The organism is Blastococcus sp. CCUG 61487, from assembly GCF_005222955.1.
Taxonomy (GTDB): domain Bacteria; phylum Actinomycetota; class Actinomycetes; order Mycobacteriales; family Geodermatophilaceae; genus Blastococcus.
Genome location: NZ_LWUA01000266.1, coordinates 1 through 57,671, shown reverse-complemented (window position 1 = coordinate 57,671; position 57,671 = coordinate 1). Strand labels below are relative to the sequence as shown.

General features: G+C 73.8%; 47 protein-coding genes, 2 tRNA genes and 1 pseudogene (1 of these 50 running past the window's edge). 10 read left to right on the top strand and 40 right to left on the bottom strand.

Annotation, left to right across the window (positions count from 1 at the left end):
- Nucleotides 1-263: the beginning of an ATP-binding transcription factor AbmR gene (abmR, locus tag A6V29_RS17315; protein ID WP_137161456.1), read on the bottom strand. Its footprint begins 337 nt before the window's first position; 263 of the gene's 600 nt are visible here — the first part of the coding sequence; the start codon lies at nt 261-263; its stop codon lies off the left edge, out of view.
- A gap of 318 nt (nt 264-581) precedes the next feature.
- On the opposite strand from abmR, the gene A6V29_RS17310 reads away from it, so the two are divergent.
- Nucleotides 582-1,142, top strand: a complete 561-nt coding sequence (locus A6V29_RS17310; RefSeq protein ID WP_137161455.1) for an AMIN-like domain-containing (lipo)protein — start codon at nt 582-584, stop codon at nt 1,140-1,142.
- A 46-nt stretch (nt 1,143-1,188) separates the two neighbouring features.
- Here A6V29_RS17310 and A6V29_RS17305 read toward each other — a convergent pair whose 3' ends face one another.
- Both A6V29_RS17305 and mca read right to left on the bottom strand, forming a co-directional pair.
- Nucleotides 1,189-1,509, bottom strand: a complete 321-nt coding sequence (locus A6V29_RS17305) for a hypothetical protein (protein ID WP_137161454.1) — start codon at nt 1,507-1,509, stop codon at nt 1,189-1,191.
- Nucleotides 1,506-2,393 (bottom strand): mycothiol conjugate amidase Mca, encoded by an 888-nt coding sequence (gene mca, locus A6V29_RS17300; RefSeq protein WP_137161453.1) that lies wholly within the window; start codon nt 2,391-2,393, stop codon nt 1,506-1,508. The genes A6V29_RS17305 and mca overlap by 4 nt, the downstream gene beginning before the upstream one ends.
- Nucleotides 2,394-2,635: 242 nt before the next feature.
- Between mca and greA the strand changes: the two genes are divergently transcribed.
- A complete protein-coding gene (gene greA / locus A6V29_RS17295) occupies nt 2,636-3,139 on the top strand; it encodes a transcription elongation factor GreA (RefSeq protein WP_137161452.1) in 504 nt (167 codons plus the stop codon).
- 8 nt (nt 3,140-3,147) lie between these two features.
- The gene (locus tag A6V29_RS17290) at nt 3,148-3,468 is read left to right on the top strand and encodes an RNHCP domain-containing protein (RefSeq protein WP_137161451.1); all 321 of its coding nucleotides are present in this window, start codon (nt 3,148-3,150) and stop codon (nt 3,466-3,468) included.
- 104 nt (nt 3,469-3,572) lie between these two features.
- Here the strand turns inward: A6V29_RS17290 and A6V29_RS17285 are convergent, their stop codons facing one another.
- The 4 genes from A6V29_RS17285 to ilvA form a co-directional block, all read right to left on the bottom strand.
- On the bottom strand, nt 3,573-5,630 hold the full coding sequence (locus A6V29_RS17285; protein ID WP_137161450.1) for a M3 family metallopeptidase: 2,058 nt from the start codon (nt 5,628-5,630) through the stop codon (nt 3,573-3,575).
- Nucleotides 5,631-5,715: 85 nt separating this feature from the next.
- Nucleotides 5,716-6,522, bottom strand: a complete 807-nt coding sequence (locus tag A6V29_RS17280) for an ABC transporter permease (RefSeq protein WP_137161449.1) — start codon at nt 6,520-6,522, stop codon at nt 5,716-5,718.
- Nucleotides 6,519-7,526 carry an ATP-binding cassette domain-containing protein gene (locus tag A6V29_RS17275; RefSeq protein ID WP_137161448.1) on the bottom strand — a complete coding sequence of 336 codons (1,008 nt, stop codon included), beginning with the start codon at nt 7,524-7,526 and terminating at the stop codon, nt 6,519-6,521. Before A6V29_RS17275 ends, A6V29_RS17280 begins: the two co-directional genes overlap by 4 nt.
- A gap of 137 nt (nt 7,527-7,663) precedes the next feature.
- Nucleotides 7,664-8,878 carry a threonine ammonia-lyase gene (ilvA, locus tag A6V29_RS17270; RefSeq protein WP_137161447.1) on the bottom strand — a complete coding sequence of 405 codons (1,215 nt, stop codon included), beginning with the start codon at nt 8,876-8,878 and terminating at the stop codon, nt 7,664-7,666.
- A gap of 61 nt (nt 8,879-8,939) precedes the next feature.
- On the opposite strand from ilvA, the gene A6V29_RS17265 reads away from it, so the two are divergent.
- Together A6V29_RS17265 and A6V29_RS17260 are read left to right on the top strand one after the other, a co-directional pair.
- Complete coding sequence (locus A6V29_RS17265; RefSeq protein ID WP_137161446.1) at nt 8,940-10,412, top strand: sigma 54-interacting transcriptional regulator; 1,473 nt, start codon at nt 8,940-8,942, stop codon at nt 10,410-10,412.
- A gap of 1 nt (nt 10,413) precedes the next feature.
- Nucleotides 10,414-12,393, top strand: a complete 1,980-nt coding sequence (locus A6V29_RS17260; RefSeq protein WP_137161445.1) for a VWA domain-containing protein — start codon at nt 10,414-10,416, stop codon at nt 12,391-12,393.
- Between the two features lie 6 nt (nt 12,394-12,399).
- Here A6V29_RS17260 and A6V29_RS17255 read toward each other — a convergent pair whose 3' ends face one another.
- Complete coding sequence (locus A6V29_RS17255) at nt 12,400-13,263, bottom strand: hypothetical protein (RefSeq protein WP_137161444.1); 864 nt, start codon at nt 13,261-13,263, stop codon at nt 12,400-12,402.
- Between the two features lie 221 nt (nt 13,264-13,484).
- Between A6V29_RS17255 and A6V29_RS17250 the strand changes: the two genes are divergently transcribed.
- Together A6V29_RS17250 and A6V29_RS17245 are read left to right on the top strand one after the other, a co-directional pair.
- Complete coding sequence (locus A6V29_RS17250; RefSeq protein ID WP_137161443.1) at nt 13,485-14,501, top strand: SGNH/GDSL hydrolase family protein; 1,017 nt, start codon at nt 13,485-13,487, stop codon at nt 14,499-14,501.
- A 134-nt stretch (nt 14,502-14,635) separates the two neighbouring features.
- Complete coding sequence (locus A6V29_RS17245) at nt 14,636-15,856, top strand: acetyl-CoA C-acetyltransferase (protein ID WP_137161442.1); 1,221 nt, start codon at nt 14,636-14,638, stop codon at nt 15,854-15,856.
- A gap of 137 nt (nt 15,857-15,993) precedes the next feature.
- Here the strand turns inward: A6V29_RS17245 and A6V29_RS17240 are convergent, their stop codons facing one another.
- From A6V29_RS17240 to A6V29_RS21795, 11 genes and pseudogenes are all read right to left on the bottom strand, one after another.
- A complete protein-coding gene (locus tag A6V29_RS17240; RefSeq protein WP_137161441.1) occupies nt 15,994-16,791 on the bottom strand; it encodes a Bax inhibitor-1/YccA family protein in 798 nt (265 codons plus the stop codon).
- A 136-nt stretch (nt 16,792-16,927) separates the two neighbouring features.
- A tRNA-Leu gene (locus A6V29_RS17235) sits at nt 16,928-17,001 on the bottom strand.
- Nucleotides 17,002-17,024: 23 nt separating this feature from the next.
- Nucleotides 17,025-17,792 (bottom strand): uracil-DNA glycosylase, encoded by a 768-nt coding sequence (locus tag A6V29_RS17230; RefSeq protein ID WP_137161440.1) that lies wholly within the window; start codon nt 17,790-17,792, stop codon nt 17,025-17,027.
- Nucleotides 17,793-17,839: 47 nt separating this feature from the next.
- Complete coding sequence (locus A6V29_RS17225) at nt 17,840-18,796, bottom strand: Ppx/GppA phosphatase family protein (RefSeq protein WP_137161439.1); 957 nt, start codon at nt 18,794-18,796, stop codon at nt 17,840-17,842.
- On the bottom strand, nt 18,793-19,287 hold the full coding sequence (locus tag A6V29_RS17220) for a DUF501 domain-containing protein (protein ID WP_137161438.1): 495 nt from the start codon (nt 19,285-19,287) through the stop codon (nt 18,793-18,795). Before A6V29_RS17220 ends, A6V29_RS17225 begins: the two co-directional genes overlap by 4 nt.
- A complete protein-coding gene (locus A6V29_RS17215; protein WP_137161437.1) occupies nt 19,284-19,880 on the bottom strand; it encodes an FtsB family cell division protein in 597 nt (198 codons plus the stop codon). Before A6V29_RS17215 ends, A6V29_RS17220 begins: the two co-directional genes overlap by 4 nt.
- 10 nt (nt 19,881-19,890) lie before the next feature.
- Complete coding sequence (gene eno, locus A6V29_RS17210; RefSeq protein WP_137161436.1) at nt 19,891-21,171, bottom strand: phosphopyruvate hydratase; 1,281 nt, start codon at nt 21,169-21,171, stop codon at nt 19,891-19,893.
- 74 nt (nt 21,172-21,245) lie between these two features.
- Nucleotides 21,246-22,160 carry a nucleoside triphosphate pyrophosphohydrolase gene (locus tag A6V29_RS17205; RefSeq protein WP_137161435.1) on the bottom strand — a complete coding sequence of 305 codons (915 nt, stop codon included), beginning with the start codon at nt 22,158-22,160 and terminating at the stop codon, nt 21,246-21,248.
- A gap of 4 nt (nt 22,161-22,164) precedes the next feature.
- Nucleotides 22,165-23,172: a SurA N-terminal domain-containing protein gene (locus A6V29_RS21350; RefSeq protein ID WP_212719542.1), complete on the bottom strand. Its 1,008-nt coding sequence runs from the start codon at nt 23,170-23,172 to the stop codon at nt 22,165-22,167.
- Nucleotides 23,173-23,207: 35 nt separating this feature from the next.
- On the bottom strand, nt 23,208-26,762 hold the full coding sequence (mfd, locus tag A6V29_RS17195) for a transcription-repair coupling factor (protein WP_212719540.1): 3,555 nt from the start codon (nt 26,760-26,762) through the stop codon (nt 23,208-23,210).
- A gap of 332 nt (nt 26,763-27,094) precedes the next feature.
- Nucleotides 27,095-27,448 (bottom strand): annotated as a pseudogene (locus A6V29_RS21795) (FAD synthase family protein); the annotation flags it as partial.
- A 60-nt stretch (nt 27,449-27,508) separates the two neighbouring features.
- On the opposite strand from A6V29_RS21795, the gene A6V29_RS17185 reads away from it, so the two are divergent.
- A complete protein-coding gene (locus A6V29_RS17185) occupies nt 27,509-28,762 on the top strand; it encodes a YveK family protein (RefSeq protein WP_137161434.1) in 1,254 nt (417 codons plus the stop codon).
- On the opposite strand, the gene A6V29_RS17180 is transcribed toward A6V29_RS17185, so the two are convergent.
- The 14 genes from A6V29_RS17180 to A6V29_RS17115 form a co-directional block, all read right to left on the bottom strand.
- Nucleotides 28,759-30,015, bottom strand: coding sequence for an O-antigen ligase family protein (locus A6V29_RS17180; RefSeq protein ID WP_212719538.1), 1,257 nt, complete (start codon nt 30,013-30,015; stop codon nt 28,759-28,761). The two genes, A6V29_RS17185 and A6V29_RS17180, sit on opposite strands and share 4 nt — an antisense overlap.
- A 125-nt stretch (nt 30,016-30,140) precedes the next feature.
- Nucleotides 30,141-31,283 carry a glycosyltransferase family 4 protein gene (locus tag A6V29_RS17175; RefSeq protein ID WP_170977933.1) on the bottom strand — a complete coding sequence of 381 codons (1,143 nt, stop codon included), beginning with the start codon at nt 31,281-31,283 and terminating at the stop codon, nt 30,141-30,143.
- A 90-nt stretch (nt 31,284-31,373) separates the two neighbouring features.
- Entirely contained in the window at nt 31,374-32,144 is a 771-nt protein-coding gene (locus A6V29_RS17170; protein ID WP_137161432.1) for a 2OG-Fe(II) oxygenase, read from the bottom strand.
- A 136-nt stretch (nt 32,145-32,280) separates the two neighbouring features.
- Nucleotides 32,281-33,546 (bottom strand): MATE family efflux transporter, encoded by a 1,266-nt coding sequence (locus tag A6V29_RS17165; RefSeq protein WP_137161431.1) that lies wholly within the window; start codon nt 33,544-33,546, stop codon nt 32,281-32,283.
- Nucleotides 33,547-33,619: 73 nt separating this feature from the next.
- Nucleotides 33,620-39,121, bottom strand: coding sequence for a PKD domain-containing protein (locus A6V29_RS17160; RefSeq protein WP_212719536.1), 5,502 nt, complete (start codon nt 39,119-39,121; stop codon nt 33,620-33,622).
- Nucleotides 39,122-39,397: 276 nt separating this feature from the next.
- The gene (locus tag A6V29_RS17155; protein WP_137161430.1) at nt 39,398-40,087 is read right to left on the bottom strand and encodes a hypothetical protein; all 690 of its coding nucleotides are present in this window, start codon (nt 40,085-40,087) and stop codon (nt 39,398-39,400) included.
- Nucleotides 40,088-40,101: 14 nt separating this feature from the next.
- A complete protein-coding gene (locus A6V29_RS17150) occupies nt 40,102-40,812 on the bottom strand; it encodes a CDP-alcohol phosphatidyltransferase family protein (protein ID WP_249933311.1) in 711 nt (236 codons plus the stop codon).
- A gap of 50 nt (nt 40,813-40,862) precedes the next feature.
- Nucleotides 40,863-42,083: a DUF1972 domain-containing protein gene (locus tag A6V29_RS17145; RefSeq protein ID WP_137161428.1), complete on the bottom strand. Its 1,221-nt coding sequence runs from the start codon at nt 42,081-42,083 to the stop codon at nt 40,863-40,865.
- 150 nt (nt 42,084-42,233) lie between these two features.
- Complete coding sequence (locus A6V29_RS17140; RefSeq protein WP_137161427.1) at nt 42,234-43,730, bottom strand: sugar transferase; 1,497 nt, start codon at nt 43,728-43,730, stop codon at nt 42,234-42,236.
- Nucleotides 43,731-43,926: 196 nt separating this feature from the next.
- The gene (gene pth, locus A6V29_RS17135) at nt 43,927-44,490 is read right to left on the bottom strand and encodes an aminoacyl-tRNA hydrolase (protein ID WP_249933310.1); all 564 of its coding nucleotides are present in this window, start codon (nt 44,488-44,490) and stop codon (nt 43,927-43,929) included.
- A 92-nt stretch (nt 44,491-44,582) separates the two neighbouring features.
- Nucleotides 44,583-45,293, bottom strand: a complete 711-nt coding sequence (locus tag A6V29_RS17130; RefSeq protein WP_137161425.1) for a 50S ribosomal protein L25/general stress protein Ctc — start codon at nt 45,291-45,293, stop codon at nt 44,583-44,585.
- A gap of 140 nt (nt 45,294-45,433) precedes the next feature.
- Nucleotides 45,434-46,414 (bottom strand): ribose-phosphate diphosphokinase, encoded by a 981-nt coding sequence (locus tag A6V29_RS17125; protein WP_137161424.1) that lies wholly within the window; start codon nt 46,412-46,414, stop codon nt 45,434-45,436.
- Nucleotides 46,411-47,925 (bottom strand): bifunctional UDP-N-acetylglucosamine diphosphorylase/glucosamine-1-phosphate N-acetyltransferase GlmU, encoded by a 1,515-nt coding sequence (glmU, locus tag A6V29_RS17120; protein ID WP_212719533.1) that lies wholly within the window; start codon nt 47,923-47,925, stop codon nt 46,411-46,413. The genes A6V29_RS17125 and glmU overlap by 4 nt, the downstream gene beginning before the upstream one ends.
- A gap of 29 nt (nt 47,926-47,954) precedes the next feature.
- Nucleotides 47,955-48,027 (bottom strand) — tRNA-Gln (locus tag A6V29_RS17115).
- 176 nt (nt 48,028-48,203) lie between these two features.
- Here A6V29_RS17115 and A6V29_RS17110 point away from each other — a divergent pair.
- Both A6V29_RS17110 and A6V29_RS17105 read left to right on the top strand, forming a co-directional pair.
- Nucleotides 48,204-49,187: an acyl-CoA desaturase gene (locus A6V29_RS17110; protein ID WP_212719530.1), complete on the top strand. Its 984-nt coding sequence runs from the start codon at nt 48,204-48,206 to the stop codon at nt 49,185-49,187.
- Nucleotides 49,188-49,216: 29 nt separating this feature from the next.
- A complete protein-coding gene (locus A6V29_RS17105; protein ID WP_137161422.1) occupies nt 49,217-49,837 on the top strand; it encodes a TetR/AcrR family transcriptional regulator in 621 nt (206 codons plus the stop codon).
- Here A6V29_RS17105 and A6V29_RS17100 read toward each other — a convergent pair.
- The 7 genes from A6V29_RS17100 to A6V29_RS17070 all read right to left on the bottom strand — a co-directional run bounded on the left by A6V29_RS17100 (nt 49,830) and on the right by A6V29_RS17070 (nt 57,388).
- A complete protein-coding gene (locus A6V29_RS17100; RefSeq protein ID WP_137161421.1) occupies nt 49,830-50,756 on the bottom strand; it encodes a 4-(cytidine 5'-diphospho)-2-C-methyl-D-erythritol kinase in 927 nt (308 codons plus the stop codon). The genes A6V29_RS17105 and A6V29_RS17100 overlap by 8 nt on opposite strands.
- A complete protein-coding gene (rsmA, locus tag A6V29_RS17095; RefSeq protein ID WP_249933309.1) occupies nt 50,753-51,697 on the bottom strand; it encodes a 16S rRNA (adenine(1518)-N(6)/adenine(1519)-N(6))-dimethyltransferase RsmA in 945 nt (314 codons plus the stop codon). The genes A6V29_RS17100 and rsmA overlap by 4 nt, the downstream gene beginning before the upstream one ends.
- Nucleotides 51,627-52,718 carry a resuscitation-promoting factor gene (locus tag A6V29_RS17090; RefSeq protein ID WP_137161420.1) on the bottom strand — a complete coding sequence of 364 codons (1,092 nt, stop codon included), beginning with the start codon at nt 52,716-52,718 and terminating at the stop codon, nt 51,627-51,629. Before A6V29_RS17090 ends, rsmA begins: the two co-directional genes overlap by 71 nt.
- 328 nt (nt 52,719-53,046) lie before the next feature.
- Nucleotides 53,047-53,886 carry a hypothetical protein gene (locus A6V29_RS17085; protein WP_170977932.1) on the bottom strand — a complete coding sequence of 280 codons (840 nt, stop codon included), beginning with the start codon at nt 53,884-53,886 and terminating at the stop codon, nt 53,047-53,049.
- 66 nt (nt 53,887-53,952) lie between these two features.
- Nucleotides 53,953-54,843, bottom strand: a complete 891-nt coding sequence (locus tag A6V29_RS17080) for a TatD family hydrolase (RefSeq protein WP_137161419.1) — start codon at nt 54,841-54,843, stop codon at nt 53,953-53,955.
- Between the two features lie 37 nt (nt 54,844-54,880).
- Nucleotides 54,881-56,677: a methionine--tRNA ligase gene (metG, locus tag A6V29_RS17075; protein WP_137161418.1), complete on the bottom strand. Its 1,797-nt coding sequence runs from the start codon at nt 56,675-56,677 to the stop codon at nt 54,881-54,883.
- A gap of 48 nt (nt 56,678-56,725) precedes the next feature.
- Nucleotides 56,726-57,388, bottom strand: coding sequence for a hypothetical protein (locus A6V29_RS17070; protein WP_137161417.1), 663 nt, complete (start codon nt 57,386-57,388; stop codon nt 56,726-56,728).
- Nucleotides 57,389-57,671: the final 283 nt, after the last annotated feature.

The window sequence follows — 57,671 nt, the reverse complement described above, 5'->3', positions numbered from 1 at the left end:
CGGCCGGCACGGGCGGCGGCGGGGTCGCCCTCCCCCGCGTCGGGTTCGGCGAGCGGGCCCACCACGGTGATCTCGTCGCGGTCGATGGTCAGCTCGACCGGGCCGGTGAACCAGCCGTCCGGCAGCCGGCCGGCGAACCACCCCGCGACCTCTGCTCGATCGACGGGCGGCGCGGCCTCGGCGGCCCGCCCTCCCGCTCCCCTGCCGCGTCCGCGGCGGAACGCTGGTCCGAATGCTGCGTCGGCGAATCGATGGGCGTGCATGGCGGCCTCCCGCGACGGTGATTACACGCTTGCACGGTAACTCTCCGGCCGACGCGCGTCATCGATTTCTCCGCCCGCGAACACGGCACCGCGGCGGGACTGGTTCGGGGTGACGCTCCGTGGAGTACGTCGCCACCAGGTGAGAACCGCCGAACGGTTCCCGGCGTCCGATGGTCGTCCGACGGCAGCATCCGCCCACGCGACACGCGGGCATTGGGTGGTAATTGACTTCTCCGGGGGCTAGTGCTTTCCGGGCGTGTTTGTGGACTCTCGACACCAGCGCCATCCCGGCGCCGTCCCTGTCAGGAGGCATCCGCCATGACACGAAAGCCCGCCCGTCTCCTCGTCCTGGCGGTCACCGCCGCGGCCACAGCAGCCGTCGCGCCCGCTCCCGCCCAGGCGGCAGTGCCGTACTGCGGCATCACCTGGGGCTCCACCGCGAAGGTGTCGAGCGTCTCGTCCGCCGGGACCGTCGAGGGCGTCCGGGCAGGGCGCCATGCCTGCTTCGACCGCCTGGTCGTGGATCTCGACGGTCACGCCACCTTCGGCGCCTACGACGTCCGCTACGTCAGCCAGGTGCAGGAGGACGGCTCCGGTCGCGCCGTCCCCGTCCGGGGTGCGGCAGACCTGCAGGTCGTGCTGGGCGCACCGGCCTACGACCAGGAGGGGGACCCGACGTTCGACCCCGCGAACGACACCGAGGTCGTGGACCTGGCCGGCTACTCGACCTTCCGGCAGGTCGCGTGGGCCGGCTCCTACGAGGGCTACACGACGATCGCGCTCGGGGTCCGCGCCCGCCTGCCGTTCCGAGCCTTCGTGCTCGCGGGGACCTCGAGCACCGGCCCGCGTCTCGTGATCGACGTCGCCCACCGCTGGTGACCGCACCGGGAGGCCGCCCGGGCATCGACGAGGCGGCCTCCTGCGGTCAGGCGGGGGTGCCGCCCGGTCGCCCGTCGTCCCGGCGGGGAGGCTCGATGGCCAGCGGCCGGCGACGGAGCGCCTCGAGGACCTCCCCGCCCGGCTCCGTGTCGATCAGCTCGGCGGGGCTGTCGGGCACCTCGGGCAGGTCGTCGCCCGGCTCGAAGCTGCGCGGCAGCTTCTTCAGGTGCCGCGTCATCGAGCGCACCAGGATGATCACGGCGATGAGCAGCAGGCCGATCAGCAGCAACCCGAGCGGACCGGACTTGCCGATGTCCTCCGGCAGTTGCTCGTCGGCGGCCAGGACGGCGAACAGGGCCTCGTTCAACGGACCACGACCTCACTGCGCAGGCCGGCGAACAGATCGTCCTCCGGCGTCGGGGTGTCCACCAGCGACCGGGCCAGCTCGTAGTCCTCGGTCGGCCAGACCCGCTGCTGGGTCTCCAGCGGGCAGGCGAACCACCGGCCGAGCGGATCGATCTGGGTGGCATGGGCGACCAGGGCGGCGTCCCGGACGGCGAAGTACTCGGCGCACGGCACCCGCGTGGTGACCCGGTGGGAGATGTCCCGTGCCGGGTCCCAGTTGGCCAGCCACTCCGTGTACGGGGACTCTCCCCCGGTGGCGAGGATGGCCTCGTGCAGCGCCTTGGTCCGGGGCAGCGTGAAGCTCATGTGGTAGTAGAGCTTGCTCGGCTGCCACGGCTCGCCCAGCTCGGGGTAGCGGTCCGGATCGCCGGCGGCCTCGAAGGCGTGCACCGAGATCTCGTGGGTCTTGATGTGGTCGGGGTGCGGGTAGCCGCCGCGCTCGTCGTAGGTGGTGATGACCTGCGGCTTGAACCGCCGGATGAGCGCCACCAGCGGAGCGGCCGCCTCCTCCAGCGGCACGAGGGCGAAGCAGCCCTCGGGGAGGGGCGGCAGCGGGTCGCCCTCGGGCAGCCCGGAGTCCACGAAGCCCAAGAACTCCTGCTCCACGCCGAGGATCTCGCGCGCACGCTCCATCTCCTCGGCGCGGATCTGGGGCAGCCGCTCCCAGACCTCGGGACGGTCCATCGCCGGGTTGAGCACGGAGCCGCGCTCACCACCGGTGCAGGTGGCCACCATGACGCGTACGCCTTCGTCGACGTACTTCGCCATCGTGGCGGCGCCCTTGCTCGACTCGTCGTCCGGATGGGCGTGCACGGCGAGCAGGCGCAGCTGGTCGGGTCGGGTCACCCGGGCATTGTCCCCCGTCCGGCGCGAGGGGCGGCGGCGTGTCCCGGGCCGCCGTCCGGAAGGGGCAGCTCAGCGCGTCGAAACGCCCTGGTGTGTGCTCGATCACGGTCGAGCCGGTACGGTTTCGCAACCCGGGAGGCCACTTCCGGATCGCTGCACCGTCGTCGTCGCCGGTGCTAGCTTGGCTGGAGATCACGGCCGTCCCCGTCAGGGGGCGGCCTCCCGACTTTCAGGAGTACCTCGTGTCCACCCCCACCGACGAGCAGGAGCAGGGCATCTGGCTGACCCAGGAGGCCTACGACCGGCTGAAGGCCGAGCTCGACCAGCTGGTGGCGAACCGTCCGGCCATGGCCGCCGAGATCAACGCGCGGCGCGAGGAGGGCGACCTCAAGGAGAACGGCGGCTACCACGCGGCGAAGGACGAGCAGGGCAAGCAGGAGGCCCGCATCCGCCAGCTGGAGGACCTGCTGCGCAAGGCCACGGTGGGCGAGCCGCCCACGAAGGTCACGAACGCGGCCACGGGCACGGTGATCACGATCCGCTTCGAGGGCGACGACGACACCGAGAAGTTCCTCCTCGGCTCGCGCGAGATCGCGGGGACGACCGACCTGACCGTCTACTCCCCCGAGTCGGCGCTCGGCGCGGCGATCATGGGCGCGAAGCCCGGCGCGAAGGTCACCTACGAGGCGCCGAACGGCCGGAAGATCACCGTCGAGGTCGTCGGCATCGAGCCGTTCGTCCCCTGATCCGTCCGATGGCTCGCTCCCGGCGGGCGGAGAACACCGGCTTTGCCTGCGTGCACTGCGCGGCGCGCGTCCCGGCGAACACCGACGGCCACTACCGGAACCACTGCCCGTACTGCCTGTGGTCGCTGCACGTCGACGACCTCCCCGGTGATCGGGCCAGCGAGTGCCGGCAGCCGATGGAGCCGGTCGGCCTGGTGGAGAAGTCGGGCAAGGGCTGGCAGGTGGTGCACCGCTGCACGGCGTGCGGCCACCGCCAGCCCAACCGGCTCGTCCGTGACGGCGCAGCGCCCGACGACCTCGACCTGGTGCTGTCGCTGCCCTGGTTGTGAGCGTGGCGGCCGGACGACGTCCTCCCTCACCATGACCGGTCCTCCCTCGTCGTCGACCGCGAGGGAAGAACCCCGACGATCAGCTGAGCTGATCGTCGCGGCGCTCAGGCGGCGAGGCCGCGACGGCGGAGCAGCGGCCGGGGGTCGGCGTCGCGACCGCGGACGGCCCGGAACGCATCCAGCGGGTCCACCGAGCCACCCACGGCGAGCAGCCGCTCCCGGAACGCGTCGCCGTTCTCGCGGCGCAGGCCGCCGTTCTCCTTGAACCACTCCACCGTGTCGGCGTCGAGCACCTCCGACCAGATGTAGGAGTAGTAGCCGGCCGAGTAACCGCCGGCGAAGACGTGGTTGAAGTACGTGGTCCGGTACCGCGGCGGCACGAGCTCCGAGGCGACGCCGGCCTGCTCCAGCGCGGCCCGCTCGAACTGCGCGGGGTCGCCGACCTCGGTGTCCGGGGTGATCCGATGCCAGGCCTGGTCGAGCAGCGTGGCAGCCAGGTACTCGAGTGTCGCGAACCCCTCGCCCCACAGCCGGGACGCCTCGATCGCCTCGACCGCCGACGCGGGGATCGGCTCGCCGGTCTCGACGTGCCGCGCGTAGTGGGCGAGCACCTCCGGCCACGTCGCCCACATCTCGTTGACCTGGCTCGGGAACTCGACGAAGTCGCGGGGGACGCTGGTGCCGGCGAACCGGGGATAGGTGACCGAGGAGCTCAGGCCGTGCAGCGCGTGGCCGAACTCGTGGAACAGCGTGTCGACCTCGTCCAGGGTGAGCAGCGCCGGCTGGCCCGCGGACGGGCGGGAGACGTTGAGGTTGTTCACCACCACCGGCGAGGTCCCGAGCAGCCGGGACTGGGTGACGAACGAGTTCATCCAGGCGCCGCCGCGCTTGCCCTCGCGGGCGAAGAAGTCACCGAGGTAGAGCCCCACCGCGGTGCCGTCGGCGTCCGAGACCTCCCAGACCCGCACGTCCGGGTGGTAGCCCGCCAGGTCCGGCCGCGGGGTGAACCGGAAGCCGTAGAGCAGCTCGGCGGCGTGGAAGACGCCGTCGACGAGCACCCGGTCCAGTTCGAAGTACTGCCGCAGGGCAGCGGTGTCGACGGCGTAGCGCTCGGCCCGCACCTGCTCGCTGTAGAACGCCCAGTCCCAGGGCGCCAGCTCGACGCCGTCGGCGGCCGCGACCTCGGCCAGGACCGCCGCCTCGGCCTCGGCGTTGGCCACCGAGGCGGGCACCATCGAGGCGAGCATCGCGTCGACGGCCTCGGTGGTGCGGGCGGTCTGGTCCGCGAGCACCAGGTCGGCGTGCGTGTCGAAGCCCAGCAGCGCGGCCCGCTCCGCCCGCAGCCGGGCGATGCGCACCGCGACCGGTCCGTTGTCGTGCTCACCGGAGGAGGCGCGGCTCACCGACGCCTCGTGCACCCGGCGCCGCAGCTCCCGGTTCCGCAGCTTGGCCAGCACCGGCTGGCGGGTGGGCAGCAGCAGCGGCAGCACCCACCCCTCGAGCCCGCGCTCGGTGGCGGCGGTGGCGGCCGCGGCGATCTCCTCGGCGCTCAGGCCGTCCAGCTCGCCGACATCGGTCACGTGCACCGCGGCCGCCTCGGCGGCCAGCTGGAGGTTCTGCCCGAACGTCGTCGACAGCCCGGAGAGCTCCTGGTTGAGCTCGGTCAGCCGGGCGCGCCCCTCCTCGTCGAGCTGGGCGCCGGCCAGCACGAAGTCCAGGTGGTAGCGCTCGACCAGGCGCACCGTCTCGGCATCGAGACCCGCGTCGTGGCGGCCGGCGTGGACCGCCGCGATCCGCTCGAACAGCGCCGGGTCGAGCCGGATGGCATCGGAGTGCGCCGCGGCCAGCGGGGCGATCTCCCGTTCGATCTCCCGCAGCCGGGGCGTGGAGACCGAGGAGACGAGGTTGCCGAAGACGTGCCACGCCCGTGCGAGCAGCCGGCCCGAGCGCTCCATCGCCACGATGGTGTTCTCGACATCCGGCGGGGCGCTCGCACCGACGATCGCGGCCACCTCGGCACGCTGCTCGGCCATGCCGGCGAGCAACGCCTCCCGGCAGTGCTCGGGGCTGATCTCCGCGAACTGCGGCAGCCCGAACGGCAGCGGCGAGGGCGCGAACAGCGGATTGGCGGGGGTCACCTGGGAGATCTCGGCGGCGCTCATCGAGCCTCATCCTGCCTGCTCTCCTCCGCCGCTGCCGGGGGCATCCGCGCCCGAGCGGACGCGTCCCCGGCAGCGACGGCGGACCTCAGCGGCTGGCGGTGCGCCGGTAGGCGCGGACCGACAGCGGCACGAAGACCGCCAGGATGATCGCCGTCCACAGGAGCGTGTAGAGGGCCGGGTTCTGCATCGGCCAGGCGTCGGACACCGGCGCCCCCGGCACCGTGTTGCCGAACAGCTCCCGAGCGGCCTGGACGACGGTGGACACCGGGTTCCACTCCGCGAACACCTGGAGGAACGTCGGGAAGGACTCCAGCGGCACGAAGGCGTTCGACGCGAAGGTCAGCGGGAAGATGACCATGAAGCTCGCGTTGTTGACCACCTCGGGGGTGCGGACCAGGAGCCCGACCATCGCCATCAGCCAGCTGATCGCGTAGGCGAACACGAGCAGCAGGAGGAACCCGCCGATCGCCTCGGGCACCGAGGAGTTGATCCGCCAGCCGACCACCAGCCCGGTGAGCGCCATGACGGTGATCGAGATGACGTTCAGGCCGGCGTCGGCGACCGTCCGCCCGATCAGCACCGCGGCACGCGACATCGGCAGCGACCGGAACCTGTCGATCAACCCCTTCTGCAGGTCCTCGGCGATCGAGGCGCCGGTGACGGTCGACCCGAAGACGACGGTCTGGGCGAAGATCCCCGGCAGCAGGAACTCGGCGTAGTTGATGCCGTCGGGCAGGTTGATCGCGCCGCCGAACACGTACCTGAACAGCAGCACGAACATGATCGGCGACAGCGTCGCGAACACGATCAGGTCGGGTACCCGCTTGACCTTGATCAGGTTGCGCTTGGTGATGACGGCGCTGTCGGACAGCGTCGCGGCCAGCGAGCTCATCGGACTCCTCCGGTGGGAACGGGCTCGCGCTCGGGCTGAGGCTCCTCGTCGTCGGCCGCGACCTCCTCGGCCGCGCGGCCGGTGAGGGCGAGGAACACGTCGTCGAGGTCGGGCCGGCGCAGGCCCACGTCGAAGATCTGGGACACCCACCCGTCGAGCCGGCTCAGGGCCTCGGCGAGCACCTCCGCCCCGCCGCTCACCGGCAGGGTCAACCGCCGGCCGGCGACGTCGACGTGCGGCTCGTCCACCGCCAGGGGCCGGAGGGCCTCCACCATCGCGGGCAGTGCGCTCGCGTCGGTGACGGTGAACTCCAGCCGCTGGCCGCCGACCTGGGCCTTGAGCTCATCGGCGGTGCCCCGGGCGATGACCCGGCCGCGGTCGATGACCACCATGCGGTCGGCCAGCCTGTCGGCCTCCTCCAGGTACTGCGTGGTCAGCAGGATCGTCGTCCCGCCGTCGGCCAGCTCGGCGATGAACTCCCACATCGCCAGCCGGCTGCGGGGGTCGAGCCCGGTGGTGGGCTCGTCGAGGAACAGGATGCGGGGCCGGTTGATCAACGACGCGGCGATGTCCAGCCGGCGGCGCATGCCCCCGGAGTAGGTCTTCGCCGGCCGGTTCTCGGCCCCGATCAGGTCGAAGCGCTCCAGCAGCTCCTTGGCGCGGCTCCGGGCCTCGGCCTTGGGCAGCCGGTACAGCCGGCCCACCATCTCGAGGTTCTCGAAGCCGGTCAGGTACTCGTCGACCGCGGCGTACTGGCCGGTGAGGCCGATGGCCGCCCGGACGGCGTCGGGCTGGCGGGCGACGTCGAGCCCCGCCACCTCGGCCCGCCCCTCGTCGGCGTCGAGCAGGGTGGTCAGGATGCGCACGACCGTGGTCTTGCCTGCCCCGTTGGGGCCGAGCAACCCCAGCACGGAGCCCTCGGCCACGGTCAGGTCCACTCCGTCGAGGGCGGTGGTCGCGCCGAAGCGCTTCACCAGCCCCTCGACGACAATCGCGTCGGTCATGCCGAGAACGCTAGGGCCGGGCACCGACAGTTTCCGAGTGCTTTTCGCCATGGGCGGAGGAATTCGGGGCGGAGGAGAGAAGTCACGGGAGGGGGGACCGTCCGGCGGTCCGGAACTCATCGGCCGGACGGCCCCGGTCAGCCGGCGCTCACCGCGTAGCCCGCGGCGCTCAGCGCAGCCATCACGTCCTCGGCGTGCCCCGGCCCACGGGTCTCCAGGACGACGAAGATCTCCACCTCGCCCAGGTGCAGCCTGGTCGCCGTCCGCTCGTGCTCGACCTCGAGCACGTTGACGCCGGTCGCGGCCAGCTCGGCCAGCACACCGGCCAGCGAGCCCGGGCGGTCGGGCACGCGCACCCGCAGCGACAGGTAGCGGCCGGCCGCCGCCATGCCGTGCTGCACGACCTTCAGCAGCAGCAGGGGGTCGATGTTGCCGCCCGACACGACCGCGACCACCGGCGGCCGGAAGCTGCCGGGGTCGGCGAGCACGGCGGCCACCGCGGCGACGCCCGCGGGCTCGACCACCAGCTTGGCCCGCTCCAGGCAGAGCAGCAGCGCGCGGGACAGGTCCTCCTCGCTGACGGTGCGCACGTCGTCGACCAGCCGCTGCACGTGCGCGAGCGTCAGGTCGCTGGGGGCGGCGACGGCGATCCCGTCGGCCATCGTCGCCGTCTGCGCCAGGGCGACCGGCCGGCCGGCGGCGAGCGAGCCAGGGAACGCCGCCGCCCCCTCGGCCTGGACGGCGACCACGCGGACGTCGGGACGGCGCTCCTTGACGACGGCTGCGACGCCCGAGACCAGCCCACCCCCGCCGGTGCCGACCACCACGGTGGCGACGTCGGGGCACTGGTCGAGCGCCTCGAGCCCGACGGTGCCCTGCCCGGCGATCACGTCGGGGTGGTCGAAGGGGTGGATGAACACCGCCCCGGTGCGCTCGGCGTGCTCGGCGGCCGCGGGCAGCGCCGCGGCGAGGTCCTGGCCGGCCAGCCGGATGTCGGCGCCGTACGCCCGGGTCGCGGCGACCTTCGGCAGCGGCGCGCTCTCCGGCATGAACACCGTGGCCGGGCAGCCGAGCAGGCGCGCCGCCAGCGCCACGCCCTGGGCGTGGTTGCCGGCGCTCGCGGCGACGACGCCCCGGGCGCGCTCGTCCGCGGTCAGCCGCGCCAGCCGGGTGTAGGCGCCGCGGATCTTGAACGAGCCCGCGCGCTGCAGGTTCTCGGTCTTGAGCCAGACCGGTCCGCCGACGAGCTCGGCCAGCGCCCGCGAGTGCTCCAGCGGCGTGCGGCGGACGACGCCCTCGAGCAGCACCGCCGCCTCGGCGACGTCCGCCGCTCGGACCAGAGGGATCGCCATCCCGGGATCATGGCAGCTGTCGGGCCACCCAACCCGGCGCCGCCGACGTACCGTTCCAGGGGTGACCGACACCCCCGGGGTCGCCAGCGGACCCACCACCCCCGCCCCTGCCGCCACCACGCTCGGCGAGCTGCGTGCCAGCGGCGTCGTCTTCCAGCCGGTGAAGTCCGAGATCCGCACCAACCTCCTCGCCCGGTTGGGGCGCGGCGAGCCCAGCCTTCCGGGCATGGTCGGCTTCGAGGAGACGGTGCTGCCCGAGGTGGAGCGGGCGCTCATCGCCGGGCACGACCTCGTGCTGCTCGGCGAGCGCGGGCAGGGCAAGACGCGGCTGATCCGCACCCTCGTGGGCCTGCTCGACGAGTGGACCCCCGTGCTCACCGGCAGCGAGCTCAACGAGCACCCGCTGGCGCCGATCAGCGTCTGGGCGCACCGGCGGATCGCCGAGCACGGCGACGCCACCCCCGTGAGCTGGCTGCACCGCAGCGAGCGCTTCGGCGAGAAGCTGGCGACGCCGGACACGAGCGTCGGCGACCTGATCGGCGACGTCGACCCGATCAAGGTGGCCGAGGGCCGCACCCTGGGCGATCCGGAGACGGTGCACTACGGCCTCGTCCCCCGCACCAACCGCGGCATCTTCAGCGTCAACGAGCTCCCCGACCTCGCCGAGCGGATCCAGGTCGCGCTGCTCAACGTGCTCGAGGAGCGCGACATCCAGATCCGCGGCTACCGGGTGCGGCTCCCGCTGGACCTGCTGCTGGTCGCGAGCGCCAACCCCGAGGACTACACCAACCGGGGCCGGATCATCACCCCGCTCAAGGACCGGTTCGGCGCCGAGGTGCGCACCCACTACCCCATCGAGCTGACCGACGAGATCCGGCTGCTGCACCAGGAGGCGCACACCATCTGGCACGGCCAGGGCCAGGGGCTGCTGGGCGCGCCGATCGTGCCGGAGCACCTCGTCGAGATCATCGCCAGGTTCACCCGGCTGGTCCGCGAGTCCAGCCACGTCGACCAGCGCTCCGGCGTCAGCGCCCGGTTCGCCATCGCCGGACTGGAGACGGTGGCCGCCTCCGCCGTCCGCCGGGCCGCGATCGCCGGCGAGACCCGCCCCGTGGCGCGGGTCGTCGACCTGCCCAGCGTCGTCCCCGCCAGCCGCGGCAAGGTGGAGTTCGCCGACGCCAGCAGCGACAACGACGACGACCGCGAGCTCGAGATCCTCGACCACCTGCTCCGGCAGGCGACGGCGCAGACCTTCCGCGCCCGCTGCGCCGGGCTGGACCTCAGCGGCCTGCAGGAGCACTTCACCGGCGGCGAGACGGTGGAGTCCGGCGAGCTGGTCAGCGCACCGGCCCTGCTCGGACAGCTCGGCACGATCCCGAAGCTGGCCGAGCTGCTGGGCCGGCTGGGCGTGCCCGAGGGCGAGCACACGAGCGAGCAGGCCGCCGCGGCCGTGGAGTTCGCGCTGGAGGGGCTGTACCTGACCCGCCGGCTGGCGAAGGACACCGACGGCGGCCGCACGGTCTACGGGGCCTGACGTGGCCCGCCGCCCGCCCAAGGGCTACCGGTACGGCCGCTGGCGCGGCGGACCGGATCCGCTGACGCCGCCCTACGACCTGGGCAACGCCATCGACGAGATCGGCGACTCGGTACTGGCCGGCAGCGGCGTGCGCGAGGCCCTGCGCGAACTGCTGCGGCGTGGTGCCGAGGGGCGCCGCGGCCTGGACGAGCTGCGCCGCTCGGTCCGCGAGCGGCTGCGCAAGGCGCGCACCGCCGGCCGGATGGACGGCACCCTGCAGGAGGTGCGCGAACTGCTCGACCGCGCGGTCGAGGCGGAGCGCCGCGAGCTGTTCCCCGACCCCGACGACGCCGCCCGGCTCGCCGAGGGCGAGCTCGACGCGCTGCCCGAGGACACCGCGGGCGCCGTGCGCGCGCTCAAGGACTGGCAGTGGCGCTCGGACGAGGCGCGGCAGGCCTACGACCAGATCCAGGACCTGCTGCGCCGCGAGGTGCTGGACAGCTCCTTCGCCTCGATGAAGCAGGCGCTGCAGAACGCCGGCGAGCAGGACATGCAGGCGATCAAGGACATGGTCGCCGACCTCTCCCGGCTCGTCGACGCGCACAACCGCGGCGAGGACACCGACGAGCAGTTCCGCGAGTTCATGGAGCAGCACGGCCAGTTCTTCCCCGACGACCCGCAGTCGGTCGAAGAGCTGATCGACTCCCTCGCCCGCCGGGCGGCCGCGCAGGAACGGATGATGGCCGGCCTCTCCCCCGAGCAGCGGGCCGAGCTGGCCGACCTGATGGCCCAGACCATGGAGGACATGGGGCTGGCCAGCGAGATGGCCCACCTCTCCGACGCGCTCCGCCAGGCGCGCCCGGACCTGCCGTGGGGTCAGCGCGGGCAGGTGCCCGACGGCGAGCAGGCGCTGGGGCTGGGCGACGCCACCTCCGCCGTGGCCGAGCTCGCCGACCTCGAGGCGCTGTCCAACCAGCTCGCCCAGGGCTACGCGGGAGCGTCGCTGGCCGACATCGACGAGGAGCTGCTCGAACGCGCGCTCGGACGGCCGGCCGTCGACGACCTGGCGGCGCTGCGGCAGATGGAGAGCGAGCTCGAGCGGCAGGGCTACCTCAACCGCACCGGCGGCAAGCTCGAGCTCTCGCCCAAGGCGGTGCGCCGGCTCGGTGCGACGGCGCTGCGCCGGGTGTTCGCCCAGCTCGACGCCACCGGGCGCGGCGAGCACGACGTCGCCGACGCCGGGGCCGCCGGCGAGCTCACCGGCAGTTCGCGCGAGTGGCGGTTCGGCGACGAGCAGCCGCTGGACGTCGTCCGCACGGTGAAGAACGCCGTCCTGCGCACCGCGGGCGAGCCACGAGCGGACCGGCGGGTCCGGATCGCCGTCGAGGACTTCGAGGTCGTGGAGACCGAGCGGCGGACGGGCGCGGCGGTCGCCCTGCTCGTCGACCTCTCGTACTCCATGGCGCTGCGCGGCACGTGGGGGGCGGCGAAGTCCACCGCGATGGCGCTGCACTCGCTGGTCACGACGCGCTTCCCGCAGGACGCCATCGAGATCATCGGGTTCGCCTCGACGGCGCAGGTGCTGGCGCCGTCCACGCTGGCCGAGCTGTCCGTCGACACGCTGCAAGGCACCAACCTGCAGCACGGGCTGATGCTGGCGCGGCGGTTCCTCGCCCGGCACCACGACGCCGAGCCGGTCGTCCTGGTGGTCACCGACGGCGAGCCCACGGCCCACCTGGAGGACGACGGGACGCCGTTCTTCTGCTGGCCGCCGATGCCGGAGACGATCGCGCGGACGGTGGCCGAGGTGGAGCGGGTCGCGCGGTCGGGGGCGACCGTCAACGTGTTCGCGCTCGATCCCGACCCGGGGCTGGTGCACTTCGTGCACGACCTGACCCAGCGGGCCGGCGGGCGGGTGTTCACCCCGGACAGCGACCGCCTCGGCGAGTTCGTCGTCGCCGACTACTTGCGCTCCCGGCGGGGGCGGCGATCCCGGTGAGGGGCGTCAGGCGACGCTGAGCTGCTCCGACCGCACGAGGTCGGCGATCTCCGGGGCGTGCTCGGTTTCGGCCACCACGGTGAACCTTCCGCCCACCCGCCGGTACAGGCCGGCGCGCAGGTCGATGCCCGCGATCCGCGGGTTGTCGAGGAGCAGCAGGTGGCCGCCCTCGTCCAGGCTCTCCAGCAGGGCGCCCAGCGCCCGCTGGATGTCCTCGTCGCCGAAGTACAGCCGGCGCAGGAGGTTCGCCACCTTGATGACGTCGGGGGACGGTCCCTCCCACGGCTGGAACACGTCGTGCACGCGCGTGGCGACGCGAGGGTCCTCGCGCAGCAGCCGGCGGGCATCCGGACCGAGCAGCAGGACCGTGCGCCGGGTGCCCCTCCGGCGGGCCGCCGCGATCAGCGGGGTCCACAGCACCCGCACCCACCGCGCCAGCGACGGCCAGGCCAGCAGCCGGCGCCCGGCGACGAGCACGCAGGTGCCCTCGGCGTCGTGGAAGAACACGTGCCGCCGGGTCTGCACGGCGTCGAGGTGGAGGTACAAGTCGGCGATCACGTAGGACCGGAAGTCCGGGAGCTTCGCGACGAGCTCGACCGAGGTGGAGCCGTCGGACGCGCCGATGTCGACGAGCGAGGCACCGGCCAGGTCCACGTGCTCGAGCAGCAGCGCGTCGGCCGCGGCGTGCCGGTTGGCGCCGGTGATCTTGATCGTCGCGCCGACGTGCAGGATGGACATCGCCGCACGGAAGTCCTCGGCGGAGGGCTCCTCGTCGAGGAGGACCCTGGGGTCGACCCGGAACAGCCGTGGCGCCAGGCGCTCCAGGGAACGCGGCCAGCGGCCACGGATGCCTCGGACGGGTGCGCGCATGAGGATCGACGCTAGTGCCGCGACCGCCGCGCGGAGCCCCCCGCGCGGGCCGGTCTCGCTCGAACGGGTGCCCCGGCACCACACCTGTCGACCGGTCAGAGATGTGGTCCCGGTCACACCGAGGAGGGACACGGGCTCAGCCCGGAACAGGAGAGGCCGATAGCCTCGGTGACGGCGATCGGCGCAGGTGAGGCCGGACACCGACACCGGAGGGAGGCACCGTGACCCGAGCGGCGAGAGCGCGACGGCTGGCGACCGGTGCCGCCTACGGCGGGGGCGGCGTCGGGCTCGCGGGTGCGATCGTGGTCGCCCTCCTCCGCGAGGAGGCGCGCGCGGCCCGCCGGCGGGTCGAGGCCCGCCGCCAGCCGGACCCGCCGTCCGGCGACGGCATCTACGGACGTGGGCGCGGCAAGCCCATCTCCTTCACCGTGCTCGGCGACTCCAGCGCCGTCGGCCTCGGGGTCCAGCGGGCCGCCGAGACCCCGGGCGTCCTGATCGCGTCCGCGCTCGCCGAGCTCGCCGAGCGCCCGGTGCGGCTGACCAGGCTGGCCGTCTCCGGCGCCAAGTCCCCCCAGCTGGACGAGCAGGTCGACGCCGCGCTCGAGGAGGAGCCGGACGTCGCGCTGATCATGATCGGCGCCAACGACGTCACGAGCCGCACGCGTCCAGCCGTCTCGGTGCGCCACCTGGCCGACGCCGTGCGCCGGCTCCGCGCCGCCGGCGCCGAGGTCGTGGTCGGCACCTGCCCCGACCTGGGCACGGTCCGTCCGATCGCGCAGCCGCTGCGCACCCTGGCCCGGCGCTGGAGCCGGCAGATGGCCGCGGCGCAGACCATCGCCGTCGTCGAGGCCGGCGGACGCACGGTCTCCCTCGGTTCGGTGCTCGGGCCCTCGTTCGCCTCCGACCGCACGCTGTTCAGCCACGACGAGTTCCACCCCAGCGCCGCCGGCTACGCGCACGCGGCGGCGGTGATCCTGCCGTCGGTCGCCGACGCGCTCGGCGTCTGGCCGGCCACCGCCGAGCGGCGTCGTGGCCCGCGCCGCCAGTCGGTCCGCCCGGTCGCCAGCGCCGCCGCCCGCGCCGTCAACCGGCCGGGGACCGAGGTCCAGAGCGCCGCGAAGGCCGACGGCACGACCGGGGCCCGCGGCGGCTGGGCCCTGCTGCGCCGTCGCCGCGCTCCCGAGATCCCCACGCCCGGCGCGGCCGGACGGACCGAACCGGAGCCGGTCGCCCCGTAGCGGCTGCGTGACACGGGGCACAACCGGCCCACCCCTGTGCCGCGGCTCATAGCGCCCGGAGCGGCCGGGGTAGTTTCACAGGTGACCTCACGTCCGGCGAACCCGTGACCGGACCCCCTCATCGTGGAGGACCCATGCCCGAAGCAGTCATCGTTTCCACTGCGCGCTCCCCCATCGGCCGCGCCTTCAAGGGCTCGCTGAAGGACATCCGCCCGGACGACCTCGCCGCCACCATCGTCAAGGCGGCGCTGGACAAGGTGCCGGCTCTCGACCCCCGCGACGTCGACGACCTCATGCTGGGCGTCGGGCTCCCCGGTGGCGAGCAGGGCTACAACATGGGCCGCGTGGTCAGCGTCCTCATGGGCATGGACCACCTGCCCGGCACGACCATCACCCGCTACTGCTCCTCGTCGCTGCAGACCACCCGGATGGCCATGCACGCCATCAAGGCCGGTGAGGGCGACGTGTTCATCTCGGCGGGCGTCGAGATGGTCTCCCGGTTCGTGAAGGGCAACAGCGACGGCCTGCCGGACACGAAGAACCCCGTCTTCGAGGCCGCCCAGGCCAAGGCCGCCAAGGCCGCCGAGAGCGGTGCGGACAGCTGGACCGACCCCCGCGAGAACGGCGACCTGCCCGACGTCTACATCGCGATGGGCCAGACCGCCGAGAACCTGGCGCTGCTCAAGGGCGTCTCCCGCCAGGAGATGGACGAGTACGCCGTCCGCAGCCAGAACCTCGCCGTCGAGTCGATCGACAACGGTTTCTGGGCCCGCGAGATCACCCCGGTGACCACCCCCGACGGCACCGTGGTCAGCCAGGACGACGGCCCCCGCCGCGGCACCACGCTCGAGGGCCTGGCCGCCCTCAAGCCGGCCTTCCGTCCCGACGGCCGCGCCACCGCCGGCAACGCCTGTCCGCTCAACGACGGTGCGGCCGCCGTGGTCGTCATGAGCGACACCAAGGCCGCGGAGCTGGGCCTGACCCCGCTGGCCCGCATCGTCTCCACCGCGGTCACCGGCCTCTCGCCGGAGATCATGGGCTACGGCCCGGTCGACGCCTCGAAGCTGGCGCTCAAGCGTGCGGGCATGACCATCGACGACATCGACCTCGTCGAGATCAACGAGGCGTTCGCCGCCCAGGTCATCCCGAGCTACCGCGACCTGAACATCGACATCGACAAGCTGAACGTCAACGGTGGCGCCATCGCCGTCGGCCACCCGTTCGGCATGACCGGCGCGCGCATCACCGGCACGCTGATCAACGGCCTGCAGACCCGCGACAAGACGTTCGGTCTGGAGACCATGTGCGTCGGTGGCGGCATGGGCATGGCGATGATCATCGAGCGCCTCTCCTGATCACGCGCTGATACCGCGCAACGGCCCGGTCCCCGGTAGGGGACCGGGCCGTTGTCGTTCCCGGACCGGCCGGCGCCGGAGACGACAGTGGCCCGGCCCCTCGCGGGGACCGGGCCACTGTCGTGTGCCGGGAGCTGCTACTCGCGCAGGTAGCTGAGCAGCCGCAGGATCTCGATGTACAGCCAGACCACGGTGATCAGCAGCCCGAACGCGATGTACCAGGCGAACTTGGCCGGGGCGCCGCGCCGGATCGCCTCGTCGGCCATGTCGAAGTCCATCAGCAGCAGGAACGCGGCGATGCCGATCATCACGAGGCTGAACAGGATGCCGAGCGGGCCGTCGCTGCGGATGCCGAGGCCGTCGTCCATGAAGAAGTAGGCGACGAAGTTGGCGATCATCAGCACCAGGGCACCGACGAGCGCGCCGATCACCCAGCGGGTCATCTTGGGGGTCACCCGGACGGCGCCGGTCTTGTAGACCACCAGCATGCCGCCGAAGACACCGAAGGTGCCGATCAGCGCCTGCATGACGATGCCGGGGTAGATGGTGTTGAACGCCTCGCTGATGGCGCCCAGCGCGACGCCGTAGAGGGCGCCGTAGGACAGCGTGGCGGCCGGGTGGGCGATCTGCTTGAACGAGATCACCAGGCCGAGCACGAACGCGACGAGCACCGCCGGCAGGGCCAGGCCCCATGCGGCGTCACCCGGGAGGGCCCAGACGAACGCGGCCGCCAGGACGGTGACCAGGAAGGACAGACCCGTCTTGGTGACGACGTCGTCCATCGTCATGTACTTGGTGGTCGTCGCCGCGTAGGGCGACGGAGCGGCATAGGGGTCCTGCGTCGGGGTGGGCTGCTGCGCGGTGCCCCAGCCTGCGTACTGCTGGCCTCCGCCGGCACCACCGAGCCCCCGGAACGCGGGGTTGTTGCTGGCCATCGTCATCTCCTCGAGGTGACCTGTGGGTCGTGGCGTACACGGTGGTGCACTCCACTCGGTCTGGTCAACGCAGCGGGCGCCTCGCTAGTTCCGGCGTGTCGCCCGATCCGGATCACCCGTACGGGACGGCGCACGGTGCCCCCGGTCGGGCTCGAACCGACACTGGGACCCTTTTAAGGGGCCTGCCTCTGCCACTTGGGCTACGGGGGCGCGCTGCGCACGGTAGCGGTGCGTCAGGCGACGGTCGCGGCGATCTCGTTCGCCCGGGTGAGGACGGCGTCGAGCATCGGCTCGGTCAGCTTGCCGGTGAAGGTGTTCTGCTGGCTGACGTGGTAGCTGCCGAGCACGGTGAGCGGCCCGCGCGGCCCGGTCAGCTCCACCTCGGCGCCGTGCCCGAACACCGGCCGGGGCCGCGGGATCGCGTAGCCCGCCGCGGCGAGGACCGGCCACAGCGCCGTCCAGCCGAAGCCGCCGAGCACCATGATCACCCGCAGCCGGGGCAGGAGCTCCAGCTCGCGGGCCAGCCACGGCGAGCAGGTGTCGCGCTCCTCCGGGGTGGGCGCGTTGGCCGGTGGGGCGCAGCGCACCGAGGCGGCGACCCGGACGTCGGTGAGCTCCAGGCCGTCGCCGAGGTGCGTGGACGTCGGCTGGTTGGCCAGGCCCGCCCGCCAGAGCGCGGCGAAGATCCAGTCACCGCTGCGGTCACCGGTGAACACCCGGCCGGTGCGGTTGCCGCCGTGGGCGGCCGGGGCCAGCCCGACGACGGCGATGCGGGCGTCGGACGGGCCCATGCCCGGCACCGGACGGCCCCAGTAGTCCCAGTCGCGGAAGGACGCGCGCTTGACGCGGGCGACCTCCTCCCGCCAGGCCACCAGCCGGGGACAGGCGTAGCAGCCGGAGATCCGCTCGTCGAGGGTCGCCAGGTCGGGCACGTTGCGGGCGGCACGGACGACCCCGGCGCGCGTGCGGGTGACGGGGAACCCCCCGGCGTCTACGGGCATGGGAACCCAGGCATACGTCCAGCGCCCCGAACCATCGGTAGAGCCTCCTATGCCTGGGGGCGGGCGAGGCGGAGGGCGATGCCGTCGAGGATGTCGTGCTCGCTCACCACGACCTCGTCCATCCCGAACTCGTCCATGATCACCCGGAGGATGAGCGCTCCGGCGCCGATGACGTCGACGCGTCCCGGGTGCATCACCGGCAGCGCGGCGCGCTGCGTGCGCGGCATGGCCAGCAGGTCGTCGCTCACCCGGCGCACGTCGGCGACGGGGATCCGGGAGCCGTGGATGGCCAGCGGGTCGTAGGCCGGCAGGTCGAGCGCGAGGGCGGCGACGGTGGTCACGGAGCCCGCCAGGCCCACCAGCGTGGCCGCCTCGGCGACCGGCACCTCGGCGGTGACCAGCGCGAGCGCGGACCGGATGTCGGCGACGGTCGCGTCGACCTCAGCGGTGGACGGCGGGTCGCCGTGCAGCCGGCGCTCGGTGAGCCGCACGCAGCCGACGTCGACCGACCGGGCAGCGCGCAGCCCGGCGGCGTCGCCCAAGACGAACTCCGTCGAGCCGCCGCCGATGTCGACGACGAGGAACGGCGGCTCCGGCGCCGCCGCCCCGTGCTGGGCCGCGGCGGACTCGAGCGAGGCCGTGGCCCCCCGGAAGGAGAGCTCGGCCTCCTCGCGGCCGGGGACGACGTCGGGCAGCCGGCCGAGCGTGGCGAGCACCATCTGCTCGAACTCGTCCCTGTTCGCGGCGTCGCGGGTCGCGCTGGTCGCGACCATGCGGACGTCCTCGGCTCCCAGTTCGCGGGCGGTCTCGGCGTACTCGGCGAGCACGGTGCGGGTGCGCTCGATCGCCTCGGCGGCCAGCCGGCCGGTGGCGTCGACGCCCTGGCCGAGCCGCACGACCTCCATGCGGCGCACGAGATCGGTGTGCCCACCGGTCACCGGCACGTCCGCGACCAGCAGCCGGATGGAGTTCGTGCCGCAGTCGATCGCCGCGACCCTGGTCACGCCGGACCCTCGGGCAGGGCGCAGGGCCCCTTCGCCCACCACTCCCCCATCTCGGCCAGCGCGCGGTCACCGATGGGGTTCACCCCGGGACCGGCGGCCAGGCTGTGGGCGGCCAGCGCGTGCAGGCACTTGACCCGGTCGGGCATGCCGCCGGCGGTGTTCCGGGTGGGCAGCACGTCCTTGGCGTCCCGCTGGGCGAGGTAGGCCTCGTGCGCGGCCCGGTACCGGTCGGCCAGGTCGGGATCGGTGGCGAGCTCCTCCTGCCACTCGCGCATCCGGCCCGTGGACTCCAGCCGGCTCGCGGCGGCCGAGGCACGCGGACAGGTCAGGTAGTACAGCGTCGGGAACGGGGTGCCGTCCTCGAGCCGGGGGGAGGTCTCGACGACGTCGGGCTGCCCGCAGGGGCAGCGGTGCGCGACCGACGCGAGCGCGCGCGGTGGCCGGCCCAGCTGGCGCTCCACGACGTCGCGGTCGGCGGGGTCGAAGGTCACTCGGCGGGCTCCTCGGGCAGGTCGCCGTCGGCACGCGCCAGCGACTCCATGAGGCCCTCGTACCAGGGCTGCGCCGGCGCGGGACGAGCCGCCTCGTCCAGCGTGCCCGCGTCGCCCTCGACGGCCGCGCCGTCGACGACGACCAGCAGCCGGTCACCGGGCAGCACGTAGGTGAGCCGCTCCCGCGCCTGCCGCTCGATCCACGCCGGGTCGGCCTGGCGGTCCAGCTGCCGCTCGAGCTCCGCGGCCCGCCGGTCGAGGGCGGCGCCCTCGGCGGTGAGCTCGGCCAGCTCCTGGCGGCCCTCGAGGTACTGGCGGATCGGCCCGGCCAACGTGAGCGCCAGCAGCAGCACCAGCGTCATGAGCAGCGCCGCCTTGCCGGTGAACAGCGGACGGCGACGGACGGCCGGGGACGTGACCGGACGGGTCTGCCGGCGCGGCGCGCGCCGCTCGCCCGGTCGCCGGGTCGGGTTCGGGGTGCCGGAGCGCAGCCGGGTGCGCACCGGGCGGGTCGTGTGGACCCGCGGCGCGCGGCCGGTGCTGCGGGAGCCAGGTGGCGGCGCGCCACCCCGCCGTCCCCGAACGCTGCTCATGGCCGGCCGGTCAGCCCCGCGCGAGCCGGGGGAAGGCGGCCGCGCCGGCGTACCGCGCGGCGTCGTCGAGCTCCTCCTCGATCCGCAGCAGCTGGTTGTACTTGGCGACCCGCTCGCTGCGGGCCGGGGCGCCGGTCTTGATCTGCCCGCAGTCGGTGGCGACGGCGAGGTCGGCGATCGTGGTGTCCTCGGTCTCGCCGGAGCGGTGGCTCATCATCGAGCGGTAGCCGTTGCGGTGGGCCAGGTTCACCGCGTCCAGCGTCTCGGTGAGCGTGCCGATCTGGTTGACCTTCACCAGCAGCGCGTTGGCCGCCTTGCGCTCGATGCCGTCGGCGAGCCGCGCCGGGTTGGTGACGAACAGGTCGTCGCCGACCAGCTGGACGCGGTCGCCGAGGGCGGCGGTCAGCGCGATCCAGCCGTCCCAGTCCTGCTCGTCGAGCGGGTCCTCGATCGAGACGATCGGGTAGGCGTCGACCAGGCCGGTGTAGTACTCGGCCATCTGCTCGGCGGAGCGCTGCTCGCCCTCGAAGGCGTAGCTGCCGTCGCTGTGGAACTCCGTGGCGGCGACGTCGAGAGCCAGCGCGACGTCGCTACCGAGGGTGTACCCCGCCTGCTCGACGGCGCGAGCGATGAGGTCCAGGGCGGCCCGGTTGCTGGACAGGTCCGGGGCGAAGCCGCCCTCGTCCCCGAGCCCGGTGGACAGCCCCTCCTTCTTCAGGACGGCCTTGAGCGCGTGGTAGGTCTCGGTGCCCATCGCCAGGGCCTCGGCGAAGGTGGCGGCGCCGATCGGCGCGATCATGAACTCCTGCACGTCGACGTTGCTGTCGGCGTGGGCGCCCCCGTTGAGGATGTTCATCATCGGCACCGGCAGCAGGTGCGCCGAGGGCCCGCCGACGTAGCGGAACAGCGGGAGGCCGGCGGAGTCGGCGGCGGCCCGGGCCACGGCGAGGCTGACGCCGAGGATGGCGTTGGCGCCCAGGCGCGACTTGTCGGGCGTGCCGTCGAGGTCGATGAGCTGCTGGTCGACCAGCCGCTGCTCGCTGGCCTCGTAGCCGACGAGCTCCGGGCCGATGACGTCGAGGACGCCGTCGACGGCCTTGCCGACGCCCTTGCCGCCGTAGCGGTCGCCGCCGTCGCGCAGCTCCACCGCCTCGAAGGCGCCGGTGGAGGCGCCACTGGGGACCGCCGCGCGGGCGATGGTCCCGTCGTCGAGGGCGACCTCGACCTCCACGGTGGGGTTTCCGCGCGAGTCGAGAATCTCCCGCGCGCCTACGGCTTCGATGCTCGGCACGGGGGCAGCCTAACCAGGGCGCCCGCTCCACCTCGCGAGCCTCGCCCGCACCACGCGTCACGACCCGCCCGGGATCAGGTCGCGGGCCGGCCGTGCGCCTCGGCGTCGAGCTCGCCGGCGTAGCGCCGGACCGCCTCCCGCAGGGCGTCCTCGACGTCCCAGCCGCGTTGCTCGGCGGCCGTGACGACGGCCAGCAGTCGCTCGCCCAGCGCCTCCGGGCTGTCCACCGTCAGCTCGGCGGCCGCGGGTGTGGTCAGCCCGGCCCGGCCGGCGCGGCGCACCAGGGCCGCACCCCAGGACGCCGCCGGCTGGGATCGGGAGACGCCCTCGGTCGGCGACCGGCGCTGCTTCTCCGCCTGCTTGATCTCCTCCCAGCCCGCCTCGACCGCCGCGACGTCCCGCGCCCCTGCGTCCCCGAAGACGTGCGGGTGCCGGCGGACCAGCTTGTCGACGAGGTCACCGGCGACGTCGTCGACGTCGAAGCGGCGGGACGGGTCGGCCTCCGCGGCCACCCGGGCGTGGAAGACCACCTGCAGCAGCACGTCGCCGAGCTCCTCGCGCATGGCGGGGGCGTCGTCGTCCACGATCGCGTCGTAGGCCTCGTGCGCCTCCTCCAGCAGGTAGCCGCGCAGCGAGGCGTGCGTCTGCTCGGCGTCCCAGGGGCAGCCGCCGGGCGAGCGCAGCCGGTCCATCACCGCGACGACGTCCAGCAGTCGGGCGCCGGGCGGTTCCGGTGGCCCCTCGACCACCTCGGCGCCGGAGGCGTCCGTCGCGTCGTCGGTCAGCAGCACGACGGCGTCCGGCCGGGCCTGCGCGGCGGCGGCGTCGGGGACGTCCGCGACGTGCCAGCCGGCCGCGCGCAGCGCCTCCGCCGTGGCGGCCGCGCCCGGCACCGCGACCACCGGCCGGCCGTCCAGGGCCTGCCAGCCCTGCGGGCCCAGGAGACCCGGCAGGCGAGGGCTGACGACGACGGCGAGCGCGACGGGCACGACCTCAGTCTCCGCGACCGCCCGGGCCCTCGGCGCGCGAGCCCTCCCGCTCCAGCACCTCGACCACGCCGCCGTCGGCGGGACCGAGCCGGCCGTCGTCGTCCAGCGCCCCGTAGCGCGGGTTCACCGTGATGTCGATGTCCTCCCGCACGTCGGCCACCAGGGCGGCGCCGGCCTCCGCGGCCTCGGCCGCGGCCTGCTGCTCCAGCTCGGGCCGGACCTCCTGGAACGTCGGGACCACCTCGCCCGTGGTGAAGCCCACGAGGACGCCGTCGACCCCCGCCAGCTCCGTCACGAACCCGGAGCCCGCCGGGGCGTCCGCGAACTGCTCGGCGAGCACCCCGACGACCTCCTCCGGCGACCCGCGGGTGAGCTCGGGCAGCGTGGTCGCTCCGGGGTAGCGCGCCGCCACCTCGGGATAGGCCGCCGGGTCGGCGGTGACCTCGGCGAGCACGGCGTCCGCCGTGGCCTGGTCCGGGACGGTGATGACGCCGAACTCGACCTGGGCGAGGTCGTCGCGGACCTCGGCGTACCGGGCGCGCAGCGCCTCCTCGTCCAGCGCGCTCCCGCCGGCGGCCCGGGCGACCTCCTCCCGGACGAGCTGCTGGCGGACGTCCTCGAAGATGTCCGACCGCGTGACCCCCTGCCGGACGTAGCTCGCGTAGACCCGCTCCGGGTCGGTGCCGCCGACGAGCTCGTCGATGCGCGCGCGGACCCGGGCGTCGCTGACCTCGACGTCGTACCGGTCCGCCACCTCGGCGTAGACCTCCCGCTGCACCAGCTGGCCGAGCACCCACCGGGTGTAGTCGACCTCGCGGCCGGAGACGGCCTCGGCGAGGTCGTCCTCGGCGAGGCGCTCGTCGAGCTCGCGCTCCAGCTCGGCGACCGTCACCTCCTCGTCGCCCACGTACGCGGCGACGTCCGGCGAGGTGCGGCACCCCGCCAGCGCGGCGAGGCTCAGGACGAGGAACGACCCGGCGGCCAGCGCCCGGGGTACGCGAGGCAGAAGCACGCCCGGAGACTGTCACACCCGGCTGGGCGGGCGCCCTAGGACGCGGCAACCGCCTGCGGTTGGTCCAGCACGGCGGTCAGCGTCGCGTGCAGGTTCTCCAGCAGCGCGACGTCGCGGAGCGGGGTCCGCCGGTCGGGGCCGACCGGCATCTTCAGCGCGATGGTCTCCAGGGCCGCCTTGTAGGAGGCGCCCTCGGCCAGCCGCGCCAGCCGCATCTGCTTGGACTCCGGCAGCACGACCGGGCTGATCCGGATGGCCCGGCCCTGCAGCGACACCTCGGTGATGCCCAGCGCCCGCATCGCCACCCGGAACCGGGCGACGGCGAGCAGGTTGAGCACCGGCGCCGGCGGGGCGCCGTACCTGTCGGTGAGCTCGTCGAGCACCGCCTGCGCCTGCTCCTCGTCGGAGATCGAGGCCACCTTGCGGTAGGCCTCCATGCGCAGCCGCTCGCCGGGCACGTAGTCGTGCGGCAGGTGCGCGTCGACCGGCAGGTCGACCCGGACCTCCACCGGCTCGGCCGGCGCCTCCTCGCCGGTGACCTGCGCCCGGTAGTCGGCGACCGCCTCGCCGACCAGCCGCACGTACAGGTCGAACCCGACCCCCGCGATGTGCCCGGACTGCTCGCCACCGAGCAGGTTGCCCGAGCCGCGGATCTCCAGGTCCTTCATCGCCACGGCCATGCCGGCGCCGAGGTCGGTGTTGTTGGCGATCGTGGTCAGCCGGTCGACCGAGGTCTCGGTGAGCGTGCGCGTCGGGTCGTAGGTGAAGTACGCGTAGGCCCGCTCGCGGCCCCGGCCGACCCGGCCGCGGATCTGGTGCAGCTGGGAGAGGCCGAACGTGTCGGCCCGGTCGACGATCAGGGTGTTGGCGTTGGGGATGTCCAGGCCGGACTCGACGATCGTCGTCGCGACCAGGACGTCGTACTCCTTCTCCCAGAAGCCGACCATGATCCGCTCGAGCTCGTGCTCGTTCATCTGCCCGTGGCCGACGGCCACGCGCGCCTCGGGCACCAGCTGGCGGATCTTCGCGGCCGCCTTGTCGATCGACTGCACCCGGTTGTGGATCACGAACACCTGACCGTCGCGCAGCAGCTCGCGGCGGATCGCGGCGGCCATCTGCTTGTCGTTCCACGCGCCCACGTAGGTGAGCACCGGGTGCCGCTCCTCGGGCGGGGTGAGGATCGTCGACATCTCGCGGATGCCGGTCAGCGACATCTCCAGCGTGCGCGGGATCGGGGTCGCCGACATCGACAGCACGTCGACCGACGTCCGCACCGTCTTGAGGTACTCCTTGTGCTCGACGCCGAAGCGCTGTTCCTCGTCGACGATCACCAGCCCGAGGTCCTTCCACCGGGTGGTGGGCTGCAGCAGCCGGTGGGTGCCGACCAGGATGTCGATCTCACCGGCGGCGAGCTCGGCCAGGATCTGCCGGGTCTCGGCGTCGGACTGGAACCGGGAGAGCACGGCGACCTTCACCGGGAACTGCGCGACCCGCTCGGAGAAGGTCTTGAAGTGCTGGTTGGCCAGCAGCGTCGTGGGCACGAGGACGGCGACCTGCTTGCCGTCCTGCACCGCCTTGAACGCCGCGCGGATCGCGATCTCGGTCTTGCCGTAGCCCACGTCGCCGCTGATGACCCGGTCCATGGGCACGGTCTGCTCCATGTCCGCCTTGACCTCGTCGATGGCGGCGAGCTGGTCGGGGGTCTCCTGGAACGGGAACGCGTCCTCGAGCTCGCGCTGCCAGACGGTGTCGGGGCCGAAGGCGTGGCCCTGGGTGGCCATGCGCGCGGAGTAGAGCCGGATGAGCTCGCCGGCGATCTGCTTGACCGCCTTGCGCGCCTTGCTCTTGGTGTTCTTCCAGTCCGCGCCGCCGAGCTTCGACAGCGCCGGCGCCTCGCCGCCGACGTAGCGGGTGAGCTGGTCGAGGGAGTCCGTGGGGACGAACAGCCGGTCCGGCGGCTGGTTCCGGCGCGAGGGGGCGTACTCGACGATCAGGTAATCGCGCTGCCCGCCGTTGACGGTGCGGCTGATCATCTCGATGTAGCGGCCGATGCCGTGCTGCTCGTGGACGACGAGATCGCCGGGCTGCAGCTGCACGAGGTCGACGGCGTTGCGGCGGCGCGCGGGCATCTTCACCGCGTCGCGCATCGAGGTGCCGCGCTGGCCGGTGAGGTCGTGCTCGGTGAGCAGCGCGAGGCCGATCCCGGGGAAGGCGAACCCGGCCTCGAGGTTGCCCTGGGTGACGTGGGTGACCCCGCCGTCGGGCGCGGTGGCGAGGTCGGGCACCAGCCGGACACCGAGGTCGGCCTCCGCGAACTGGTCGGCCGCCCGCTGCGCCGGTCCTGGGCCGGCGAAGGTCACCACGACGCGCCAGCCCTCGCGGTGCCAGGCGCGCTGCTGCTCGATCGCCGTGCCGACGTCGCCGGCGAAGCGGTCGACGACGGTCGCGTCGAGGTTGATGACGCCGTCGTCGCCGGTGTCGTCAGCGGTGACCGTGAACGACCCCGTCGTCCACCACGGCAGCCCGCGGGAGCGGGCGGCGGACTCGACGTCGGCCAGCTGCCGGAACGCCGAGGCCCCGAGGTCCAGAGGGGCCTCGCCGGCCTCCGCCGCCGTCGCCCACGACGCCGCCAGGAACTCCTCGGCGGTGCGCACCAGGTCCGCCGAGCGGCTGCGCACCCGCTCGGGGTCGCAGACGACGACGTGGGTGCCCGCCGGCACGAGGTCGGTGAGCAGCTGCAGATCTCCCGGCACCAGCACCGGGGTCAGCGACTCCATCCCCTCGACGGCGATGCCCTCGGCCAGCTTGCCGGCGATCTCCAGCAGGCCGGGGTGCTCGACCGCGAGCTGCGCTGCCCGGGCGCGGACCTCGTCGGTGAGCAGCAGCTCGCGGCACGGCGGCGCCCACAACCGGTCCGGCCGCTCGTCGAGCGAGCGCTGGTCCGCGGCGGAGAAGTAGCGCAGCTCGTCGACCTCGTCGCCCCAGAACTCGACCCGCACCGGGTGCGGCTCGGTCGGGGGGAAGACGTCGAGCAGACCGCCGCGGACGGCGAACTCGCCGCGCTTCTCCACGAGCTCGACGCGGGTGTAGGCGGCGTCGGACAGCGCCTGGGCGACGTCGTCGAGGTCGGCGGCGTCGCCCGGCTTCAGCTCCACGGGGGTGAGCTCGCCGAGCCCGGGGGCCAGTGGCTGCAGCAGGCTGCGCACGGGTGCCACGAGGACGTCGACCGTGCCGTTCACGCCGGGGTGGGCAAGGTCGCGCAGCACGGCCAGCCGGCGGCCCACCGTGTCGGCGCGGGGGCTGAGCCGCTCGTGCGGCAGCGTCTCCCACGCGGGGAAGGTCTCGACCCGGTGCTCGGGGAGAAAGCAGCGCAGCAGGTCGGTGGTGACGTCGGCATCCCGCTCCCCGGCGGTGACCAGCAGGACCGGCACGCCGGCACCCTGCTCCGGCCGCGCGGCCAGGGCGGCGGCGACGAGGGGCTGGACCGGCGGCGGTGCGGTGACGGCCAGCTCGGCCTGACCGGCCGAGGACACGACGCGGGCCATGCCGGGGTCGCTGAGGACGACGTCGAGCACGCCGCGCAAGGTCACGCTGTTCTTCTCCTGCAGGTAGGGAGGCCGCGCCTGCCCGGGACGGACGACAGGGGCCGAGGGCCCAGGTTAGACCCGCCCGGCGCCGCCCGCCGCAGTCCTAGGAGGTGAGCGCGCGGGCCACCCGGCCCACCGGCTCCTCGGCGTCGATGGCCGCCAGCGCCTTGCGCAGGACCGTGCTCGAGGTGTGCATCGTGTACGGGAAGTAGTGCACGCGGACGCCCACCTGGGCGAAGTCGCGCTCGAGCTTCTCCCCGCGGGGGGGTGCCCCGCCAGTCGTCGCCCTTGAACAGCACGTCGAAGCCGACCTCGCGCCAGGTCTCGAGCTTGTCGGGGACCACCTCGGCGTGGACGGCGTCGACGAACCGCAGGCTGGCCACGATCTCCATGCGCTCGGCGAGCGGGATCACCGGGGCACGACCCTTGGTCAGCTCGAGGACCTCGTCGGAGACGACACCCGCGATGAGGTGGTCGCAGTGCTCCGAGGCGTGCCTGAGGATGTTCAGGTGCCCGACGTGGAACAGGTCGTAGGCACCTGGTGCGTATCCGATCACTGGCACGTCGTATCCCCCGAGATGTAGAAGAAGCCCGTCGAGTCCACCAGCGCGACCACCGGGTGTCACCCCCCGGCGGCCCGGGTTCACCGGATCGGGGCAGGTCAGCGCGCCGCCGTGGCCCCTCCCCATCGGGTGATGCGCCCGGTCGGACGGCCCTTCCGGGGGCCTCACCGCACCTAGCCTGGACCGATGGAACTGCGGGACTACCTCTCGGCGCTGCGCCAGTACTGGCGCACCTGGGTCGCGCTCACGGCGCTCGGTCTGCTGGCGGCGTTCGCCGTCGTGCAACTGTCGGCCGAGACCTACCGGGCCGGCGCGCAGGTGTTCGTCGCCAGCACCATCGACGGTCCCAACGGCGCTCAGTTCATCAACCAGCGCGTGGGCAGCTACCCCGACATCGCGCAGAGCCGGTCGGTGCTCGGCCCGGTGATCGAGGAGCTCGAGCTCGAGGAGTCGTTCGAGGAGCTCCGCCTGCTGGTCACCGCGGTCAACCCGGCGGAGACCTCGCAGATCCTCGTGTCGGCGACGTCCTCGTCGCCGGAGGAGGCGGCCCGCATCGCCAACGCGGTGGCCGAGACCTTCAGCGAGACCGTGGAGACCCTCGAGGCCCCGGTCGACGGCCGGTCCCCGGTGGCGCTGACCGTCACCGACCCGGCGATCGTCCCGAGCAGCCCGGCCTCCCCGGACGCCGGACTGCTGCTGCCCCTCGGCCTGGTCGTCGGCCTGCTGCTCGGGCTGGCGCTGGCCATCGTGCGCAGCCGGCTGGGCACCGTGGTGAGCAGCGAGACCGAGGTGCGCGAGATCTGGGGCGACCAGCTGGAGATCTACGCCTCGGCCGCCCGGGCGACGCGGCGCTCCGCGACCGACAACCCCGCGGCACGGCTCGCTGGTCCGCTGGAGCTGCGCGCCGAGGCCGCACCGGTGCGGGTCTTCGCCCTCTCCTCCTCGGTGGACCGGTCCACGGCTCCGCGCCGGCTGCTGCGCCAGATCGCCGACGTGCTCGCCACCCGCGGTGTCTCGGCCGGCGTCGTGCGGGCCACCGTCGCGGAACGGCTGCCGACCGCCAACCAGCCGCGGGTGCAGCTGGCGACGGGCCGCCGTCCGGTGGCGCTGCGCGAGTGGCGGCAGCTGATGCAGAACTACGACGCGGTGGTCGTCGTCGTCGAGCTCGGCCGCTCGACGGTCGGCGAGCTGCAGGAGCTGCACACCATGGCGACCGCCGCGGGTGTGGAGCCCCTGGCCGTGCTCCTGGTGCGGGGTCGCGGCGTCGACCTGGCGACGGGGCGTTCGATCCGCTCGCGGGCGGACAGGTTCGGGCCCTCGACGACCCTGGACCTGCCGGCGAAGGGCGGGACGCCGTTCCCCGGATCGGCCGACCCGGCCGAGTCCAGCCTGGTGCCCAGCGGTCGGCCCACCGGCGCGGTGCAGCCTCCGCGCGACTAGCCAGCGCTGGGAGGGCCGGCCGGAGCGAGCACCAGCGCTCGGGCCGCGCCCGGCTCGTCCACGTTCGGGGGAAGCGTGGCCGGCAGGTCGGCCTCGGCCCGCAGCCTGGCCCGGGACCCGCCTTCGGCCAGCAGGGCGACGGCCAGGAAGAGCAGGAACTCCGGCGTCGCCTCGACCAGCCCGCTCTCCAGCAGCGAGCGCCCGAGGATGAAGGTCAGCAGGCCGAGGAACAGCACGCGGTGCGGCCGCGGCGCCCGCACCGAGCCGACCAGCGCCCACAGGGCCCACGCCATGGTCACCCCGAGTCCGAGCAACCCGGTCTGGACCAGCGCGGAGACCCAGCTGCTGTCCAGCAGCTGCTCGTCCCACCACTGGTTCGGGACGGGGATGTACTTGACCGACAACCCACCGCCGAACGTCCACTGCCACCACGACTCGGCCCACGACTGCGCGGCTGTCCACGCCACGAAGCGGGACTCCAGCGTGCCGGTCCCCGTCCCGTCGCGGGTGAGGAAGTCCCGGACGGCTCCGGTGGTCACCACGGTGACGGCTCCGGCGGCCGCCGCGACCAGCGCCCCCACGACGAGGCCCACCCGGATCCGTCGGATGTGCAGCACCATGACGAGCACCGCGAGCACGAGCACCAGGAATCCGGTGCGCGACCCGGTGAGCCACATGAGCGCGAGGAAGCCGCCGCCGAGCAGCGCGTCGAGCCACCGCGCCTCCCCCAGCACCGTCCGCCAGGCAGCCCAGACGACGACGACGCCGGCCAGGAGCGCGAGCCCGTTGGGGTGCAGGGGCGGGATCCCGCCGGCGATCCGGCCACCGGCCAGGTCGGGCAGTCCGGTCAGGGCCGCCACCGCGGCCACGAGGCCGCACGAGGCCACGACCGCCCGCAGCAGCTGGAACGCCGGCGCCGCTCGGAGCAGGAGCACGACGGTCGCGGCCAGGACGGTGACCCGCACCGCGATCGCGATGCTGGGCACCGACGTCCCGTACGCGTGCGCACCGAGCAGCGAGGCGACCAGCACGATCCCGAGGAACCACAGCGAGCCGGTGCCGAGCCGGTATCGGGCAGCCCCGCGCGGCGCGGCGAACAGGGCGAGCAGCAGTGCGACGACGCTGCACAGCGCCTTGCCCACGACCACGGGGTCCAGCGAGCCCTCGAACACGTCGCCCCGGCGCCAGGCGACGGTGCTGACGACCAGGAGGAGGCAGGCCAGTCCCACCCGCGGGGCAGCCGTGGTCTGCATGGCGCCTCCTTGGCTGCCCACCGGTGACGCGGGACCGCGCCGCTCGGGATGGTAGGTGTACCGACTCCGTCCGGGCGGCGACGCGACACGCGCGTCGGGATGACTCCTCGACGTCCCGGGGGTGCTCACGCCTGCTGCAGGACCGCCTGCGACAGAGTCGCGGCGTACGCCTCCAGCGAGAAGCGCGCGCGTGCGTCGGCCTGCCCCGCCCGTCCGAGCGCGCGAGCGGCGCCGGGGTCGGCCAGCAGCACGATGATCGCGTCGGCCAGCGCCCGCGGGTCGTCCGGTTCGACGAGCAGACCGGTGCGGCCGTCGTCGATGATCTCCTGCAGCCCGCCGACCCGTGAGGCGACGACGGGGCGACCGAGGAGGAGCGCCTCGACCGCGACCAGCCCGAACGGCTCGATGCGCGAAGGCACCAGGACGACGTCCGCGGCCGCGACGTACCCGGCCGGGTCCTGGAACCCGGCGAACTCGGTCACGTCGGCGACCCCGGCGGTGCCGGTCAGCGTCCGGAGGCCGTCGACGTAGTCCTCGTAGCCCGGGTAGCCGTCGCCGACCAGCGTCAGCCGGACGTCGAAGCCGGCCTCCCGCACCAGCGCGGTGGCGGCGATGGCGACGTCCTGCCCCTTGCGCTCCGAGAGCCGGCCGACGACCACGATCTCCGCGCTGCCCCCGGACCGCGCCTCGACGGGGGCCGCGTCCGGAGCCGGCTCGCGCACGCCGTTGTAGATGACCTGGCAGCGGCGCGCGGCGCGGCGACCCAGTGACGCGGTGATCCAGGCGCGGCAGTCCTCGCTGTTGGCGATCACCAGGTGGGCGGCCAGCAGGGGCGAGAGCAGGACCGCGCTGGTGAGCCGGCTCATCTGGGGCTCGCTCTCGTGCACGTGGCAGACCACGCGCGCTCCGCTCAGGCGCCCGGCGAGGATCCATTGCGGCGCGGCGACGGTGCTGACGTAGAGGACCGACGTCCGGCGCGACCGCAGCCACGCGGTGGTGGTGAGCAGCGACCCGACGAACCGGACGAGGAAACGGAGCACCGCCCACGGGGTGCGCAGCTCGACCTTGCGGAGCACGGGGAAGGGCCGGACCTCCAGGGGGAGGTTCCGTCGCTCGATCTCCGCCACGAGGGGGCCCCGCTTCGGCAGGACGACGGTCGCTCCGGGCGCGAGGGTGTCGACGCTCTCCAGGAACATGCGATCGCTGCCGTACAGGTCGGCGTGCGGGTGGACGGCGACGACGGTCGGGTCCGGATCGGTGGTGCTCACGACGGCATCCATTCCTCGCAGGTGGCTCTTCGCGACCTGACGGATCCGGGCCCCGCGGGAGGCGGGACCCGGATCCGTCAGGCGCTCAGCTCACCGGTTGTTGGCGGTCGCGCTGCCGAAGATCTTGGTCTTGACCTTGACGGCGGTGTCGTAGTGCCGGGCGAACATCCGCTTGAACGGACCGGCCGACTCCGGCGACCACCCGGTGGTACGCGCCACGGTGCTGCCCTCGGGCACCAGCTCGTAGGCGTAGGTGGCGATGGACTTGCGGGTCACGCCCGGCGGCAGGCTCATCTTCTTGAACCCGTGGAAGGTGCGCTCGTTCGTCACCATGATCAGCCCGCGGTTGAACAGCGGCTCGATCGCGATCGGCTCGGCGTCGGGGCTGGTCTTCACGAGCAGCCGGCCGTCGTACTCCGGCTTCCAGTCCTTGTTCACGTAGTAGAGGACGTTCAGCGTGCGCAACCAGTTGGAGTGCAGCGGGTGCATGTTGAAGTCCACGTGCGTGTCCAGGAAGCCGCCGTCGCCGCTCTGGTGGAAACCGCCACCGTGGAACGCCGGGTCGACGAAGAGGTCCTTCCCGGTCAGCGTGCTGATGAACTGCTTGAACTTGTCGCTCATGAGGGCGTCGTAGAACGCCTTGCTGGTCGGGCCCTGCTCGGCGACGCTCGAGAGCTCGTGCTTGTCACCGAACACGTAGTCCCGCGACTTCGGCATCGCGTCCGGCGACGGGAACTCCGCCAGCAGGTTCTCAGCCGTCTCGACGTCGAGGAAGTCGTCGATGATCAGATGGGGGAAGGGCTCCGCCGACCTGAACTGGACGGCCAGTTCCTCACCGCGGTCGATCCATTCGTTGAACATGTGCACTCCTAGTCGACACCGGGGATCGCGTCTCTCCGGTCCGCGACACGACGAATCCCTCCGTCGGGAACGGTAGTGACGCACCGCCTCCTCGCACTACGCTCCGTGACCCTTTCGGGGGACTCCGCGGAGCGCCTCAGGAGACGACGACGCGCTCCCCGGACGGGTCCCGGGCCGGCCGGCCGGTGACCGGCACGAGGACGAGCGCGCGGATCGCGAGCGCGGCCAGCAAGGGGCCGACGGCGAGGCCGAGCGGAGCCCACTGGGCGCCGTTCTCGACGGTCAGGACCACCGCGACCACGGCGACCAGGCCGACGAACTCGAACGAGCGCAGCGCGAGGACCTGCCGCTGGCGGCGGTGCACCGTCGCCAGCGCCTGGTACGGGAGCAGCACGGCCCCTGCGACGGCGTAGGCCGACCACCCGACGACGGGGAGCAGGGGGACGTCGTACTCCCCTCCCGCCAGGAGCGGACCCAGCCACGGGAGCAGCAGGCAGACGGCCGCGCCGATGAGTGCGACCGCGACGGCCATCGCTGCGGCGATGCGGTCCGCGGTGCGCAGGGTGCCGAGCGCGCCTCGGGCGTGGCGCGCCACGAAGTACGGGAGGAGGAAGGACCCCAGCCCCTCGACGAGGACCAGCGTGGGGGCGGTGAGCACGCGGGCGGCCTCGATCGGGCCGTAGGCGGCGGCTCCGACAGCCGCGACCACCACGATCCGGACGACGGTGAGCAGCGTCGGCCGGATGGTCGCGGCGGCGGCGCGCCACACCCCGAAGTCGACGACCGAGCGCAGGGCCGGGTTCCGCCACGGGCCGCGCGGGCGCTCGGCGTCCGGGAGCCGCCACCAGGCGACCAGCGACGCCCCGGTCTGCCCGACCAGGACGGCCACGACGAAGGAGGCCACGGTCAGCTCGCCGTCGACGCCCAGCACCACGAGCGTGGCCAGGGAGAGCAGGAGGCTCATGCCGTCCACCGCGGGCAGCGACCAGAAGCCGCCACAGGCCATCAGCAGGCGGCGGAGGGTGTCCCGGACGATGTAGGCCGCCGTCGCCGGCCCGACCAGCAGGCCGGCCCACACCGGGAGGACGCCGGTGATCAGGGCGGCGGCCGCACCGAGCACCCCTGCGGCTACCGACACGAGGGCGGCCCAGCCGTGCAGGCCGGCCCGGATCCGTTCGTCGGTCCGGTCCAGGACCGTCAGGGAGTCCCCGACCAGGCCACTGCAGACGGCTGTGGCGAGCACGACCAGCCCGTAGCCGAGCGCGAAGGTGGCCAGCCCGGCCGCACCGAGGAAGCGGGCCGCGGCGACCTGGAGAACCAGGCCGACGAGGGCCTGCGTCACCTGGCCGGTGACGGCTCCGGTGACTGGTCGCCGCAGCACGGACAGCGTCGGCACCCTCACCGATCCATCCTCCCGAGCGGTCCGCCCGACCGGCACGTGGCGCGGCCGGGCGTGACCCCAAGGAGGGACCGGATCAACCGATGTCGCGCACCGTGAAGCCGGTGAAGCGGACCGCCGTCGGGGCGGTGGCGTTGCCCGCGAGGTAGGCGGACAGGCCCACGGCGCCCGCCGCCTGCAGCGAGGCGGTCGCGTCGGTCCGCGTGACCGTCGGCGTCGTCGGCTCCGGCGAGCCCTCGGCCCACACGGTCGCCGCGAGCTGCGCCGTACCGCTCCCGGTCACCCGGAACCGGACGTGCAGCGGGGTGCCCGGCGCCGAGCTCGCCCCGGGGACGACGACCTCGCCGCCGATGACCGTCTCGCTGAAGGAGCCGGCCAGGCGGGTGATGGCGACCCGCACGGTGCCGTCGGTGAGGAAGCGCAGCCGGGCCCGGTAGAGCTCGGTCTCGCTGACCCGGCGGGCGGCGACGTAGACCGAGGTTCCTCCGCCGGTGGGCGCCTGCTCGAGGGAGAGCGTGGCGTGCACGTCCACGTCCTGGGCCGACACGGCGCCCAGGAACGACCCGGTGTTGTTGCCCGGCGCCGAGAGCTCCAGCCGCGCCGCGCCCGGGGCGACCGAGTGCCGCGGTGCGCCGAACTGCACCGTCCAGTCACCACCGACGTCCGCGGCGCCGAGACCACCGCTCACCGTGCGGGCGAAGGAGTCGGTCGCCACGACGGCCGGGTCCACCGGCTCACCCGGGTCCCCCGGCTCCCCGGTGGCCGTCACGGTGACCGATCGGGTCGCGGTCCCGGTAGCTCCGGCGTCATCGGTCACCGTCAGCGTCACCGTGTACGACCCGGCGGCGGCGTAGGCGTGCTGCGCGGTCGCTCCGGTGGCGGTCGTCCCGTCGCCGAAGTCCCACGCGTAGCCGGCCACGGTGCCGTCGGCGTCGGTCGAGCCGGAGCCGTCGACGGCGAGCGCCAGCTGGTCGACGGCGGCGGTGAAGGCCGCCACCGGCGCCTGGTTGCCCGCGGGCGCGCCCGCAGGCAGCGCGGTCAGCCCGGCGAAGCGCACGGCGACCGGCGAGGTGGCGTTGCCCGCCAGGTAGGCGGACAGGCCCACCGCACCAGGAGCCTGCAGCGACGCGGTGCTGTCGGTCCGGGTCACCGTCGGCGTCGCCGGCTCCGGCGACCCCTCGGCCCACACCGTGGCCGACAGCTCCGTGGTGCCCTCGCCCTCGATCTGCAGCCGCACGTCCAGCGGCGTGCCCGCCGTCGAGCTCACGCCCGGCACCACGACCTCGCCGCCGATCACGACCTCGCTGAACGACCCGGACAACCGGGTGATCGCCGCACGCACCGTGCCATCGGCCAGGAAGCGCAGCCGGGCCCGGTAGAGCTCGGTCTCGCTGACCCGACGCGCCGCGACGTAGACCGACGTCCCGTTGCCCGTGGGCGACCCCTCGAGCGCGAGCGTCGTGCGCACGTCCAGGTCCTGGGCCGACACGGCGCCCAGGAACGAGCCGGTGTTGTTACCCGGCGCCGAGAGCTCCAGCCGCGCCGCGCCCGGGGCGACCGAGTGCCGCGGAGCGCCGAACTGCACCGTCCAGTCACCACCGACGTCCGCGGTGCCCAGGCCACCGCTCACCGTGCGGGCGAAGGTGTCGAGGGCCACCGGGGCGGGGACGCCCGGCTCACCGGGAACCGTCACGGTCACCGGCCGGGTGACCGTACCGGTGGCACCCCTGTCGTCGGTGACGGTCAGGGTGACCACGTACGTGCCCGCGGCGGCGTACGGGTGGACCGCCGTGGGCCCGGTCGCCGTGGTGCCGTCACCGAAGTCCCAGGCGTAGGAGGCCACCGTGCCGTCGGTGTCGGCCGAGGCCGACCCGTCCACGGACACGGTCAGCTCTTCCGCCGTGGCCGTGAACTCGGCCGTCGGTGCCTGGTTGGTCTCCGGGTCCGGGGCAGGAGCGCCGAACGGTACGGCCGTGAGGCGGCTGAAGCGCACGGCGACCGGGGAGGTGGCGTTGCCCGCCAGGTAGGCGGACAGGCCCACCGCACCGGGAGCCTGCAGCGACGCGGTGCTGTCGGTGCGCGTCACCGTCGGCGTCGCCGGCTCCGGCGACCCCTCGGCCCACACCGTGGCCGACAGCTCCGTGGTGCCCTCGCCCTCGATCTGCAGGCGCAGGTTCAGCGGCGTGCCCGCCGTCGAGCTCACGCCCGGCACCACGACCTCGCCGCCGATCACGACCTCGCTGAACGACCCGGACAACCGGGTGATCGCCGCACGCACCGTGCCATCGGCCAGGAAGCGCAGCCGGGCCCGGTAGAGCTCGGTCTCGCTGACCCGACGCGCCGCGACGTAGACCGACGTCCCGTTGCCCGTGGGCGACCCCTCGAGCGCGAGCGTCGTGCGCACGTCCACGTCCTGGCCCGAGACCGCACCCAGGAACGAGCCGGTGTTGTTGCCGGGTGCCGCCAGGCTGAGCGTCGCCGCACCCGGGGTGACCGCGTGCCGCGGAGCGCCGAACTGCACCGTCCAGTCACCACCGACGTCGGCGGTGCCCAGGCCACCGCTCACGGTCCGGCCGAAGGCGTCCGCAGCGAGGACCGTGGCCCGCTCGACCGTCACGGACTGCTCGGCCGTGGCGGTGTCGCCGTCGTCGTCGGTCACCTGGAGGGTCACCGTGTACGTGCCGGCCTCGGCGTAGACGTGCTGCGCGGTCGCGCCCGTGGCGGTCCCGCCGTCTCCGAAGTCCCAGCCGTACGCGACGACGCTGCCGTCGGTGTCGGCCGAGGTGGTCCCGTCCACGCTCACCGACAGGCCCGACGCCGCGACCGTGAACGCCGCGGTCGGCGCCACGTTCGGCGGCGGAGCCGTCACCGTCACCTCGCGCGAGGTCTCGGCCGTCGCACCGGCGTCGTCGGTCACCCGGAGGGTCACCGTGTACGTGCCGGCCTCGGCGTAGGTGTGCTGCGCGGTCGCGCCCGTGGCGGTCCCGCCGTCACCGAAGTCCCAGTCGTGGGCGACGACGGTGCCGTCCTCGTCGGTCGACCCGCTGCCGTCGAACGCCGCCGCGAGGTCGCTCACCGTCGAGGTGAAGGCGGCCGTCGGCGCCAGGTTGATGGCGCTGCCGGTGGCCCCCAGGCTGTGGTGGTTGGCCACGCGGTCGGCCGACAGGGCGACCGGGTAGATGGCGACCTCGTCGATCTCCCCGGCGAAGTACGCCGCACCGGACCAGCTGGTGTCACCGCCGACCCGCCAGTAGCCGTTGTAGACCTGCGCCGACGTCGTGTCGGTGCGCGAGCCGACCAGGACCCCGTCGACGTACAGCGCCATGCCGGCCGGGCTCAGCGAGGCGGCGACGTGGTGCCACTGCCCGTCGTTGTAGGCGGCAGGGCTGGTGATCACCCGCTCGGCGCCCGGGTAGACGCCGAAGTTCAGCCGGCCGGCGGTGTTCAGGTAGATGTGCCGGTCGTAGTTGCTGCTGTTGCCGGTGGCCGAGCTGCCGAAGCCGAGGATCTTGCCGCCGGCGGTGCTCGTGGTGCGGAACCATGCCTCCGCGGTGAAGGTCTGCGGACCGGCGACTGCCGTCTGCGTGGACAGGATGCCGCGGTTGGCGCCCGACGACGTGGCGTTGAACCGGTAGGCCGTGTCGGGGTCACCGGTGACCGCGCCGGCCACGCCCTGGGTCGGGGTCGAGCCCGAGGCGGACCGGACCGCGAGGTCGCCGGCCGAGGCGTAGTCGTAGGCGGTGCTGCCGGAGCGCTCGCCCAGCGGCCAGTAGTGCGTGGCGCCGTCGCCCCGGACCGCGTCCCCGTAGGCGCGCTGGGCGATCGACCCCGCGGTGACCTGCACCGACATCCACGGCGAGTTCGCCCTGTTGCCGTGGGCGTCGAAGGCGCTCACGCGGTAGGTGTGCGTACCGGGTGAGACGCCCAGGTCGACGAAGCCCATCGGCTGGGGGCTCCACCAGATCGACGAGCGCGTCGTCTCGTGGATCGGAGTGCGGTCGTCGCCGTCCCGGTAGACCCGGTAGACGAGGTGCTCGTTGTCCTGGTCGTTGGTCGTGCTCCACGCGACCCGGACCATGCCGCCCAGCGGGGAGTCCACCGAGGGCGACAGGGGACCTGCGGCGGGCCCGACACGGTTGGGGGCGGTCGACGGCAGCGCGTAGCGCACGAGGCCCTGCTGGCCCACGCCGTTGACCCGCGGGAACTCGCCACCGAAGACGACGTACTGGTCGTTCCCCGCGACGCTCCAGCCGGCCTGGTACTGCTGCGTGTACGACCCGATCGACATCGTCGGGAACCAGGTGAGCAGCGACGGCGCCGGCTGCCCGGCCAGCAGGGTGCCGCTGGAGGGGTACTGCCGCTGGCTGGTGGAGACGATCGTGCCGTCGGGGCGCACGCGGCTGTTGGTGAGCGTGGCCGGGCCGACGGTGCCGGTCGGCGCGGCGCTCACCGCGGTCGCGTAGCGGTGGATGCGCGGGCTGTGCTCGTGGAACCCGCCGATGTTGGCGCAGACGTGCGGGTGTCCGGCGATGTACACGGCGCCGTTCAGCGGGAAGCTGGAGTACGTGTCGCCGTGGCAGTCGTTGATCCAGACGACCTCGCCGCCGTCGGCGGTGGCGGCGAACCCGCCCTCGAGGTTGCCCGGGCCGTAGAAGTCGTACGCCGTCCCGTAGACGGTGGTGCCGTCGGTCGAGAGGTGGTTGATCGCGCCGTTGACGCCCTGGTTGGTGATCCGCTGGTTGATGGCGAAGGGCCGGGTCGCGCCGGTGACGGCGTCGAGCGCGCCGACGCCGGTCGCCTTCACGCCGTTCAGCGTGTCGAAGTGACCGCCGACGACGACCTGCGAGCCGCCGCCGGTGACCACCAGCGCCCGCACCACGTCGCTGGTGTTGGTGTTGCCGTCGTGGTTGAGGATCGGGCCCGGACCGGGGATCGGGTTCCACGGCAGCAGCTCACCGCCCGCGGAGAACGCGGCGAGCCGGTGCCGGCTGGCCGAACCGACCTGCGGGAAGGCGCCCCCGACGTAGACGGTGTTCCCGGAGGTGGCGATCGCGTGCACCCGGCCGTACATGGTGGGCCGGAACTCGGGGACCAGCTGCCCGGTCGCGGTGCTGTAGGCGGCGATCCTCCGGCGCTGCTGCCCGTTGGCCACGGTGAAGTCGCCGCCGACGTAGACGCGGGAGCCGTCCGGCGACGCGGCCACGGCCAGGGCAGGGCCGTCGAGGTCCGGGGCGAAGGAGGTGATCAGCTCGCCGGTGCGGATGTCGTAGGCCAGGAAGTTGTTGCGCACGGTCTCCTGGGTGCCGGCGGGGGCCCCGGCCGGCCGGGCGCGGGTGAACTCCCCGGCCGCGTACACGGTGGTGCCGACGACGACCTGCGACCAGACGACGCCGTTGATCTGCACCGTGGGCAGCGCGTCGGCGGTCACCGTGGTCGGGGTCGCCGGGTCCGCCGGATCCAGTGGCGCGGAGTCGGCACGCGCCGTCCCGGGGAGTGCCAGGCCGAGTGCGCCGGCCAGCAGGAGCAGGGCCAGCAGCCCGGCCAGGGCCGCGCGAGGCGCCGCGAAGCGTGCAGACATTGGTCGATCCCCCATGCTCGTCGCGTCGACCAGCACCGCGGATCGACTGACGCACACTAAGCGTGACGACCGACCGTCAGACATCCCTCTATCTGGTGACAGACCTGGGGAAATGCCCTGGTGGGCCGGGAATCATCATCTCACCGTGAGTAATCAGATACAGAAAGTGAGGACGCTCCGTCGTGGTGTGCGGCCCGCCCGCACCTGCCCGCGACGCGCCGGAGCCCCCGCGTCCGGTGGACGCGGGGGCTCCGAGGGCCGGTGGTCGTACGGGGGTCAGCCCACCCGACCGGAGAACACCGCCAGCGGCGCGCCGGCCTTGTAGCCGACCTCCACGGTGACCAGGTGCCGCCGGTCCACCGGCACGCGGAAGACGTAGACGCCCTCCGCGGTGTCGGTCGGCGCCAGCACGCCGGCGAACGGCGAGCGGGACGGATCGCCCAGCGGCGGAGCGGGCGTGCGCTCCTCGCCGTGGAAGGCGTTCACCGAGATGCCGTCGAGCGGCACGTCGGCGTCGGTCTCGTTCACGATCCGCACGGTGATGCGCAGCGCCGGGCCAGCAACGTCCCCCGGCCCGGTGGCCGTGCCGTCGATCTCCTCGATGAGGGTGATCGACGCGGTGACCTCGTCGACGGCGACGGACTGGTCGAGCGCCACGGCGGGGAGAGCGGGGACCTCTGCGTCCGGATCAGCCGGTGCCGGGGTGCCCGGGTCCACCGGAGCTGCCGGGTCGGGAGCCTCCTCGGACGGCGGCGCCGGCTCCTCGGTCGCCGACGGCGTGGCGCCCGCGGTGGCAGCGGTGCCGGCTCCGGCGTCGTCCGGCTCGTCCCCGCCGGTGGCGAGGACGACCGCGAGGACGACGGCGGCCACCAGGAGGACCGCGCCGAGCGCGACGAGCAGGACCCGCCGGCGGGCCAGGAGGCCCGCCCGGGTCCCGGCGCCGTCGTCCTCGACGGCGGGGTCCACGTGCGAAGGGGAAGTCATCGAACCAGCCCGCCCATCTCTCGGTACCACTTCACGGACGCGAGCAGCAGGTAGCCCGCCGTCGCGACGAACAGGAACGCGTACGCGGCGATGAACGCCGACGGCACGGCCAGCAGGAGGAACGACAGGCACAGCACGCCGTAGTCGGTGGGCGCCACGACCAGCGACCGCAGGACGCTCGGGCGCTCGCCGACCGGCTCCGCGCGGGTCCGGCCCCCGTGCTGCGCGCGGAGCGCCTCGTTGAGCAGGGTGGCGAAGAAGTGCACGACGGCGACGACGGCGAAGCCCAGCGGCAGCAGCAGGAGCGCACCGCGGTCGACGGTCTCGAACCGGTACCAGCCGATCAGCACCGCCAGGTGCAAGGTGGCGATCTTGACCGAGTCCACCATGTGGTCCAGCCACTCGCCGGCGGGCGACCCGCCTCCGCGCAGCCGGGCCAGCTGCCCGTCCGCGGCGTCCAGGGCGTAGCCGATGACGAGGCATCCCGTCACCGCCAGGCCCATCCACCCGGACGGCGGCACGAGCGCCAGCAGCGCGATACCGATCCCGGTGAACGCGGCGCTGATGCCGGTGACCTGGTTCGGGGTCAGCCCGGCGTGGAAGGCGACGGCGGCCAGCAGCCGGCCGAGCTTCCGGTTGACGAACCGGCCGTACGCCGGAGCTCCCGCCGCGCCCTTCTGGGCGCCGGCCAGCTGGCCGAGCGTCACCCTCAGGCTCTGCCCGTCGGGAGAGCGGCGTGCGGTCGTCCCTGCCGTGCTCATGGCATTCCCCTGGATCGCGTGGCGTCCTCCGCCTCGTCCGCGGGCACCTGCCGCGGAGTGGGGAGGCGCACCTGCTCCCCCGGCCCCGCCGGGGCCCGACGGCCGCTGGGCCGCCGAGCCGGCGACTCGCGTCGGGCCAGCGCCGCGGCCAGCCGTTCGTAGCCCTCGGTGACGCTGTCCCAGTCGTAGTCCTGGGCCAGCTCGCGAGCCCGCAGGCCGCTCTTCAGGACCGCTTCGCGGTCGGCTTCGGCCGCGTCGACCAGCGCGGCGACGTCTGCGGCGTCGCCGAAGTAGCGCCCCGACTCCCCCGCGACCTCCCGGTTGAAGTCCACGTCGTAGGCGAGCACGGCCGCACCCGCGCCGATGGCCCGCAGCAGCGAGGGGTTGGTGCCGCCGACGGAGTGGCCGTGCAGATAGGTGTAGGCGTTCGCGTAGAGCTGGTCGAGCTGAACCTGGTCCCAGACCCCGCCCAGGAAGCGCACCCGCTGATCCGCGGCCGCGTGCACCCGGGCGGTGTAGGCGTCGGAGTACGGCGCGGAGCCCACCACGACCAGCGGCTTGGTGGCCGCGCTGCGCGCGTAGCCCTCCACGATGACGTCCACGTGGTTCTCCGGCTCGAAGCGGGCGACGACCAGGTGGTACTCCCCCGGCACCAGGTCCAGCTCGGCCAGCCGGTCGGCCCCGGGCTCCACGAGCGGAGCGCCGTAGCGCAGCAGGGTGGTCGGTGCGCCGAACTCGGCGCGGTAGTAGTCGGCGATGCCCCGGGCATCGGCGATCAGCGCGTCCGACCAGCGCACCGCCAGCGACTCGGCGAACCGGTAGTAGCGCTGGCCGACCGGCCCCCACTTGGCCCGCTTCCACTCGAGTCCGTCCACGTGGGTGGCGAAGGGGATGCGGGCGGCGCGCAGCACCGGGAGGAGCGGCGCGTTGGCCGCGTTGAAGACGATCGCCGCGTCGGTCCGGTGGGTCACCAGGTGGACGACGGACAGCGCCGTGTGGCTCAGCGTCTCCAGCGAGCGCTTCCGCGCGGCGGGCAGGTGGACGAGGTCCATACCCAGGTGCTGCCGGGGTCGCGCTGCGTCGCCGTCGACGGTCCGGCAGTAGACGACGACCTCGTGCCCGCGCGCGACCAGGCGCCGGCCGACCTCCTCGACGGCGGTCTCGAACCCGCCGTACCTGGCCGGGACACCGCGGGTGCCCAGCATGGCGATGCGCATCGGAAATCCGTCCGTCGGCTGGTCGGCGACCTGGTCCGGCCGCTCCGGCGCGTGTGCACGCGCCTCGGTCGAGGATTCCCGCTGTGCAGCGCGGTGGCTCCGATCCGGCCGACGCCGTGCCCCCACCGGGTGACCCTCGGAAGGGGCAGGTCAGTAGGCCCCCGAGCGGCTGAGCACCGCTCGCGCGGTCTTCCAGATGATCAGGAAGTCGGTGGCCAGGGACCAGTTCTCCACGTAGCGGAGGTCCAGCCGCACCGCCTCCTCCCAGGGCAGGTCGCTGCGTCCGGAGATCTGCCAGAGCCCGGTGAGCCCGGGCTTGACCAGCAGCCGCCGGCTGATCGAGGAGTCGTACCGGGCGACCTCGCTCGGCAGCGGAGGTCGCGGTCCGACGAGCGCCATGGTGCCGCCGAGCACGTTGAACAGCTGGGGCAGCTCGTCGAGCGAGAGCCGGCGCAGCCAGCGCCCCACGGGGGTGACCCGGGGGTCCTCGCGCATCTTGAACAGCAGCCCGTCGGAGATGTTGTCCGCCTGGATCTCCCCGAGACGCTGGTCGGCGTCGACGACCATGCTCCGGAACTTGAGCATCGTGAAGGACCGGCCGTTGATGCCGATTCGCTCCTGGCGGTACAACGCCGGCCCCGAGCTGGTGAGCCGGACGGCCAACGCGATACCGGCCAGCACGGGAGCCAGGGCCAGCAGCGCCAGCGCTGCGGCGATCCGGTCGAAGGCACCCTTGACCATGCGCTGCCAGCCCTCGAACCGCGGCTGCTCCACGGAGAGGAGGGGCAGCCCCTCGAACGGCCGGATGTGCAGGCGCGGACCGGCGACCTCGATCAGGCCGGGAGCGACGAGGAGCTCGACCCCGCTACCCTCCAGCTGCCACGACAGCTGCCGGAGGTACTGCGCGGCGGTCTCGCTGGCCGAGGTGACCGCGATCGTGTCGGCTCCGAGACGGGCCGCCAGGGAGACCGCGTCGTCCAGCCCCCCGACCGGCACGTCGGCCAGGTTCGCGACCCGAGCCCGGTCGGAGGGGGTGACGCAGAGGCCGACGACGTCGAGCCCGGCGAAGGCCTCGCGGCGGACGCGGTCGGCCAGCTCGAGGACCGCCCCGCCACGGCCGACGACCACGACCCGCTTGGTGCACTGGCCGCGGGCCCGGAGCCGGCGCAGGTAGCAACGCGCCGCGTAGCGCCACAGCAGCGTGATCAGGGTGAGGGCGGGGACACCGATGACCACCAGCGCCCGGCTGAGGTCGAGGTCGGCCGCGTAGGAGACGAAGCCGGCGACCGCGAGCAGCAGGAGCCCCGCTCGCCCGACGGTGCGGTACTCGTCGCTGCCGGTCCCGAACACCCGCTCGGCGTACGCACCGCAGGCCCACAGGAGCAGCGGCCAGGCCGGGACCAGCGCCACGGAGGCCCAGAACAGGGTCGGCGTCGGCGGCAGGTCCGACCTGGTGAGCACGATGGCGGCGCCGACGGCCGCGGCGGCGAGGGCCTCGACGACGGCCAGCGTGATCGCGTAGTTCCGCACCCAGGCAGGTGTCGCGGGAGGCAGCAGCGCGGGGACCGGCGTCCCCGCGGCGAGCTCCGGACGCGGCACGGGGATCGAATCCAGGGCGCGCGAGGTCGTCCCTCTGTCGACCTGCATGCGTGCCCCCCGTTACGCAACGTCATAGCGTCGACACCTGGGGGCTGAGGCAGCAACCTCTGAACTGGACGTTCTCCCCCGGCGAAGTCCCGACGCCGGAGGCAACCCTCACAATCCGTCACCGTTCGGGTCAACTGCGGGGCCGGACCTTCACCCGAACGGGAGGGACCGTCACCCGCGGCAGGTGACCTGCGTCTCAACTCCGGGGGTGGACCTCGTTCTGCGCCGTCTCGAGGCCCCGGGCGAGCAGCAGCTCGGCGGCGTCGGCGGCCTCGACCAGCAGGAGGTCGAGCTCCTTGCGCTCGGTCGAGGAGAAGTCCCTGAGCACGAAGTCGGCGGGATCCTGGCGGCCGGGGGGACGGCCGATGCCCACCCGCACGCGCAGGTAGTCGCGGGTGCCGGTGGACCGGGAGATCGAGCGCAGGCCGTTGTGGCCGCCCTCGCCGCCGCCCCGCTTGAGACGCACGGTGGCGAAGGGCAGGTCGAGCTCGTCGTGCACCACGACGAGGTCGGTGACCGGCAGCTTGTGGTAGTCGAGCAGCCCGCGCACCGGCCCGCCCGACTCGTTCATGTAGGTGAGCGGCCGGGCGAGGACCACCCGCCGTCCGGCCAGCCGGCCCTCGCCGCTGACCGCGCGGGACCGGGGCCCCTTGCCGGGCGAGAGCCGGATGCCCGCGCGCTCGGCGAGGACGTCGAGCACCATGGCGCCGACGTTGTGCCGGTGGCCGGCGTAGCCGGGGCCCGGGTTGCCCAGGCCCACGACGAGGAACGGCCCCTCGCTGGGAACCGACGCCGCGGGGGCGCCGGCAGTGCCGGCGCCCCCGCGGGTCGTGCTCTCGCTCAGCGGATGCCTCAGCTGTCCGCGGACGCCTCGGCCGCGTCCATCGACTCGCCGCTGCCCTGGTCCTGGGGCTCGGGGACGACGTCGCCCTGGCCGGTGCTCTCGGCCGCGTCGGACTCCTCGCGCTCGATGCCGGCCTCGCTCTCCGCCTCGGCCAGCTCGGCCTCGAGGGCCTCGGCGGTCGGAGCGGCCATGAGGTTGACGACCAGCGCCTCGGGGTCGGTGAGCAGGGTCGCCCCGCTCGGCAGGGTCAGGGCACCGGCGGTGAAGCCCTCGCCGACGACGCGGTCGGTGACGTCGACCTCGATCGACTCGGGGATGCTGGTGGCGGCCACCTGCACCGAGACCGTGTTGAGCTCGATGCTCACCAGGGTGTCGGGGCCGGGCTGGCCGACGACGACGACGGGGACGTCCACGGTGACCTTCTCGCCGCGGCGGACGATGACCAGGTCGACGTGCTCGTGGACCCGCTTGATCGGGTCGCGCTGGACGGCCTTGGTGAGCGCGAGCTGCTCCTTGCCGTCGATCACGACGGTCAGCAGGGCGTTCGAGCCGCCGTTGCGCAGCGCGGCGGCGAACTCGCGGGCCGGGAGCGACAGGTGGACGACGTCCCGGCCGTGGCCGTAGAGGACGGCGGGGATGCGGCCGGCCCGGCGGGTGCGCCGCGCGCTGCCCTTGCCGAACTCGGTGCGGGTCTCGGCTTCGAGCCGGAAGTCAGCCACGGTGGTGTGCTCCTCGAGAGGTGGATCGGGTCTGCGGGCCGGCGCCGACGCAGCACACCTCAGGAGGCAGGCACGTCGATAACGGAGCGCGAGCTCCCTCGCCGGGCCGTGCCACCGTACCTCACCTTCGGCGAGGGTCGTCAGGAGGCGCCGTCGAAGAGGCTCGTGACCGAGCCGTCCTCGAAGACCTCCTTGATCGCCCGCGCCAGCAACGGGGCGATGGAGAGCACGGTCAGCTTGTCGAACTGGCGCTCGGCCTCGATGGGCAGCGTGTTGGTCACGATGACCTCGCTGACCTTGCTGTTGGAGAGCCGCTCGGCGGCCGGCCCCGACAGCACGCCGTGGGTGGCGGCGACGATCACGTCGGCGGCGCCGGCGTCGAACAGCGTCTCGGCGGCCTTCACGATCGTGCCGCCGGTGTCGATCATGTCGTCGACCAGGATGCAGAGCCGGCCCTCGACCTCGCCGACGACGCGGTTGGCCACGACCTCGTTGGCGACCAGCGGGTCACGGGTCTTGTGGATGAAGGCCAGCGGGGTGCCGCCCAGCTTGTCGCTCCACCGCTCCGAAACCCGCACCCGGCCCGAGTCGGGCGAGACGACGGTGATGTCGCGGTCGCCCCACCGCTCCTTGACGTGGTCGATCAGCAGGTCCATGGCGAACAGGTGGTCGACCGGGCCGTCGAAGAAGCCCTGGATCTGCGCGGTGTGCAGGTCGACGGCCATGAGCCGGTCGGCGCCGGCGGTCTTGAACAGGTCGGCGATGAGGCGGGCGGAGATCGGCTCGCGGCCGCGGTGCTTCTTGTCCTGCCGCGCGTACGGGAAGAACGGCGCCACCACGGTGATGCGCTTGGCCGAGGCGCGCTTGAGCGCGTCGACCATGATCAACTGCTCCATGAGCCAGGTGTTGAGCGGCGCGGTGTGGCTCTGCACCACGAAGGCGTCGCAGCCGCGCACCGACTCCTCGAACCGCACGAACAGCTCGCCGTTGGCGAACTCGTAGGCCGCCGTCGGGGTGGGGGTCACGCCCAGGTGCCCGGCGATCTCGTCCGCGAGCTCGGGGTACGCCCGGCCGGAGAAGAGCATCAGGCTCTTGTTGGTCGTCTGCCGGATCGCGCTCATCGGCTTGGTCGTCCCTCGTCGTCGTCGTGCGCCCCGGTGTTCTCGGGGGCGTCCGTCAACCGTTCGGCGGCTGCGGCGGCCTCCGCGGCGGGGGTACCCGGCCGTCGGCGGAGGACCCAGCCTCCCACATTCCGCTGGGTGGCCCGCGCCACGCCCATGGCCCCGGGAGGCACGTCCTTGGTGATCACCGAGCCGGCCGCGGTGTAGGCGCCGTCGCCGACGGTGACGGGTGCCACGAGCATGCTGTCCGACCCGATGCGGGCGTGGTCGCCGATCGTCGTCCGGTGCTTGGTGACGCCGTCGTAGTTGACGAAGACCGTCGCCGCGCCGATGTTCGCGCCCAGCCCGATGGTCGCGTCACCCACGTAGGACAGGTGCGGCACCTTCGACCCCTCGCCGACCTCGACGTTCTTCGTCTCGACGAAGGCGCCCACCTTGCTCCCGCGGGCCAGCCGGGTGCCCGGACGCAGGTAGCTGAACGGTCCGACGACGGCCTCCGGGCCGATGACCGCCTCGAGGCAGTGCGACCGCACGACGCTCGCGCCGGCCTCGACTGTGCAGTCGACCAGCGTGGTGTCGGGCCCGACGACGGCGCCGGACGCGATCGTCGTCGCCCCCCGCAGCTGGGTGCCCGGCTCGAGCACGGTGTCGTTGCCGACGGTGACCGTGACGTCCACCCACGTCGTCCCCGGGTCGACCACCGTCACCCCGTCGCGCATCAGGCGGTCGAGGACGCGGTCGTTGAGCGTGCGCCGGCGCGCGGCCAGTTCGCGGCGGTCGTTGCAGCCGAGCACGTCGTCGGGATCCTCGGCGGGGGTGCCACCCACCCGGGCGCCGTCGGCGACCAGCAGGCCGAGGACGTCGGTGACGTACAGCTCGCCCTGGTCGTTGTCCGCGCCGATGCGGGACAGCCCGTCGCGCAGGGCGGCGGCGTCACCGACGTAGACGCCGGCGTTGATCTCCCGGATCGCGCGCTGCTCGGGGGTCGCGTCCCGCTCCTCCACGATGGCCGTGACCGCGCCCGAGGCGTCGCGGACGATGCGGCCCAGCCCGGTGGGGTCCTCGACCTCGGCGGTCAGCACGGTGAGGGCGTTGCCGGCGCGCGCGTGCTCGGCGACGAGGGCGGTGACGGTCTCGGGGCGCAGGAGAGGGGCGTCGCCGTTGACCAGCAGCACCGCGCCCTCCAGGTCCGGCACGGCGTCGAGGGCGACGACGGCGGCGTGCCCGGAGCCGCGCTGCTCCTCCTGGACCACCGGCAGCGCCGCGGGCGCGACCTCGGCCAGGTGCGCCTCGACCTGGTCGCGGCCCGAGCCGACGACGACGATCGTCGTGCCCGCCGCCAGCGGCTCGGCGGCGGCCAGCACGTGTCCGAGCAGCGACCGCCCCCCGAGCTCGTGCAACACCTTGGGGGTCGCCGAGCGCATGCGGGTGCCCTGCCCTGCGGCGAGCACGACGACGGCGGCGACGGCCGGTTCACCGGCGCTGGACGCCGATCGCTCCTGCGGACTCACGGATCTCCTCGGCTGCGGGACTGCGTACGCTGGGGGACTCGGACTCGAACCGAGACTGCACGGCTCCAAAGGCCGGCGGGCTGCCGATTACCCCATCCCCCACCCGTGACCCGCATGGGCCGCGCCACGGGGACGCCGTACCTCACGGCGTCCGGGGGGAAGCCTAGGGGGCGCGGGTTCGCGGCGTACCCTACGGTCCCGTAGGTTTCGAGCACGCACTCCGGAGCATGACGGCACGCCCGCGCCCGGACCCCTTCCCCCCGCTCAGGAGTTCCCCCGTGTCCGCACCCGCCCTCACCCGGCCGACGGCGCCTCCCCTCGCCGAACCGCACGTCGGGCTGCCGGCGAACGCCATCGGCCGGCGCAAGAGCACGCTGGAGATCGTCACCCTCTACGTGATCGTGCTCGTGCCGTTCCTGGCGCTGGCCGCCGTCGTCCCCGCCGTCTGGGGGTGGGGGCTGTCCTGGCTGGACGTGGGCCTCGCGGTCGGCTTCTACTACCTCACGCTGCTCGGCGTCACCGTCGGCTACCACCGGCACTTCACGCACGGCTCGTTCAAGGCCACGCGCCCGCTCCGGCTGGGGCTGGCCGTCGCCGGGTCGATGGCGATCCAGGGCCCGGTCATCCAGTGGGTGGCCGACCACCGCCGCCACCACGCCTTCGCCGACCGGGCCGGCGACCCGCACTCGCCGTGGCGGTACGGCACGGATCTGCGCGCGCTGCTCAAGGGCATGTGGCACGCGCACCTGGGCTGGACGTTCGAGCGACGCAAGACCAACCAGGAGCGCTACGCCCCCGACCTGCTCAAGGACGGCGCGCTGGTCACCACCAGCAAGCTGTTCGTGGTGTGGGCCTTCCTCAGCCTGGCGCTGCCGGCGCTGCTCGGCGGCCTGATCACCGGCAGCTGGGCCGGGGCGTGGTCGGCGTTCTTCTGGGCCGGACTGGTCCGCGTGGCGCTGCTGCACCACGTCACCTGGTCGATCAACTCGGTCTGCCACGTGCTGGGCAATCGCCCGTTCGTCTCCCGGGACCGGGCGACGAACTTCTGGCCGCTGGCGATCCTCAGCGGCGGGGAGTCCTGGCACAACCTGCACCACGCCGACCCCACCTGCGCCCGCCACGGGGTCCTGCGCGGCCAGATCGACATCAGCGCCCGCGTCATCTGGGTGTTCGAGAAGCTCGGCTGGGCGTCGCACGTCAAGTGGCCCGACCCGGTGCGGCTGGCCGCCAAGCGGCGCGTGCCCGCACCGGCCGCGCCTTGAAGGGGGACCCGCCCCGTCCGCGGGTGCGGATGACCGGTGCCGAGCGGCGCCAGCAGTTGCTGGACGTGGCCCGCGAGCTGTTCGGCCGCCGCGGCTACGGCGCCACCTCGGTGGAGGAGATCGCCGCCAGCGCCGCCGTCAGCAAGCCCGTCGTCTACGAGCACTTCGGCGGCAAGGAGGGCATCTACGCCGTCGTCGTCGACAGGGAGATGCAGCGGCTGCTCGGCCGCTTCACCACAGCGCTGTCCGACCCCGGCTCCCCGCGGGACCTGCTCCAGCGCGCCGCGCTGGTGCTGCTGGAGTACATCGAGACCGACACCGACGGCTTCCTGGTGCTCACCCGCGACGCCCCGGTGCCGGGCGGGACCGGCACGTACTCGTCGCTCATCGGCGAGGTCGCGCGCAAGGTGGAGCACCTCCTCGGCGACCAGTTCGACGCCCGCGGTTACGACCCGCAGCTCGCCGAGCTCTACAGCCAGGCGCTCGTCGGCATGGTCGCCCTGGTCGGCCAGTGGTGGCTGGAGACCCGCTCGCCGGACAAGCGCGCCGTGGCCGCGCACCTGGTGAACCTGGCCTACAACGGCCTGTCCCACCTCGATCCGGCGCCGGAGCTGGCCGAGGAGCAGGCGGACGGTTCCTCGCTCAGCTGACCAGGCGGGCGCCCGGCACCGGTCCGGCGACCGCCCGGACCGTGCGGAACACGCCTTCACCGGCCATCGCCGCCGCGAGCCCGACGGCGGCCTGCTCGTCCTCTGCGAGCGCGGCGACGGTCGGCCCGGAGCCGCTGACCAGGGCGCCGAGGGCGCCGGCGTCGGTCGCGACCCGCAGCGCCCGCCGCAGCGCCGGGCGCAGCCCCACCGCGGCCGGCTGCAGGTCGTTGGCCAGCGCCGCCGCGAGGGCAATCGCCGGGCCAGAGCGCAGCGCGGCCATGACCGGCTCGGCCGGGAGCAGGTCGGCGCCGTCGGGCACCCGGCCGTCGTCCCGGAGCCGGTCGAGTTCGGCGTAGACCGACGGCGTCGACAGCCCCTCGCCGGCGATGCCGAGCACCCAGTGCCACGAGCGCCGGGCCAGCACCGGGGTCAGCTGCTCCCCGCGGCCGGTCCCGAGCGCGACACCGCCCAGGAGGCTGAAGGGCACGTCGCTGCCCAGCCGGGCGGCGAGAGCGAGCAGGTCCGCCCGGTCGGCGCGGGTGCCCCAGAGCGCGTCGAGCGCGACCAGCGCCGCCGCGGCGTCCGCGCTGCCGCCGGCCAGCCCGGCCGCCGCGGGGATCGACTTGGCCACTTCCAGCTGCGCGTCGGCCGGCACCCCGGCGTGCTCCGCGAGCAGCTCCGCCGCCCGCCACACCAGGTTCCGCCGGTCGGTCGGCACCGCGTCGGCGCCTTCGGCCGCCCCGGTGCCCTCCCCGGTCACGGTGAGCGCGAGCCCGTCCCCCGGGCGGGCGGTGACGGTGTCGAACAGCGAGACGGCGAGGTACACGGTGCGCAGCTCGTGGAAGCCGTCCGCGCGCAGGGGGCCGACCGCGAGGTGCACGTTGATCTTGGCGGGGGCGCGGGCGGTCACCGCGGTCATGGCCGGGCCTCGGTGGCCGCGAGCCGTGCGAAGTCGGTCACCGACAACTGCTCGCCGCGGGCGGAGGGGTCGATGCCGGCGGCCCGCAGCCGGGTCTCGGCCGCGGCCGGGCTGCCGGCCCAGCGGGCGAGCGCCGCGCGCAGGCTCTTGCGGCGCATGCCGAACGCGGCGTCGACCACCGCGAAGGTGGCCTGCCGGTCTCCGGCCGGCGGTGGTCGACGCACCAGGGCCACCAGGCCGGAGTCGACGTTGGGCTCCGGCCAGAACACCCGCCGGCCGACGTTGCCCGCCCGGCGCACCTCGCCGTACCAGGCGGCCTTGACCGAGGGCACCCCGTAGGCCGGAGCCCCGGGCGGGGCGGCGAGCCGCTCGGCCACCTCGGCCTGCACGAGGATCAGGGCGCGGTCCAGGGTCGGCAGCAGCTCCAGCAGGTGCAGGAGCACGGGCACGGCCACGTTGTAGGGCAGGTTCGCCACCAGGGCGGTCGGCGGCCGGCCGGGGAGCTCCCGCAGCCGCAGGGCGTCGGCCTCGACGACAGTCAGCCGGTCGGCCAGGTCGGGGCGCCGCTCGGCGACGGTGCCGGGCAACCGCTGGGCCAGTCGCGGATCGATCTCCACGGCGACCACCGCAGCGGCCGCCGGCAGCAACCCGAGGGTCAGCGAGCCCAGGCCGGGGCCGACCTCGAGGACGACGTCGTCGTCCCGCAGGTCGGCGGTCCGCACGATCCGGCGGATCGTGTTGGCGTCGTGCAGGAAGTTCTGCCCCAGCGATTTCGTCGGGCGCAGCCCGAGCTCCTGGGCCAGCTCGCGGATCGCGGCCGGCCCGAGGAGCCCGTCGGCCTGCTCGTGCGGCGTGCTCAGGAGGGCTCGATCAGCCGAACAGCCGGGAACCGCAGTGCGGCCACTGGCCGGCGCCCGAGCGCTGGTAGAGCAGCTGCGCACGGTAGGTCTGCTCGTCGGCCGACGCGGCGGCCGGGTCACCGGAGCCGCCGACGGAGTTCCAGGTGCCCTGCGAGAACTGGTACATGCCGCGGTACTTGCCCGTCGAGCTGACGGCGTTCGGCCGGCCACCGGACTCGCACGCCGCCAGGGCGCCCCAGTTCAGGCCGTCGGCCGCGGGCCGGTTGGTCGGGCGGGGCTTGGTGCCGACGGCGACCTGCGCGGTGACCGGCTCCTTGGCGACGGCGGCGCTCAGCTGCTCGCGAGCGGTCTCGACCCCGTCGACGACGGTGACGCGGTAGGTGACGGTCCGCTCGCCGTTCACGCCGGCCGTGGTGACCTTCTTGTCGCCGACGAACGCCTCGGGGTTCTGCGTCTCGACGGTCTCGTGCGGGATCGGCTCGGTGACGGTGACGTCGGAGATCTGCACGCGGAACACCTGCAGCCGCATCTGGTGCACCAGCGGCGTCGTGAGGTCGACGCTCGCGGTGTCGGTGGCGCCGAGCACCACGCCCTGCTCGGCGAGCAGGTCGGCGCCGGTCGCCGCGGTGGTGGTCACGACGTGCTCCTGGCCGTCGACCACGAGCACGACGTCCTTGGGAGTGGTGATCTGCAGGCTCATGCCGTCCAGCGGCAGGCGCTCGCTGCGGCTGGCGGACAGGACCAGGCCGTCGGCCCGGAGGCCGAGTTGCTCCAGGGCCTCCTCGACCGACAGCGCGGTCACGTAGACCTCCCGCTCGACGCCGTCGATGGTCAGCTTCAGCGGACGGGCGCGGTTGAGGACGACGGTGTCGCCGTCGGCGACCGGCTCGTCGGCGGCGGGCAGCAGGACGTCGTGCGCGGCCGGCTCCAGGCCTGCCTCCTCCAGGACCTCGCCGACGGTGTCGGCGTAGGTGCCGATCCGCTCGGCCTGCCCGTCGACGGTGAGGACGACGGACTTCTGGGCGACGAAGAAGGCCAGCGATCCGCCGACGAGTCCGAGCAGGACGACGGCGAAGAGGCTGAGGCGGAGCGAGCGGTGCACGGCACATCCAGGGGTCACGGGACCCGGGCAGGAGGAACGGGCACGCCGCGGTGGACGGCACGCCCGTTGCAGCACGCATCCGGGCCGACTGCTCGGCCCGGGGCGTCTCCACCCCGGCTGTCGATCACGACACGATAACGAACACGGTGTGTGTGGCAACGGTGCGGAACGAGTGAACCAGACCGTCGCCATGTCGCTATGTGGACGCGCCGACACGTTCCGTGACAGCCATGCCGGGGCGGGGCGGGGTCAGCACACGTTCGTGGGTCGCGCTGCGGTGACCATCCCCACAGCGTGGCTGGCGTTCCGAACGGGTAACGGCGACGGTTCAGCCCGCGAGCGCCCGCGACCCCGTGCGCACCGGCCGCAGCCAGGTGACGAGGAAGACGGCGACCGCGAGTCCGGCGGCCAGCGCGGAGAAGCCACTGCCGACGAGCGCAACCGGCAGCAGGTCGAAGTGCTCGGTCACCCGGTCGCCCCGCTCGATGCCGGCCGCGAGGAGCAGCACACCTAGGGGCAGCAGGGCGACCACCCCGGCTGCGGCCGACACCAGGTGCGCCGTCCAGGTGCGCAGCGCCTCGTCGACGGGGACGTCGGCACCCGCTGCCGGGAGGGGGCGGGCCACGGCACGCAGCAGCGCGAGCTCGGCCAGCAGCCAGGCGACGGCCGGGACCACCGCGGCGGCCCAGCCGACCTGCTCGCTCAGCTCGCCCTCCCGCCACAGCCAGGCGGTCGCCGCCAGCTCCCCGGCCAGCACCCCGCGGGTCGACCAGACCAGCGACGGCGAGACCAGGTCCGCGCGCCGGGGGCGGCGCACCGGCTGGTCGATCGCCCAGCGTGGCCGCGGCCGGGTGACCTCCGCCAGCAGGACGCCGGCCAGGAGGCCCAGCGCGAGGATCGGCACCCACAGGAACACCGACGCCTCGGCCAGCAGGACGACGCTGGCGACGATCCCGGCGATGCCTAGCAGCAGCCCGATCCGTCGCCACCGCCGGCCGTGCTGCTCCTGCTGCTTCAGGACCGCCGCGCCCTCGGTGGTGGGCTCGACCAGCTGGACCGACCCGCCGGCGACCGCCCGCCGGTCCGCGGCGCGTGCCCACGCCCGCCCCAGCAGCACGCCGGGCACCAGCAGGGCGAGGAAGAGCACGACGGCGATGAGACGACCCACTCAGCCATTGTCGCCCTGCCGGACACCAGCGCCACCACCCGCCGCCCCCAGCCTCGGCCCCGGCGGCTACGGGCCCCAGCTGCCGAAGACGCGTTCGGCGGTGGCGGTCAGGGCGTGGCACAGCTCCTCGAGGTCGGTGCCGGTGACCTCGGCGAGGGCGCGGACGGTGTGCGGGACCAGGCGCGAGGCGTTGGGACGGCCGCGGTGCGGCACCGGGGTGAGGAACGGGGAGTCGGTCTCCACGAGCAGCTGGCGGACCGGGGTCACCGCTGCGGCCTCGCGCAGGTCGCCGGCGTTGCCGAACGTGAGCGTGCCCGCGAAGGACAGGACGAACCCCCGCGCCACGCAGGCCCGCGCGAAGGCCGCGTCGCCGGAGAAGCAGTGGAAGACGGTGTGCTCCGGCGCGCCCTCGTCGTCGAGCACCCGCAGGATCTCCTCGTGCGCGTCCCGGTCGTGGATGACCAGCGCGACGCCGTGCCGCTTCGCGATCCGGATGTGCGCGCGGAAGGACGCCTCCTGCGCGTCCCAGCCCTCCGGCCCGGTCCGGTAGCGGTCCAGCCCCGTCTCCCCCACCGCCCGCACCCGCGGCAGCGCCGCCAGCCTGTCGATCTCGGCCAGCGCCTCGTCGGTCGCCTTGCCCGCGCCGGCCTCGTTGGGGTGCAGCGCCACCGCCGCCAGCACGGCCGGGTGCCGCTCGGCCAGCGCCGCCGACCACCGGGACGACGGCACGTCCACGCCCACCTGCACCAGCCGGGTCACGTTCACCGCGGCGGCGGCCGCGATCTCGGCGTCCACGGCCTCGTCGGTGGCCCACTCGCCGTGCTCGTCGTCGGCCGGCCGCTCGCCCAGGACGATGTCCAGGTGGGTGTGGCTGTCCAGCGCGGGCGCCGGGAGCGGCTCCGGCGACGGCGGCGGCTCGCCCCGCCGGTTCGCCCGGGAGGACGCCGACCGGCTCACCGGCTGCCCGCGAGGGCAGAAATGGCCATTTCTGCCCTCATGCGGTGCCCTCCTCCAGGCGGGCGAGCTCCTCCTCCACGACGGAGTCGTCGAGCTTCTTGAAGATCGGCGTCGGCGGGGCCAGTGGCGTGCCCGACGGCAGCGGCCGCGAGCCCCACACCGCGCTCGCGGCGTCGTAGTCGCCGGTGATGACCGGATACGGCGCGCCGTCGTCGAGGTCCTCGGTCTCCACGATCCGCGGCGCCGGCGACCACACGCCCTCCCCGCCGAGCAGCTCGTGCACCTTCTGCGCCGAGTGCGGGAGGAACGGGGTGAGCAGGGCGTTGCAGTCGCTGATCGCCTGCAGGGCCGTGTGCAGCACCGTGTCCCGGCGGGCCGGGTCCTCCTTGAGCTTCCACGGCGCCTGGTCGGAGAGGTACTTGTTCGCCTCGCCCACGACGCGCATCGCCTCGACCGCGGCGGCCTTCTGCCGGTTGCGGCCGAGCAGCTCGCCCACCGGCCCGAAGGCGTTCTTCGTCGACTCCAGCAGGGTGCGGTCGGCGTCGGTCAGCTCACCCGGCGTCGGGACGGCGCCGACGTTCTTCGCCGCCATCGACACCGTGCGGTTGACCAGGTTGCCCCAGCCGGCGACGAGCTCGTCGTTGTTGCGGCGCACGAACTCCGCCCAGGTGAAGTCGGTGTCCTGGCTCTCCGGGCCGGCGGCCGCGATGAAGTAGCGCAGCGCGTCGGCGTCGTACCGGGCGAGGAAGTCGCGGACGTAGATGACCACCTGACGGCTGCTGGAGAACTTGCGGCCCTCCATGGTGAGGAACTCGCTGGAGACCACCTCGGTGGGCAGGTTGAGCCGGCCCAGGGAACCGGGCGAGCCGCCCTTGTCGCCCTCGCCGTTGTAGCCCAGCAGCTGGGCGGGCCAGATCTCGGCGTGGAAGACGATGTTGTCCTTGCCCATGAAGTAGTAGGCGTCGGCGTCCGGCGTCTGCCACCACTGGCGCCACGCGTCCGGGTCGCCCGAGCGCCGGGCCCACTCGATCGAGGCCGACAGGTAGCCGACGACGGCGTCGAACCAGACGTAGATGCGCTTGTCCGGCCGGTCCCGCCAGCCGTCCAGCGGCACCGCGACCCCCCAGTCGATGTCGCGGGTGTAGCTGCGCGGCTTGAGGTCGGTGAGCAGGTTCTTGGCGAAGTTGAGGACGTTGGGCCGCCATCCCCGGCGCGTGTCGAGCCAGTCGCCGAGGGCGCGGGTGAACGCGGGCAGGTCGAGGAAGTAGTGCTCGCTCTCGACGAACGTCGGCGTCTCACCGTTGATCTTGCTGACCGGGTTGATGAGGTCGGTCGGGTCGAGCTGGTTGCCGCAGTTGTCGCACTGGTCGCCGCGAGCGCCGTCGTAGCCGCAGATCGGGCAGGTGCCCTCGATGTAGCGGTCGGGCAGGGTGCGGCCGGTCGACGGGCTGATCGCGCCGAGCGTCGTCTTCGGGAAGACGTAGCCGTTCTTCAGCAGGCCGAGGAAGATCTCCTGGCTGATCTGCGCGTGGTTGACCGTCGTCGTGCGGGTGAACAGGTCGTAGCTCAGCCCGAGGCTGGCCAGGTCGTCGACGATGATCCGGTTGTTCCGGTCGGCGATCTGGCGGGGGGTGATGCCCTCGGCGTCGGCGGCGACGGTGATCGGCGTCCCGTGCTCGTCGGTGCCGCTGACCATCAGGACCCGGTTGCCGTTCATCCGCTGGAAGCGGCTGAAGACGTCGGAGGGGACCCCGAACCCGGAGACGTGGCCGATGTGCCGCGGGCCGTTGGCATAGGGCCAGGCGACCGCGGTCAGGATGTGGCGATCACTCACGGCTCAACAGTACGGACGCCGGTCCAGCCGGCAGCCCGGGCTGTCGGATCAGGGCTGGTACACGACGGTGGAGACCGTGTCGCCGGCGCCGGCGGCGGCCTCGACGGGGGTGAGCAGCGCGACCGCGCCCAGGGCCAGCCCGATGACGCCGAGGGTGGCGGTGGCCAGCAGCCGGTGACCGGTGACGGGGTCGGGGCGGCGCTCCACGGCGCGCGGCGCCGCGGCGACCCACGCCGTCACAGACGTCGACCCGGCGAGCAGCAGCTTGCCCACGGGCACGGCCGCGGCGAGCAGGAGCAGCCCCGGCAGCGGGAGCGCCGCGGGCAGCGGGAGCGGGGCGGAGACGGCGACGACGCCGACCAGCAGGACCAGGCAGAGTTCGGCGATCGAGACGCCGACCAGCATGCGCCGGCCGGTTCCGTCGATCAGCGTGGCGCCGCTGCCGGCGGCCAGCACGATCCAGGCGGCCAGCCCGAGCAGCGCCAGGGCGACCACCGGCCCGGAGGGCCGCGAGGGAGAGGTCAGCAGGCCGTCCAGGCTCTGCAGCGCCACGGCCAGCAGGGCGACGGCCTCGATGACGGCGATGCCACCGGCGGCCAGGGCGCTCAGCGGGCGGCGGGGCGCCGACGTCCCGGTCCCGGCCGGACGCGGCTGGAGCGGGAGCCGCGGCGTCGCGAACGTGTCACGGACGTCCAGAACGCTGATCGCCACGGTGCTCTCCTGTCGGGTGCGGTGCTGTCCCCCGTGTGCTCGTCGCGACCGGGCGCCGGCTGTAGGGCCGAACGCCCGCTTCCACCCGGAGGGGTGAGGTCCGGCCCGCCTACGCTGCGGGAGCACCGCCACGAGGAGATGTCCGATGAGCAGCGCCGAACCGCCGTCCGGGCGACCGATGACCCCGCCGCTGCCCGACCGCGCCTCCACCGCGCCCGGGCCGGCGGGCTCCCCGCCCACGCTGCGGCCCGCGCCGGCCGGTCGCCGCCCGCGGACGGCCACC

Coding starts and splice junctions, on each gene's coding strand:
- A6V29_RS17310 (WP_137161455.1), top strand. CDS start 582: ATGACACGAAAGCCCGCCCGTCTCCTCGTCCTGGCGGTCACCGCCGCG.
- A6V29_RS17290 (WP_137161451.1), top strand. CDS start 3,148: ATGGCTCGCTCCCGGCGGGCGGAGAACACCGGCTTTGCCTGCGTGCAC.
- A6V29_RS17285 (WP_137161450.1), bottom strand. CDS start 5,630: ATGAGCGCCGCCGAGATCTCCCAGGTGACCCCCGCCAATCCGCTGTTC.
- A6V29_RS17280 (WP_137161449.1), bottom strand. CDS start 6,522: ATGAGCTCGCTGGCCGCGACGCTGTCCGACAGCGCCGTCATCACCAAG.
- A6V29_RS17275 (WP_137161448.1), bottom strand. CDS start 7,526: ATGACCGACGCGATTGTCGTCGAGGGGCTGGTGAAGCGCTTCGGCGCG.
- ilvA (WP_137161447.1), bottom strand. CDS start 8,878: ATGGCGATCCCTCTGGTCCGAGCGGCGGACGTCGCCGAGGCGGCGGTG.
- A6V29_RS17255 (WP_137161444.1), bottom strand. CDS start 13,263: ATGCGCGCACCCGTCCGAGGCATCCGTGGCCGCTGGCCGCGTTCCCTG.
- A6V29_RS17245 (WP_137161442.1), top strand. CDS start 14,636: ATGCCCGAAGCAGTCATCGTTTCCACTGCGCGCTCCCCCATCGGCCGC.
- A6V29_RS17240 (WP_137161441.1), bottom strand. CDS start 16,791: ATGGCCAGCAACAACCCCGCGTTCCGGGGGCTCGGTGGTGCCGGCGGA.
- A6V29_RS17230 (WP_137161440.1), bottom strand. CDS start 17,792: ATGCCCGTAGACGCCGGGGGGTTCCCCGTCACCCGCACGCGCGCCGGG.
- A6V29_RS17215 (WP_137161437.1), bottom strand. CDS start 19,880: ATGAGCAGCGTTCGGGGACGGCGGGGTGGCGCGCCGCCACCTGGCTCC.
- A6V29_RS17185 (WP_137161434.1), top strand. CDS start 27,509: ATGGAACTGCGGGACTACCTCTCGGCGCTGCGCCAGTACTGGCGCACC.
- A6V29_RS17180 (WP_212719538.1), bottom strand. CDS start 30,015: ATGCAGACCACGGCTGCCCCGCGGGTGGGACTGGCCTGCCTCCTCCTG.
- A6V29_RS17170 (WP_137161432.1), bottom strand. CDS start 32,144: ATGTTCAACGAATGGATCGACCGCGGTGAGGAACTGGCCGTCCAGTTC.
- A6V29_RS17160 (WP_212719536.1), bottom strand. CDS start 39,121: ATGTCTGCACGCTTCGCGGCGCCTCGCGCGGCCCTGGCCGGGCTGCTG.
- A6V29_RS17145 (WP_137161428.1), bottom strand. CDS start 42,083: ATGCGCATCGCCATGCTGGGCACCCGCGGTGTCCCGGCCAGGTACGGC.
- A6V29_RS17140 (WP_137161427.1), bottom strand. CDS start 43,730: ATGCAGGTCGACAGAGGGACGACCTCGCGCGCCCTGGATTCGATCCCC.
- A6V29_RS17125 (WP_137161424.1), bottom strand. CDS start 46,414: ATGAGCGCGATCCGGCAGACGACCAACAAGAGCCTGATGCTCTTCTCC.
- A6V29_RS17105 (WP_137161422.1), top strand. CDS start 49,217: ATGACCGGTGCCGAGCGGCGCCAGCAGTTGCTGGACGTGGCCCGCGAG.
- A6V29_RS17100 (WP_137161421.1), bottom strand. CDS start 50,756: ATGACCGCGGTGACCGCCCGCGCCCCCGCCAAGATCAACGTGCACCTC.